At 64.9% G+C, this 56,405-nt stretch carries 52 protein-coding genes (2 of these 52 running past the window's edge); 18 read left to right on the top strand and 34 right to left on the bottom strand.

The genetic code is table 11. The features are described from left to right. From SIL87_RS03985 to SIL87_RS03955, 7 genes are all read right to left on the bottom strand, one after another. Nucleotides 1-85: the beginning of a heme o synthase gene (locus SIL87_RS03985; protein ID WP_319612916.1), read on the bottom strand. 872 nt of this gene lie to the left of the window's left edge; 85 of the gene's 957 nt are visible here — the first part of the coding sequence; the start codon lies at nucleotides 83-85; its stop codon lies beyond the left edge, outside the window. A 37-nt stretch (nucleotides 86-122) separates the two neighbouring features. Next, nucleotides 123-1,718: a cytochrome c oxidase subunit I gene (ctaD, locus tag SIL87_RS03980; RefSeq protein WP_319612915.1), complete on the bottom strand. Its 1,596-nt coding sequence runs from the start codon at nucleotides 1,716-1,718 to the stop codon at nucleotides 123-125. 45 nt (nucleotides 1,719-1,763) lie between these two features. Continuing rightward, nucleotides 1,764-2,702 (bottom strand): cytochrome c oxidase subunit II, encoded by a 939-nt coding sequence (coxB, locus tag SIL87_RS03975; protein WP_319612914.1) that lies wholly within the window; start codon nucleotides 2,700-2,702, stop codon nucleotides 1,764-1,766. Between the two features lie 182 nt (nucleotides 2,703-2,884). Continuing rightward, nucleotides 2,885-3,556 (bottom strand): class I SAM-dependent methyltransferase, encoded by a 672-nt coding sequence (locus SIL87_RS03970; protein WP_319612913.1) that lies wholly within the window; start codon nucleotides 3,554-3,556, stop codon nucleotides 2,885-2,887. 217 nt (nucleotides 3,557-3,773) lie between these two features. Further along, nucleotides 3,774-4,331, bottom strand: coding sequence for a GcrA family cell cycle regulator (locus SIL87_RS03965; RefSeq protein WP_319612912.1), 558 nt, complete (start codon nucleotides 4,329-4,331; stop codon nucleotides 3,774-3,776). Between the two features lie 116 nt (nucleotides 4,332-4,447). Beyond that, nucleotides 4,448-4,972, bottom strand: coding sequence for an SH3 domain-containing protein (locus SIL87_RS03960; protein WP_319612911.1), 525 nt, complete (start codon nucleotides 4,970-4,972; stop codon nucleotides 4,448-4,450). Then, entirely contained in the window at nucleotides 4,969-5,745 is a 777-nt protein-coding gene (locus SIL87_RS03955; RefSeq protein WP_319612910.1) for a HesA/MoeB/ThiF family protein, read from the bottom strand. Before SIL87_RS03955 ends, SIL87_RS03960 begins: the two co-directional genes overlap by 4 nt. 187 nt (nucleotides 5,746-5,932) lie before the next feature. Between SIL87_RS03955 and SIL87_RS03950 the strand changes: the two genes are divergently transcribed. From SIL87_RS03950 to SIL87_RS03920, 7 genes are all read left to right on the top strand, one after another. Beyond that, nucleotides 5,933-6,451, top strand: coding sequence for an NAD(P)/FAD-dependent oxidoreductase (locus SIL87_RS03950; RefSeq protein WP_319612909.1), 519 nt, complete (start codon nucleotides 5,933-5,935; stop codon nucleotides 6,449-6,451). A 21-nt stretch (nucleotides 6,452-6,472) separates the two neighbouring features. After that, the gene (locus tag SIL87_RS03945) at nucleotides 6,473-7,420 is read left to right on the top strand and encodes an IS1595 family transposase (protein WP_319612908.1); all 948 of its coding nucleotides are present in this window, start codon (nucleotides 6,473-6,475) and stop codon (nucleotides 7,418-7,420) included. Nucleotides 7,421-7,578: 158 nt separating this feature from the next. Next, nucleotides 7,579-8,280 carry an NAD(P)/FAD-dependent oxidoreductase gene (locus SIL87_RS03940; protein ID WP_319612907.1) on the top strand — a complete coding sequence of 234 codons (702 nt, stop codon included), beginning with the start codon at nucleotides 7,579-7,581 and terminating at the stop codon, nucleotides 8,278-8,280. Between the two features lie 58 nt (nucleotides 8,281-8,338). Beyond that, a complete protein-coding gene (gene queC, locus SIL87_RS03935; RefSeq protein ID WP_319612906.1) occupies nucleotides 8,339-9,055 on the top strand; it encodes a 7-cyano-7-deazaguanine synthase QueC in 717 nt (238 codons plus the stop codon). Between the two features lie 277 nt (nucleotides 9,056-9,332). Next, a complete protein-coding gene (locus SIL87_RS03930; RefSeq protein ID WP_319612905.1) occupies nucleotides 9,333-10,745 on the top strand; it encodes an NAD(P)H-dependent flavin oxidoreductase in 1,413 nt (470 codons plus the stop codon). A gap of 419 nt (nucleotides 10,746-11,164) precedes the next feature. Further along, nucleotides 11,165-12,430, top strand: coding sequence for an FGGY-family carbohydrate kinase (locus SIL87_RS03925; protein WP_319612904.1), 1,266 nt, complete (start codon nucleotides 11,165-11,167; stop codon nucleotides 12,428-12,430). Then, on the top strand, nucleotides 12,427-13,329 hold the full coding sequence (locus SIL87_RS03920; protein WP_319612903.1) for a TIGR01459 family HAD-type hydrolase: 903 nt from the start codon (nucleotides 12,427-12,429) through the stop codon (nucleotides 13,327-13,329). Before SIL87_RS03925 ends, SIL87_RS03920 begins: the two co-directional genes overlap by 4 nt. On the opposite strand, the gene SIL87_RS03915 is transcribed toward SIL87_RS03920, so the two are convergent. Genes SIL87_RS03915 through SIL87_RS03905 form a run of 3 tightly spaced genes read right to left on the bottom strand, consistent with a single transcriptional unit; the run spans nucleotide 13,307 to nucleotide 19,209 of the window. Next, entirely contained in the window at nucleotides 13,307-16,393 is a 3,087-nt protein-coding gene (locus SIL87_RS03915) for an efflux RND transporter permease subunit (protein WP_319612902.1), read from the bottom strand. The two genes, SIL87_RS03920 and SIL87_RS03915, sit on opposite strands and share 23 nt — an antisense overlap. A gap of 12 nt (nucleotides 16,394-16,405) precedes the next feature. Then, nucleotides 16,406-17,683 (bottom strand): efflux RND transporter periplasmic adaptor subunit, encoded by a 1,278-nt coding sequence (locus SIL87_RS03910; protein ID WP_319612901.1) that lies wholly within the window; start codon nucleotides 17,681-17,683, stop codon nucleotides 16,406-16,408. Then, on the bottom strand, nucleotides 17,680-19,209 hold the full coding sequence (locus SIL87_RS03905) for an efflux transporter outer membrane subunit (RefSeq protein ID WP_319612900.1): 1,530 nt from the start codon (nucleotides 19,207-19,209) through the stop codon (nucleotides 17,680-17,682). The genes SIL87_RS03910 and SIL87_RS03905 overlap by 4 nt, the downstream gene beginning before the upstream one ends. A gap of 425 nt (nucleotides 19,210-19,634) precedes the next feature. Between SIL87_RS03905 and SIL87_RS03900 the strand changes: the two genes are divergently transcribed. Beyond that, on the top strand, nucleotides 19,635-20,324 hold the full coding sequence (locus SIL87_RS03900; RefSeq protein ID WP_319612899.1) for a TetR/AcrR family transcriptional regulator: 690 nt from the start codon (nucleotides 19,635-19,637) through the stop codon (nucleotides 20,322-20,324). On the opposite strand, the gene SIL87_RS03895 is transcribed toward SIL87_RS03900, so the two are convergent. From SIL87_RS03895 to SIL87_RS03880, 4 genes are all read right to left on the bottom strand, one after another. After that, nucleotides 20,286-21,149 (bottom strand): PaaX family transcriptional regulator C-terminal domain-containing protein, encoded by an 864-nt coding sequence (locus SIL87_RS03895; RefSeq protein ID WP_319612898.1) that lies wholly within the window; start codon nucleotides 21,147-21,149, stop codon nucleotides 20,286-20,288. The two genes, SIL87_RS03900 and SIL87_RS03895, sit on opposite strands and share 39 nt — an antisense overlap. A 57-nt stretch (nucleotides 21,150-21,206) precedes the next feature. Continuing rightward, nucleotides 21,207-22,097 carry a LysR family transcriptional regulator gene (locus SIL87_RS03890; RefSeq protein ID WP_319612897.1) on the bottom strand — a complete coding sequence of 297 codons (891 nt, stop codon included), beginning with the start codon at nucleotides 22,095-22,097 and terminating at the stop codon, nucleotides 21,207-21,209. Nucleotides 22,098-22,103: 6 nt separating this feature from the next. Continuing rightward, nucleotides 22,104-22,754 (bottom strand): peroxiredoxin-like family protein, encoded by a 651-nt coding sequence (locus SIL87_RS03885; RefSeq protein ID WP_319612896.1) that lies wholly within the window; start codon nucleotides 22,752-22,754, stop codon nucleotides 22,104-22,106. Between the two features lie 105 nt (nucleotides 22,755-22,859). Continuing rightward, nucleotides 22,860-23,129, bottom strand: a complete 270-nt coding sequence (locus SIL87_RS03880) for a hypothetical protein (protein WP_319612895.1) — start codon at nucleotides 23,127-23,129, stop codon at nucleotides 22,860-22,862. A 202-nt stretch (nucleotides 23,130-23,331) separates the two neighbouring features. Between SIL87_RS03880 and SIL87_RS03875 the strand changes: the two genes are divergently transcribed. From SIL87_RS03875 to SIL87_RS03865, 3 genes are all read left to right on the top strand, one after another. Then, nucleotides 23,332-23,943, top strand: coding sequence for a cytochrome b/b6 domain-containing protein (locus tag SIL87_RS03875; protein WP_319612894.1), 612 nt, complete (start codon nucleotides 23,332-23,334; stop codon nucleotides 23,941-23,943). Beyond that, nucleotides 23,940-24,662 (top strand): molybdopterin-dependent oxidoreductase, encoded by a 723-nt coding sequence (locus SIL87_RS03870; RefSeq protein WP_319612893.1) that lies wholly within the window; start codon nucleotides 23,940-23,942, stop codon nucleotides 24,660-24,662. Before SIL87_RS03875 ends, SIL87_RS03870 begins: the two co-directional genes overlap by 4 nt. 94 nt (nucleotides 24,663-24,756) lie before the next feature. Further along, complete coding sequence (locus tag SIL87_RS03865) at nucleotides 24,757-25,125, top strand: hypothetical protein (RefSeq protein WP_319612892.1); 369 nt, start codon at nucleotides 24,757-24,759, stop codon at nucleotides 25,123-25,125. Nucleotides 25,126-25,163: 38 nt separating this feature from the next. On the opposite strand, the gene SIL87_RS03860 is transcribed toward SIL87_RS03865, so the two are convergent. The 12 genes from SIL87_RS03860 to flgE form a co-directional block, all read right to left on the bottom strand. After that, nucleotides 25,164-25,901 (bottom strand): hypothetical protein, encoded by a 738-nt coding sequence (locus SIL87_RS03860; protein ID WP_319612891.1) that lies wholly within the window; start codon nucleotides 25,899-25,901, stop codon nucleotides 25,164-25,166. Nucleotides 25,902-26,180: 279 nt separating this feature from the next. Continuing rightward, nucleotides 26,181-26,720: a GNAT family N-acetyltransferase gene (locus SIL87_RS03855; RefSeq protein WP_319612890.1), complete on the bottom strand. Its 540-nt coding sequence runs from the start codon at nucleotides 26,718-26,720 to the stop codon at nucleotides 26,181-26,183. Continuing rightward, nucleotides 26,717-27,916, bottom strand: a complete 1,200-nt coding sequence (locus SIL87_RS03850; protein ID WP_319615899.1) for a pyridoxal phosphate-dependent aminotransferase — start codon at nucleotides 27,914-27,916, stop codon at nucleotides 26,717-26,719. Before SIL87_RS03850 ends, SIL87_RS03855 begins: the two co-directional genes overlap by 4 nt. 31 nt (nucleotides 27,917-27,947) lie before the next feature. Further along, entirely contained in the window at nucleotides 27,948-30,161 is a 2,214-nt protein-coding gene (locus SIL87_RS03845; protein WP_319612889.1) for an O-linked N-acetylglucosamine transferase, SPINDLY family protein, read from the bottom strand. Continuing rightward, nucleotides 30,154-30,903 carry a tetratricopeptide repeat protein gene (locus SIL87_RS03840; protein ID WP_319612888.1) on the bottom strand — a complete coding sequence of 250 codons (750 nt, stop codon included), beginning with the start codon at nucleotides 30,901-30,903 and terminating at the stop codon, nucleotides 30,154-30,156. The genes SIL87_RS03845 and SIL87_RS03840 overlap by 8 nt, the downstream gene beginning before the upstream one ends. 23 nt (nucleotides 30,904-30,926) lie before the next feature. After that, nucleotides 30,927-31,820: a DUF1217 domain-containing protein gene (locus SIL87_RS03835; protein ID WP_319612887.1), complete on the bottom strand. Its 894-nt coding sequence runs from the start codon at nucleotides 31,818-31,820 to the stop codon at nucleotides 30,927-30,929. Between the two features lie 55 nt (nucleotides 31,821-31,875). After that, nucleotides 31,876-32,217, bottom strand: a complete 342-nt coding sequence (locus tag SIL87_RS03830) for a flagellar biosynthesis regulator FlaF (RefSeq protein ID WP_319612886.1) — start codon at nucleotides 32,215-32,217, stop codon at nucleotides 31,876-31,878. A 16-nt stretch (nucleotides 32,218-32,233) separates the two neighbouring features. Further along, nucleotides 32,234-32,632 (bottom strand): flagellar biosynthesis repressor FlbT, encoded by a 399-nt coding sequence (locus tag SIL87_RS03825; RefSeq protein WP_319612885.1) that lies wholly within the window; start codon nucleotides 32,630-32,632, stop codon nucleotides 32,234-32,236. Nucleotides 32,633-32,701: 69 nt separating this feature from the next. Beyond that, nucleotides 32,702-33,580, bottom strand: a complete 879-nt coding sequence (locus SIL87_RS03820; RefSeq protein WP_319612884.1) for a flagellin — start codon at nucleotides 33,578-33,580, stop codon at nucleotides 32,702-32,704. 96 nt (nucleotides 33,581-33,676) lie between these two features. Then, the gene (locus SIL87_RS03815; protein WP_319612883.1) at nucleotides 33,677-34,750 is read right to left on the bottom strand and encodes a flagellin; all 1,074 of its coding nucleotides are present in this window, start codon (nucleotides 34,748-34,750) and stop codon (nucleotides 33,677-33,679) included. Continuing rightward, on the bottom strand, nucleotides 34,747-36,087 hold the full coding sequence (gene flgK / locus SIL87_RS03810) for a flagellar hook-associated protein FlgK (protein WP_319612882.1): 1,341 nt from the start codon (nucleotides 36,085-36,087) through the stop codon (nucleotides 34,747-34,749). Before flgK ends, SIL87_RS03815 begins: the two co-directional genes overlap by 4 nt. A gap of 40 nt (nucleotides 36,088-36,127) precedes the next feature. Further along, nucleotides 36,128-37,447 carry a flagellar hook protein FlgE gene (gene flgE / locus SIL87_RS03805; RefSeq protein WP_319612881.1) on the bottom strand — a complete coding sequence of 440 codons (1,320 nt, stop codon included), beginning with the start codon at nucleotides 37,445-37,447 and terminating at the stop codon, nucleotides 36,128-36,130. 308 nt (nucleotides 37,448-37,755) lie between these two features. On the opposite strand from flgE, the gene SIL87_RS03800 reads away from it, so the two are divergent. Continuing rightward, nucleotides 37,756-39,378 (top strand): flagellar hook-length control protein FliK, encoded by a 1,623-nt coding sequence (locus SIL87_RS03800; protein ID WP_319612880.1) that lies wholly within the window; start codon nucleotides 37,756-37,758, stop codon nucleotides 39,376-39,378. A gap of 29 nt (nucleotides 39,379-39,407) precedes the next feature. Further along, on the top strand, nucleotides 39,408-40,214 hold the full coding sequence (locus SIL87_RS03795) for a flagellar hook assembly protein FlgD (RefSeq protein WP_319612879.1): 807 nt from the start codon (nucleotides 39,408-39,410) through the stop codon (nucleotides 40,212-40,214). A 60-nt stretch (nucleotides 40,215-40,274) separates the two neighbouring features. Here SIL87_RS03795 and SIL87_RS03790 read toward each other — a convergent pair whose 3' ends face one another. Next, nucleotides 40,275-40,886, bottom strand: coding sequence for a hypothetical protein (locus tag SIL87_RS03790; protein WP_319612878.1), 612 nt, complete (start codon nucleotides 40,884-40,886; stop codon nucleotides 40,275-40,277). Between the two features lie 222 nt (nucleotides 40,887-41,108). Between SIL87_RS03790 and SIL87_RS03785 the strand changes: the two genes are divergently transcribed. Continuing rightward, on the top strand, nucleotides 41,109-42,131 hold the full coding sequence (locus tag SIL87_RS03785) for a hypothetical protein (RefSeq protein WP_319612877.1): 1,023 nt from the start codon (nucleotides 41,109-41,111) through the stop codon (nucleotides 42,129-42,131). Nucleotides 42,132-42,277: 146 nt separating this feature from the next. On the opposite strand, the gene SIL87_RS03780 is transcribed toward SIL87_RS03785, so the two are convergent. Further along, nucleotides 42,278-43,318, bottom strand: a complete 1,041-nt coding sequence (locus tag SIL87_RS03780; RefSeq protein ID WP_319612876.1) for a DUF707 domain-containing protein — start codon at nucleotides 43,316-43,318, stop codon at nucleotides 42,278-42,280. Nucleotides 43,319-43,439: 121 nt separating this feature from the next. Here SIL87_RS03780 and metZ point away from each other — a divergent pair, with 121 nt between their 5' ends. Continuing rightward, complete coding sequence (gene metZ, locus SIL87_RS03775) at nucleotides 43,440-44,651, top strand: O-succinylhomoserine sulfhydrylase (protein WP_319612875.1); 1,212 nt, start codon at nucleotides 43,440-43,442, stop codon at nucleotides 44,649-44,651. On the opposite strand, the gene SIL87_RS03770 is transcribed toward metZ, so the two are convergent. From SIL87_RS03770 to kdpF, 6 genes are all read right to left on the bottom strand, one after another. Continuing rightward, nucleotides 44,618-45,319 (bottom strand): response regulator, encoded by a 702-nt coding sequence (locus SIL87_RS03770; protein WP_319612874.1) that lies wholly within the window; start codon nucleotides 45,317-45,319, stop codon nucleotides 44,618-44,620. The genes metZ and SIL87_RS03770 overlap by 34 nt on opposite strands. Before the next feature lie 244 nt (nucleotides 45,320-45,563). Continuing rightward, entirely contained in the window at nucleotides 45,564-48,149 is a 2,586-nt protein-coding gene (locus SIL87_RS03765) for a sensor histidine kinase KdpD (protein ID WP_319612873.1), read from the bottom strand. Between the two features lie 9 nt (nucleotides 48,150-48,158). Beyond that, nucleotides 48,159-48,758 (bottom strand): potassium-transporting ATPase subunit KdpC, encoded by a 600-nt coding sequence (kdpC, locus tag SIL87_RS03760; protein ID WP_319612872.1) that lies wholly within the window; start codon nucleotides 48,756-48,758, stop codon nucleotides 48,159-48,161. 14 nt (nucleotides 48,759-48,772) lie between these two features. Then, complete coding sequence (kdpB, locus tag SIL87_RS03755) at nucleotides 48,773-50,809, bottom strand: potassium-transporting ATPase subunit KdpB (RefSeq protein ID WP_319612871.1); 2,037 nt, start codon at nucleotides 50,807-50,809, stop codon at nucleotides 48,773-48,775. Between the two features lie 247 nt (nucleotides 50,810-51,056). Beyond that, nucleotides 51,057-52,754: a potassium-transporting ATPase subunit KdpA gene (gene kdpA / locus SIL87_RS03750; RefSeq protein ID WP_319612870.1), complete on the bottom strand. Its 1,698-nt coding sequence runs from the start codon at nucleotides 52,752-52,754 to the stop codon at nucleotides 51,057-51,059. Between the two features lie 2 nt (nucleotides 52,755-52,756). Then, nucleotides 52,757-52,843, bottom strand: a complete 87-nt coding sequence (kdpF, locus tag SIL87_RS03745; RefSeq protein ID WP_319615898.1) for a K(+)-transporting ATPase subunit F — start codon at nucleotides 52,841-52,843, stop codon at nucleotides 52,757-52,759. A gap of 567 nt (nucleotides 52,844-53,410) precedes the next feature. Between kdpF and SIL87_RS03740 the strand changes: the two genes are divergently transcribed. From SIL87_RS03740 to SIL87_RS03730, 3 genes are all read left to right on the top strand, one after another. Next, nucleotides 53,411-54,751 (top strand): hypothetical protein, encoded by a 1,341-nt coding sequence (locus SIL87_RS03740; protein ID WP_319612869.1) that lies wholly within the window; start codon nucleotides 53,411-53,413, stop codon nucleotides 54,749-54,751. A 68-nt stretch (nucleotides 54,752-54,819) separates the two neighbouring features. Beyond that, entirely contained in the window at nucleotides 54,820-55,992 is a 1,173-nt protein-coding gene (locus SIL87_RS03735) for an IS4 family transposase (protein ID WP_319612376.1), read from the top strand. 42 nt (nucleotides 55,993-56,034) lie between these two features. Then, nucleotides 56,035-56,405 carry the 5' portion of a glycosyltransferase gene (locus tag SIL87_RS03730; RefSeq protein ID WP_319612868.1) on the top strand. The gene runs 2,305 nt beyond the window's last position, so only the first 371 of its 2,676 coding nucleotides appear in the window; the start codon lies at nucleotides 56,035-56,037; the stop codon falls past the right edge of the window.

Raw genomic sequence — 56,405 nt, 5'->3', positions numbered from 1 at the left:
TCGTCGCGCCCAGAATTGCCTGGTCGAACAATTCCGGGTCCGGCGTAATCGCCGGTGCACTGGTCCGCAGGATGGTATCGCTCATGTCGTATCCGATCAGTGGGGACGATACGGCGATCCGCTCAGCGGATCACCGGCACGTCTTCGAACGTGTGGTGGGGAGCAGGGGACGGAACGGTCCACTCCAGAGTGGTCGCACCGGCACCCCAATAATTGCCCGCCAGCTTCTGCTTCCCCGTGAAGATTTTGTACAGCACCACGAAGAACACAAGTGTGCTGACCCCCGAGATCATCGCGCCGACCGAGGAGACCATGTTCCATCCGGCAAACGCGGTCGGATAATCGGGGTAGCGGCGCGGCATGCCCGCGAGACCGAGGAAATGCTGCGGGAAGAAGGTCAGGTTGACCCCGATGAAGAACAGCCAGAAATGCAGCTTGCCGAGTGTTTCATTATACTGCTGGCCGTACATTTTGCCGATCCAGTAATAGAACCCGGCGAAGATCGCGAACACCGACCCCATCGACAGCACGTAGTGAAAGTGCGCGATCACGAAATAGGTATTGTGCAGTTCGGTATCGAGGCCGGCATTGGCCAGCACGATACCGGTCGCGCCGCCGACCACGAACATGAAGATGAACCCGATCGCCCAGAGCATCGGCGTCTTCAATTCGACCGATCCGCCCCACATGGTTGCGACCCAGGAGAACACTTTCACCCCGGTCGGCACCGCGATCACCAGCGTCGCCGCCTCGAAATAGACCTTGCTGTCCATCGAGATACCGGAGACGAACATGTGATGCGCCCAGACCACGAAGCCGACGAACCCGATCGCGACCATGGCGTAAACCATGCCGAGATAGCCGAAGATCGGCTTTTTCGAGAAGGTCGAAACCACATGGCTGACGATGCCGAACGCCGGCAGGATCATGATATAGACTTCGGGATGTCCGAAGAACCAGAACAGATGCTGGAACAGCACCGGGTCGCCGCCGCCCGCCGGCTCGAAGAACGATGTGCCGAAATTACGGTCCATGATCAGCATGGTGATCGCGCCGGCCAGAACCGGAATGGCGAGCAGCAACAGGAAGGCGGTCACCAGGATCGACCAGACGAACAGCGGCATCTTGTGCATGGTCATGCCGGGCGCGCGCATGTTCAGAATGGTCGCGATGAAATTGATCGCGCCGAGCAGCGAGGAGATACCGGCGAGATGCAGCGAGAACAGGGTGAAATCGACCGATGGTCCCGGTGAATAGGTGATGTCCGACAATGGCGGATACAGCGTCCACCCGATGCCCGATCCCGCGCCGACCAGCAGGCCGAGATTGACGAAAATGAACCCCATGAACAGGAACCAGAAGCTCATGTTGTTCAGCCGCGGGAAGGCCATGTCCGGTGCGCCGATCATCATCGGCACCATCCAGTTGCCGAATCCGCCGATCAGCGCGGGCATCACCAGGAAAAAGATCATCAGCAGCCCGTGCGCGGTGACAATCGCGTTCCAGGCCTGCCCGTTGGTCACCAGCGAATTGTTCGGCTCCGCGAGCTGTGCCCGCATGATCATCGAGAGCACGCCGCCCTCGATCCCGGCGATGATCGCCCAGGTAATGTAGAGGGTGCCGATATCCTTGTGGTTCGTGCTCATCAGCCAGCGGCGGACGAAGCCGGGCTGATGGCTGTGGTCGGCATGGTCGTGATGAATGGCGGTCGCTGACATTGGCATGAACCCCAGTGGTTTACCTGGAAAGAATGAACGTTTCGTTTAGTTTCCTGCGCTGGCGAGGGCGATGCCCGGGCGATCCGCGCTGGCATCCTTGGCAGCGGCGGCTTCGGCCATGACCTCGTATTTGTGGATCGGCGGCACGTCGCCCTGCGCCGCGTCTTTTTTCGCTTCCGCCAGCCATGACTGGAACTGCGCCATCGGCAGGGCCACGATCTCGATCGGCATGTCGTCATGGTTCATGCCGCAGATCTGGTTGCACTCGCCGTAATAAATCCCCGGCGCGTCGATCTTGGTCCATTGATGCCAGTACTGGCCGGGAATCGCGTAACGCTGCACGCCGAGCGAGGGAATGAAAAAGGAGTGCAGCACGTCGCCGCTGGTGATCTGGAACACGATCTTTTTGTTCGCCGGCACGACGAGCGGATGATCGACCGACAATTGCTTGATCTGACCCGGCTTGAGCTGGTTCGGCGGAATCGCATAGGAGGTGAAATCGACCGATTTCGCCTGCATATACTTGTATTCCCAATACCATTGATGTCCGGTCACCCGCACTGTCATGTAAGGGTTTTTGTAGTCCGACTGCTGATAGATCATGTTGAGCGAGGGGACGAAAATCACCACCAGCAACAAGGCTGGCACCACGGTCCACAGCACTTCGATCAAGGTATTGTGTGTCGTGGTCGAAGGAACCGGGTTTCGCTTGGCGTTGAACCGCACCATAATATAGCCGAGCAACCCGGCGACCAGCAGCACGACGCCGAACATGATCCACAGCACGAACTGCATCATCCAGTTGATGCTTTTCTGGATCGGGCTGGCCGCCGGCTGGAACCACCATTCCCAGGGCTTCGGCGCATGGATCGGAAATCCTGCGCTGTTCTTGGGAAATGTCGCGGCGAGAGCCGGATGAACGAGCACGGCACCCGCAAGTGCAGTGCCGAGCGCCAGGAGCAGATATCGGTTAGAACGCTTCATCAATCCCGCCAGTTCCGTTGCTTCAGGCTACGGGGCCGCAGCCAAATGGGTCATCTTATTGGGTCGGTTTCCTTGAAACGGACGAAGCGATTACGTGAACTTCACCCGTATTCAATGTTGGTGATATCTCACTGTTCCGTGTGGATCAAGGTCTGACCGAAAAAGGTGATCGATCTCACGATTCAGGCGGGATTGACCATCGAAACCAGCCGGAACAGACCGAATGGCCGCATTTTCGTCGTCACCAGCGCCGTCGCGTCGTCCGGCGCGATCAGCCGGTCGATCGTGAAATCGGGATGCCAGCCCAGCGCGCGCGAGGCCGGCGCCATCGCCCGCTCGACCCACCAGACCGGCCCGCCATCGGCAGCGAAATGATTGACGAACAGGATGGTGCCGCCCGGACGAACCACACGACGCAGCTCATCGGCCAGTTTGCGCGGATGCGGCACCACCGAGGCGACGAACATCGCCACCGCGATATCGAACCGGTCAGCCTCGAACCCGGTATCCTCGGCGTCGAGTTCGAGCAGGTGATCGACATTGGAAAGACTTTGCTCGCGCACCCGGATACGGGCGCGGTCGAGCATTTCGGCCGAGAGATCGATCCCGGTAATCCGCTTCTCGCTGCGGTAGAGCGGCAGAGCGAGACCGGTGCCGACGCCGACCTCCAGCACATTTAGCCCCGGCGCGCGATTGACCGCCGCCACTGCCGCCCGGCGCGCCGGTCCGGAAATCGCGCCGAACACATTGTCGTAAACGCCCGCCCAGCGGCGATACGCCGCGCGCACCGCATCGGCATCGAGGCTGCTCGCGGCGAGCGGGTCGGCCCGACCTGTCTTGAAAGTATCGCTCATGGACGCACGCATCTCCTGTCGGTCACCGGCGCCGGGCCACGGCACCCCCGCAGCAGGCTTCCGCGCCTCACAAATTCGTGGACGCCGCCATGTTGTGGGGGATGCACCGCCCGCATGCAAGTAGCAATGGCCCGATCAGGCGGGCCAGCGGATCACGAGCCTGGGTTGTAGCCCTTGCGCAACAGGCAACAAGGGCTCATGCCGCGCGCCGGGCCGATCAGGCGACATCCTCACGCCGGTCGCGAACCCGCACATAGGCGATTTCGGCATGGGGGCCGCAATAAGGTTTGTTGGCCAGGGCCGGATCGCCGCAGAAGCGGAAATTCGGGGTGCCCGGCTCGCCGATCGGCCAGCAGCACGAAGGTGTGCGCGGCGCAAGCCGGACGGGTTGCGGCCCGCTTGTGTTTCCGCTTACAGCGGCGAGCATCGGGCGCATCGCCGGGGTCGAGGGGCGCGGCACCGGCGCCCGATCCGATGGCGCCTCGGCTGAAACCGGCGGCATTGCCCGGGCGACCACGCGCGGCGCTTCCGGTTCCGCCGGGGCGGCGAGAGACGGCAGGGTGGGGCCGGAAACCCGGCGCGGCGCGGGTTCCCGCACCGCAGCCGCCGCCGGATCGCGCCGGATCGGCGAGGGTCGGGCCGGCAGTTCCAGCCGGTGGGCCTTGCCGACCACCGAATTCTTCGAGATGCTCAGCCGCCGCCCGATCTCGGCGGTGGACAGGCCCTCATCCCATAGATTGCGGAGCCGGATGATTGCGTCGTCTGTCCATTCCATGGCCATGTCCTCATGGTTGATACAATATAGAGTAGGGCATTTGCCTGCGGCACTCAATATATTGTTGTGGCCTGGAGTCGAGATATCTGTGGAAAACTCCGTTTATTTCGGCGCGCTTATTTGATCGCCTCACCGGGGAAGCTGCCCCAGAAATCCGCCCGGCGCAGCCAGCCATGCCGGTGGCCGGCCTCCACCGCGCACCAGCTTGCATCCTGCCGGCATGACGTGATCAGCCCGATCACACCTTTATCGAGATAGGCGACCGGTGCGGCATCCGCGCGCGGGGCGGCGCGCATGGTGTGCCGCCCGCCGATCACGATGAAGCTGCGCACCGCGTGCAGCAACGCCTCGTGCACCCAGCCCACCCCGCCATCCGGCGCCAGAACATGGCGCCACACGTTGAATTCGCCGGTGATTTCCACCGGCAGGTCGAACCGGTGGTAGACCCAGATGATCGGATACTGAAACCCCGGCCCCGCCCGCATATAGATCTCGTTCGAGCGCAGGCTGGCAAAGCGCGGCACCGGCCAGCCGGTGGCGCTGCCCTTGCCCGGTCCCGGCCCGGTGCCGGGATTGACCGCGTGCCACCCGCCCAGCATCAAGGCGAGCAGCATCAGCCCGGCGGCGCGCTGCCATTTCATGGTGTTGCCTGCCCGCCGCAGACCGCGCAGCCGGGTTCGCGCGGCACCCCGATCATCCGGAACCGCATATCCAGCGCATCCCACAACAGCAGCCGCCCGGCGAGCGACACGCCGATGCCGAGGATTTCCTTGATCGCCTCGCTCGCCTGCAGGCAGCCCATCACCCCGGTCACCGGCCCGAGCACCCCGGCTTCCGAACAGCTCGGCACCATCCCCTCGGGCGGCGGCTCGGGATAGAGGCACCGGTAGCACGGGCAGTCCGGCCCCGCATGCGGCTTGAACGTCGAAATCTGGCCCTCGAACCGCAGCACCGCCGCGGAAACCAGCGTCACCCGCGCCCGCACGCAGGCATCCGCCACGAGAAACCGGGTTGCGAAATTATCGGTGCCGTCGAGCACGATGTCATGCCCGCCCACCAGATCCGCCACGTTATCCGCCCCGATGCGCCCGGCGATCGGTGTGACATCGATCTCGGGATTGATCCCGCGCATCGCCCCCGCCGCGCTTGCGGCCTTGCCCTGGCCGATCGAGGCCATCGAATGTGCGATCTGGCGCTGCAGGTTGGAAAGCTCCAGCGTATCGTGATCGATGATCGAAATCCGCCCGATCCCCGCCGCCGCGAGATACAGCGCCGCCGGGCTGCCGAGCCCGCCCGCCCCGACGATCAATGCCGAAGCCGCGCGCAACTTCGCCTGCCCGGTCCCGCCCACCTCGCGCAACAATATATGGCGCGAATAGCGGGCGATCTCGGCTTCGCTGAAACTCAGATCCATACCCCACTCCATAGCCCCGAATCGCACCGCCTGCCCGATCGATCAAGGGGGCGCGGTCCGGGCCGGATCACGACATCATGATTACAAAAGCGACATTTAAGCTAATCATTATATCATCGTCGTGAAACGAATTGATCTACCGGCCCGCACCGCCCAATTGAGGAGCGTATCAAATAGGAGATCACCCATGCCGGATCACGACACGCACCAGGGCCAGCCGCATATCCTCGTCCTCGGCGGTAATTTCGCTGGCCTCGCGGCGGCGCAGGATGTTCGACGCCTCTGCGGCGATGCGGTCCGGATCACCCTGATCGACCGGCGCGACTATCTGTTGTTCATCCCGAACATTCCCGCCGACGTGTTCGCCAACCGCAACCCGGCGGACCACCAGATCGTTCCGATCCGCCCGATCCTGAAGAAATCCGACGTCACGTTCATTCAGGCGGAGATCGGCGCGATCGACGTCGATGCGAAATCGGTCACCTTCGTGCCCAATGAGCGCTCCGGCGAAGAGACCGAAACGCTGACCTACGATTATCTGGTCATCGCGCTCGGCAACCGCCTCTCGTTCGACCGGATCGAGGGTTTCGCCGAATACGGCCACACCGTCAGCGACCTCTATCACGGTGAAAAACTCCGCAAATACCTTTACCTGCTTACCCATCTTGATCCGCCGATTTCTCTGCGGTACGAAACGGGAACATAGCGATATGATCTGGAGGTTTCGATGGCGCGCAACGCTGTGCAATTTCAGAAAGGGCTGAGCGAGGCTGAATTCGACGGGCTTTACGGCACGGAGGAGCAATGCCGGGCGGTGGTGATCAAGCTGCGGTGGCCGAACGGCTTTTCCTGTCCGGTCTGCGGTGGGACGTCGCACAGCATCCACACATCGCGGGGGCTGTTTCAATGCACGCGCTGCCGTCGGCAGACCTCGCCGACCGCGGGAACGATCTTCGCTGCGACGAAATTGCCGCTGCGTACGTGGTTCCGGGCGATGTACCACATGACGCAGAGCAAACAGGGGATCTCCTCGATCGAGCTCGGCCGACGCCTCGGTGTCCGCCAGACGACGGCGTGGATGCTCAAGCACAAGCTGCAGCAGGCGATGATGGAGCGTGACGGACGCAAACGTCTGAAAGGGCGGATCGAGATCGACGACGCGGTTCTCGGCGGTCAGCGCTCCGGTGGTAAGCGAGGACGCGGCGCGCCAGGCAAAACCCCGTTTGTCGCGGCGGTCGAGACGACCGAAGACGGCAAGGCGGTCCAGTTGAAACTGCGCCGGGTCGCGGGGTTCACCGGCCAGGAGATTTCGCGTTTCGCGTTGCGCAGTCTCGATCCCGCCTGCAATGTGGTCAGTGACGGGTTGGCCTGCTTTCATCGGGTCACCGACGCCGGGTGTGCGCATCAGGCAATCGTCACCGGAGGCGGTGCCGAAGCCGCGCGTCACCCGGTGTTCCGATGGGTCAACACAACCCTTGGGAACATCAAGTCCGCGATCGTCGGCACCTACCGGGCCATCAGCAGCAAACACACGCCGCGATATCTCGCCGAATTCGAGTACCGCTATAATCGCCGATACGATCTCGCCAGCATGATCCCAAGGCTCGGATACGCCGTCGTCCACGCCCCGCCAATGCCATACAGACTGCTGAAACTGGCGGAGGTTTATGGGTAAGCAGGTACCTTTATGACGGCGGCTACAAGGGCGGCCCGGTCGCGATCGGGTCGGCGCGATTCCATCAGGGCAACGGCGCGGACGGCCTCGCGCCCTATCCGGGCGGCTCGATCCCCAACGCCCTCGCCGCCTGCGAAGGCCCGCCGCTCGAACTTGCGATGTCGATGGCGACGTGGATGGGCGAACAGAAAACCGGTGGCCCCGAGCAGATCACCATCTTCACCCCCGGCGAGACCATCGCCGAGGATGCCGGCCTGGAGATTGTGAAAAAATTCCTCGGGCTCGCCGGCGGCATGGGCATGAAATACAAGAACAATGTTCAGGACATCAAAAAACTCACCGCCACCACCATCGAATTCGCCAATGGCGAAACCATCGATGCCGAGCTGAAAATCCTTCTGCCCGACTGGGTCGCCCATGATTTCCTCAAGGGCCTGCCGATTTCCGACGATCAGGGCTTCATCATCACCGACCTGCTGATGCGCAACCCGAAATACCCCAACGTCTTCGCCGCCGGCGACTGCGCGGCGGTCACGGTGCCGAAACTCGGCGCGATCGGGCATCAGGAAGCCGAAATCGTCGCGATGCAGATCGCGAAGGATCTCGGCCATCTGAGCGCCGAAAAAGCCGACCAGAAACTGGAACCGGTGGTCATGTGCATCGGCGATATGGGCGCGGGCAAAGCCTTCTATATCCGTTCGAACGTCTGGTTCGGCGGCAAGGACGAGGTGCTCGAAATCGGCCGCGTGCCCTACCAGCTGAAAATGCGCTACCGCGACATGTTCATCGCCAATTCCGGCCGCATCCCCGCGATCGGTCTCGTGCTCGCGCAATTCGCAGCCGAACACATCAAGGTCTGAGCCCGCGCTCCCCCGCCGAGGCTTGCTCTCGGCGGGCAGGCACGGCAGATGGGAGACGATGACCCATCAGGCCGCCCTGGTATTGTTCTCCGGCGGGCAGGACAGCGCCACCTGCCTCGCCTACGCGCTCGACCGCTACGACCGGGTCGAGACCATCGGGTTCTTCTACGGCCAGCGCCACGCCGTGGAACTCGAATGCCGCATCCCGCTTCGGGACGGCATTTCAGGACTCAAATCCTGGAATTGCGAGCTCGGTCCCGACCACATGCTCGATATCGAACCCGCCCTTGCCGCGCTGGGTGCGACGGCGATGACGGCGGATATCGAGATTGCCACCACAGAGGCCGGGTTGCCCAACACGTTCGTTCCGGGCCGCAACCTGCTGTTTCTCACCTATGCCGCCGCGCTGGCCTACCGGCGCGACCTCGGTGTGCTGGTCGGCGGCATGTGCGAGACCGATTATTCCGGCTACCCCGACTGCCGGTCCGATACCATGGGCGCGATGCAGACCGCGCTCGGCCTCGGGCTCGACCGGTCGATCACCATCGACACCCCGCTGATGTATCGCGACAAGGCCGCCACCTGGCATCTGGCCGAAACCCTCGGCGGCGGCGCTCTGATCGAGATCATCCGGGTCGGCAGCCATAGTTGCTACAAAGGCACCCGCACGACCCTGCATGACTGGGGCTATGGCTGCGGCGCCTGCCCGGCCTGCGACCTGCGGCGCGCGGGCTGGCAGCGGTATCGCGCGGCGCCCGGTATGGACAAATCGTGACGAAATCCCCTATCGACCCTGCGATCGGCGCTGTTTGACGCCTCCAGATCGTGCTAAAACGCCGTAAAGGATGTGAGAGGGACGCAGGTGATGCAATGTCGCGGCACCCCATATCTGATCAGATGCGGCAACCCCGATCGTGAGTATCGCGGGCTGCATCCGGTATCACGGGCCACGGGGCCACGTGGTGCCGCATTGGCCACTTTCCGTGCGTACCGCTACAAACCGTCTGAAACTTCAGGATATTTCGCAGCGCGATGAACAGGTTGCCCCGAGCATGAAAACGATCAACCCGATCCGTATGGGCGGAATCGATGTCCTGCCGCTGGTCGAGGGCGGCAAGGGCGTCGCGATTTCCAACGGGCTGTCCGCCGGTCAATGGGCGGCGTCCGGCGGCGTCGGCACGTTCAGCGCGGTCAACGCCGATGCGTATGATGAGAACGGCCGGGCCATTCCGCAGCTCTATCACGGCAGCACCCGCCGCGCCCGCCATGAGGAACTCGTCGCCTACGCGATCGACGGCGGCATCGCCCAGGCGCAGCGCGCCCACGAGGAATCCGGCGGCCAGGGCCGGATCCACGCCAATATCCTTTGGGAAATGGGCGGGGCCGAACGGGTGATCAACGGCATTCTCGAAGGGGCCAAGGGGCTGATCAACGGCATCACCTGTGGTGCCGGCATGCCCTACAAGCTCTCCGAAATCGCCGCGCGCTTCAACGTCCATTACTACCCGATCGTCTCTTCCGCCCGCGCCTTCAACGCCCTCTGGCGCCGCGCCTACCACAAGGCCGCCGACCTGATGGGCGGCGTGGTCTATGAAGACCCCTGGCTCGCCGGCGGCCATAACGGCCTCTCCAACTCCGAAGATCCGACCCGCCCGGAAAACCCGCTGCCCCGCGTCATCGCGCTGCGCAAGCAGATGCGCGAATTCGGGCTCGATGCCACGCCGATCATCATGGCCGGCGGCGTCTGGTGGCTGGAGGAATGGGAGGACTGGCTCGACAACCCCGATGTCGGCCCGATCGCCTTCCAGTTCGGCACCCGCCCGCTGCTGACCCGCGAAAGCCCGATCAGCGAGGTCTGGAAACAAAAACTCCTCACGTTGAAAAAAGGTGACATTTTCCTCAACCGTTTCTCGCCCACCGGCTTTTATTCCAGCGCGGTGAACAACGAGTTCATCCAGGGGCTGCGCGCCCGCTCCGAGCGACAGGTCGCCTACACCACCGAACCGGTCGGCGCCCACACCGCCGAATACGGCGTCGGCCCGCGCAAACGCCCGGTATGGCTCACCGCGCCCGATCTGGCGCGCGTGCGCGGCTGGGAGCGCGAAGGCTTCACCGAAGCCCTGCGCACCCCGGATTCGACCCTGATCTTCGAAACCCCCGAAGCCTCCGAGGCCATCCGTCTCGATCAGGTCAACTGCATGGGCTGCCTGTCGCATTGCCGCTTCTCCAACTGGTCGCAGGAAGAGCCCGATTTCTCGACCGGCAAGAAAGCCGACCCGCGGAGCTTCTGCATCCAGAAAACCCTGCAGGACATCGCGCATGACGGCGAAAACCCCGCCTCGGTCGATCATAACCTGATGTTCAGCGGCCATAACGGCTACCGCTTCGCGACCGACCCGTTCTATTCCAACGGCTTCATCCCCACCGTGAAGCAATTGTTCGAACGGATCATGACCGGGCGCTGAGCCCGCCACGGGTTTTCAGCACAGGTCAGGAGGCACCGCCTCCTGACCTTTCGTTTTTCCGGTCGACACGAAAGGGACGCCCCTGACGGCGCCCTGCAATCGGGCCTTCTTGGCGATCCCACCCTCGATTGCTACGATAGCGACCCACGATCGAAGGATTAACCCCTGCTTGACCATCGCCGATATATCGTTCGAAGCGGAAATCCGGCGCTGCGTTGCGGCACGATCGGCGCTGCATCCATGTTGAACAGGGAAGGCAAGCAAAGCCCTTCTTTTTTTGCAAAAAAAGAAGCAAAAAAACTCTCTTTAATCTGGCCCGCGCCCTCGAAACCGGCTGTGCCCCAACTCAAAAAAGTTTTTTGCTTCTTTTTTTCAAAAAAGAAGCCCTTCCCTCCCTTTTCCTGTTCCCCCGCCCGCTGATGCCCGCCCTCCTCACCCTCGGCATCGACCTCGGCACGTCCGGCATTCGCGCCATCGCGATCGATGGGGGCGACACCATTCACGGTCAGGGCACGGCCCGGATCGCGCCGGAGCATCGCCGCGATCCCGCAGCGATCTGGCGGGGCGTCGTCGCGGCGCTCGATGCGCTCCGGGCCCATATTTATATGCCGGCGATCCGTGCCATCGCGATCGACGGCACTTCCGGCACCCTCATCGTCACGGATGATCAGGCGACGCCGATCGGCCCCGCCACGCTCTACAGCGACCGCGCCACCCCGGACTCGGTCGCCCGCATCGCGGCCATTGCCCCGCGCGACAGTGCCGCCCACGGCAACGCCTCGCCGCTCGCCCGGCTGCTCGACCTGCCTCCGGCCACGAGCCCGCGTTACGCCTTGCACGAAGCGGACTGGATCACCTGCCGCCTCGGCGGGCCGTTCGGCGTCTCGGATGCCAACAACGCCCTGAAATCAGGCTACGATCCCATCACCGGCACCTGGCCCGGCTGGATCGACCGACTGGGCCTCACCGCCACCCTCCCGCACGTGGTGGAACCCGGCACCAATCTCGCCCCGATCGACCCCGCCATCGCCGCGCGCTTCGGCTTCGACCCCGCCACCAGCCTGATCGCCGGCACCACCGATGGCTGCGCCTCGTTTCTCGCCACCGGGGCCGATCAGCCGGGCGATGGCGTCACCGCGCTCGGCTCCACCCTCACGATCAAACTCCTGTCGAACCAGCCGGTCTTTGCCCCCGATTACGGCATCTACAGCCACCGGCTGCTCGGAAACTTCCTGCCCGGCGGGGCCTCCAGCGCGGGTGCGGCCATCCTCGCCCGACACTTCACCCCCGCCGGGATCGCCGAACTCAGCCGCGCCATCGACCCGACCCAGGATTCCGGCCTCGATTACTACCCGCTCCCCGCCCAGGGCGAGCGCTTCCCGATCAACGATCCCGCAATGCAACCCCGGCTCACCCCCCGCCCGGATGACGATGCCCGCTTCCTCCACGGCATGCTCGAAGGCCTCGCCCGGATCGAAGCCCTCGGCTACCAGCGCCTCGCCGAACTCGGCGCGCCGCCGCTGCGCCGTGTCCTTACGGTCGGGGGTGGTGCGATCAATCCCGTCTGGACCGCGCTGCGCTCCCGTATCCTCGGCGTCCCGGTTGCTCCCGCTCCGCAGACCGATGCCGCGGTCGGCACCGCACGCCTCGCGCGCATCGGCATCACGAGACGGGATACCGCATGAAACCCGATGACACGGCCCACGGCGAACCATTACCCGATACGGCCAACCCGTTTCTGGGCCGGACCAGTGAAATCCCCGGCCTCGACACCCTCAGCGAAGATGCTGACGCCTTCCTGATCGACCAGTTCGGCACCATCCACGACGGCGAACACCCTTATCCGGATGCCATCGAAACCCTTCACGCCATCCGCAGCGCCGGCAAGAAAGTCATTCTCCTGTCCAACTCGGGCCGCCGCGCCACCAATAACGATGCCCGCCTCGCCGCCATGGGCTTCACCACAGATTGCTACGACGCGTCGCTCTGCTCCGGCGAAGTCGGCTGGGCCGACCTGCGCGCCGACCCGCTGCCCTGCCTGCGGCAACATTGCCGCATCCTGCTCCTCGCCCGCGACCCCTCGCTCGACATTCTCGAAGGGTTCGACATCGAACCGGTCGATACCGTCGAGTCCGCCGACCTCATCATGCTCGCGGGCTCGCAGACCGACCTCTATGGCTACGACACGCTGTGGGACCGCATCCGGCCGGGGATCGCCCGCAACATCCCGCTGGTCTGCACCAACCCCGACAGGCTCATGCTCGCCGGAGGGCAACTCCATCCCGGTGCCGGAACCCTCGCCGAAGCCTATCGCAACGCGGGTGGTCACGTCCGCTGGTACGGCAAACCCTACCCCCGCCTCTACCGCGCCGCCTTCGCCCTGCTTCCGGGCATCCCGCGTCCGCGCATTTTCGGCGTCGGCGACAGTATCGAACACGATGTCGCCGGTGCCGCCGCCCGTGGCTGCAACAGCGTGCTCACCCGCACCGGCATCATCGCCCACGCCTCCGACGCCGCACTCGCCGCCGAAATGACCCGCTACGCCTGCCGCCCCACCACCATCATGTCCCGATTCCAGTGGTGACCGGCCCCTGGACATCCGCCGCTCTGACATGGCGTTGGCCGATGAGGAGATAGACGGCAGGAAGGACAAAAAGGGTGAACAGGGTTCCGATCGCGAGGCCCGTGGCAATGACCATGCCCATATTGTAGCGGGCGGCGGCACCGGCACCGGTCGCGATGATGAGGGGCACGACGCCGAGGACCATCGCCGAGGTGGTCATGAGGATGGGGCGGAGCCGGATGCCGACGGCGTGTTCGATAGCTTCGCGCTTGGTCATCCCGGCGATCTGGGCTTCGTTGGCGACCTCGACGATCAGGATGCCGTGTTTGCTGATCAGGCCCATCAGGGTGACGAGGCCGACCTCGGTATAGATGTTCAGGCTGAGGCCGAAGCCGAGATAGATGAAGATCAGCGCCCCGGCGATCGACATCGGGACCGAGACGAGAATGATCAGCGGGTCGCGGAACGAATTGAACAGGGCCGCGAGAGCGAGAAAGATCACGACGACGGCGAAACCGAACGTGCCGAGGAAGCCGCTCTGTTCCTCGACGAACTGGCGCATCGGGCCACCGTAATCGACGTCGTAGCCGGTGGGCGGCAGGAGTTTTTTGGCAATTCTGTCGAGCACGGTGACGGTTTCGCCCTGGGAGACGCCGGGGGCGGCGACGCCCTGGATGGTGGCCGAGTTGAGCTGCTGGAAGTGGTTGACCGATTCCGGGATGACCTGATTGGTGATGTGGGCGACCGCGCTGAGCGGGATCGGCACGCCGTTGACCGAGGTGATCGGGTAATCGAGCAACTGCGACGAGTTCAGGCGGTTCGATTGCGAGACTTGCGGGATAACCTCGTAGGAGCGGTCGTCGAGGCTGAAGTAATTGACGTACAGGCCGCCGAGCGCCTGGGTGAGTGCTGCACCGACCTGGCTCATCGTGAGGCCGAGCGTCGCGGCCTTGGCGCGGTCGATCACCACGGTGGACTGGGGCTGATCGATTTTCAGGTCGGACTGGAGAAAAATGAATTTGCCGGTCTTGAGCGCGGCGGCGAGGACTTTTTTCGACACCGTGTTGAGCGCGCCGAAGGGTTCGGTGGTCTTGATGACGAATTGCACCGGCAGGCCCTGCGAGCCAGGCAGCGATGGCGGCTGGAAGGCGACGACCTGCTGGCCGGCGACGTTGTCATCGACCTGTTCCTGGATTTCCTTCTGGAGCACCGCGGCGGATTTGGTGCGGTCGTCCCACGGGGTGAGGACCATGCCGCCGATCGAGGAGGTCGTGGTTTCGAACTGGAAGGTGTGAGCGACCGATTTATGGGTCAGCATCAGGCGGTTGACCTCCTTGCCCCACATCACTTTCTGGTCGAGCGTCGCGTTCGGGGCGGAGGTGGAGGACATGATGACCACGCCCTGATCCTCCTGCGGCGCAAGCTCGCTCTTCGAGCCGGCGGCGAGGAAATAGATGCTGCACAGGATGATCAGGCCGAAAGTGAGGGTGACCGGCAGGGTGGCGAGGCTGCCGCGCAGCAGGCGCATGTAGATACGGTGGACCTCGCCGAACCGCCGGTCGATGAAATGGACCAGCCTTGCTTCCCAGCCGTGATCCTCGCGCGGGATATGGCGAAGCATGCGCGAGGAGAGCATCGGCGATAACGTCAGGGCGATGATCGCCGAGATGGTGACGGCGGCGACCAGGGTGAAGGCGAATTCGGTGAACAGCGCACCGGTGAGGCCGGACTGAAAGCCGATCGGGGCATAGACCGCGGCGAGCACCACCGTCATTGCGATGATCGGGCCACCGAGTTCGCCGGCGGCGTTCATCGCGGCCTGGATGCGGGGTTCGCCCATGTCGAGATGGCGGTTGACGTTTTCGACGACAATGATGGCGTCATCCACCACCAGCCCGATGGCGAGGACCAGCGCGAGCAGGGTGAGCAGGTTGATGGTGAAGCCGAGCATCGCCATCGCGGCGAAAGTGCCGATGAGCGAGAGCGGGATGGCGACGACCGGAATGATCACCGAGCGCGGGGTGCCGAGAAAGGCGAAGACCACGACGATAACGATCAGCAGGGCCTCGATCAGGGCCGCGATCACGTCGTGGATCGAGGAATTGACGAATTCGGCGGAGTTATAGACGATCGAACCCTGAAGGCCGGAGGGTAGCTGCGCCTTGATCCCGGGAAATTTTTTGGAAATGGCATCGACCACGGTGAGGAGGTCGGCGCCGGGGGCGACTTCGATGCCGATATAGACGCCGGATTTACCATCGAAGGCGACTTCGGAATCATAGGTGTTCGAGCCAAGCTCGACACGGGCGATATCGCCCAGACGCACGATGGCGCCGTTGGACTGGGTGACGATCAACCTGCGGAACTCGGCGGCGGTGTGCAGGCTGGTCGAGGCGGTCAGCGAGGTCTGCGTCATCGTGCCTTTGGTGTTGCCGAGCGCACTGATGAAATCATTGCCGCTCAGCGCGGTGAACACCGAGCTGGCGGTGAGGCCGTAAGCCGCGAGTTTGTTGGGTTCCAGCCAGATCCGCATGGCGTAGTTCTGCGCGCCGAGAATGGTGGCGGCCTGGACCCCCTGCACCGACTGAAGCTGGGGCTGGACGATGCGGGTGAGGTAATCGGTGATCTGGCTGGTGGTCAGCACGTCGCTCTTGAAGCCGATATACATGGCATCGAGGGTCTGGCCGACCTGCAGGACGAGCTGCGGCTGCTGGGTGCCGCTCGGCAACTGGTTGAGGACCGACTGGATCTGCGCCTGGATTTCGGTGAGCGCCTTGCTGGTGTTGTAGTTCAGCACGAGGTTGACCACGATGGTGCTGGTGCTGGTCTGGCTGGTCGAGGTCATGTAATCGATGCCGTTGACCTGCGAGACGGCGTTTTCGATCGGCGTGGTGACAAAGCCGGCCATCGTGCTCGGGTCGGCGCCCGGATAGGTCGTGGTGATGGTGATGGTCGCGTTTTCGGTCTTCGGATATTCGAGGATCGGCAGGGAACCCACCGATTTCAGGCCGAGCACCAGAATGATCGCGCTGACCACGATGGCCAGGACCGGCCGGCGGATGAACAGGGCAGTGAAATTCTTCATGATGATCTCGGATCACTCGTTCGGCACGACGGGATCGGGCGAATCCGAGGGCATGATCTTGTTGTCGATGATCACCGGTGATTTGTTCAGCAGCTTGACCTGACCGGCGACGACGACCTGATCGCCGGGCGAAACACCCTTGAGGATCGCGACCTGATCGCCCCGGGTCTGGCCGAGGGTGACGAAGACCTGCTCGACATAGTGGGTCGCCTTGGGCGGGGCGGTCTTGCCCGGCTTGGTCTTGGGGGCGGGCTTCGTGGTCGAGGCCGGGGTGGATTTGTCACGTTTGACGATAAACACGGTGTCGCCGAACGAGTTATAGGCGATCGCGGTCTGCGGCAGGGTGACCACCTGTTCGGGCGCGCCGACCGCGATGGCGACGCGGGCGAACATGCCGGGGCGGAGTTCGTCATGCGGGTTGGTCAGTTGGGCGCGGATCTGGATCATGCGCGTCGTGGCGCTCACCGCCGAGTCGATCGCGATGATCTTGCCGTCGAACGGGGTGGTGCCGAAGGACTCGATCGTGACCTGCACCGCCATGCCGGGCCGGATGGTGCGCAGGGCGGCCTGGGGCAGGTAGAAATCGATGTCGATCGGGTTGAGTTTCTGCAGCGAGGCGATGGTGGTGCCGGCGGCGAGATATTCGCCGAGATCGACCGCGCGGATACCGATACGACCGGAGAACGGCGCCTTGACGGTTTTTTCCGCCATCAGGGCGAGCTGGCTGTTCACGTTGGCCTGGGCGCTGGCGAGGTTGGCGCGATCGGTATCGACGGTCTGCATACTGACCGCCTGGGCACGGTACTGGGCGAGGTCGCGCTGGTAGGTGACCTGATCGAGCGAGGCGGTGGCGCGCAACTGGGCGAGCAGGGCCTGATCGTTATTCGGGCGCAAAGTGAGCAAAACCTGGCCCTTCTTGACGTTCTGGCCGGATTTGAAACTGATGGTATCGACGATGCCGGCGACCTCGGCGGACAGATTGGCGCCCTGTTCGGCGATCAGCGTGCCGGTGGAATTCTGTTCGGGCTGGAAGCTGGACGCCTTCGCCACCATGGTCGCGACCGTCTGCGGCGGGTTTTTCAGGGTGGCAAGGAATTTCCCGATCATGATGGTGCGGAAGGCACCGAACCCGAAGATCAGGAACAGCACGATGCCGACCAGGATGAGCATGATGATCATGCGCAGCGTGACCGAAGGGCGGCGCGGCGGCCTGGCGCCGACGACGCGGACCGGCGCGGGTTTCGGTTCGAGCGGGCCGGTCGATGTCGGCTCAAGGTCCTGCGCGGTCATGGGAGAACTCCACAGCAATTTTGTACGTCTTTCGCAACATCCTGGCGGTTCCACCAGCCGCCGCCGAGGGCCTGGAACAGGGCGGCGGTATCGGCATAGCGCTGCGCGCTTGCCTTGATCCGCGCGATGACGGCGGTTTCATAGGTCTGCTCGGCGGTGAGGACGGAGGTGTAGGGCGCGCCGCCGAGACGGTACTGGTTCTCGACGACCGCGAGCGCCTGTTTCGCCGAATGCTCGTAGGTCTGGTCGGCTGCGAGGGTCGAGGCGTCGTAATTCAGGGCGAGCAGCGTGTCCGACACGTTCTGGAACGCCAGCACCACGGTGTTCTGATAATTTGCGGCGGCCTCGCGCATGGTGGCGAGGGCGGCGCGGCGTTTGTAGAGCAGGGTGCCGCCCTGGAACAGCGGCTGGGTGATGCCCGAGGCGAGGCTCCAGAGCAGGGTCTGCGGCGTGAACAGCGAGGCGGCGGTAAGGGCTTCGTGGCCGACGCTGCCGCTCAAGGTGATCTGGGGCAGCATGTTGGCGGTCGCGACCCCGACCAGCGCGGTATCCTCGTGCAGCACGGCGGCGGCTTCGCGGATATCCGGGCGCTGGCGCACCAGTTCGGAGGGCAGGCTGAGCGGCAAAGCGTGCGGCAAGGCGAGATCGGCGAGGTTGAAATTGGCGAGGTGGAACTGGCTCGGCAGCACGCCTTCATAGGCGGCGAGCTGGTTGCGCTCCTGGGCGAGTTGGCTCTGCAGCGGCGGCAGGGTCGCGCGGGTCTGGGCGAGCTGGCTTTCCTGGGTCAGTTCGTTCGCGGCCGGAATGCCGCCGAGGGCCACCTGCGCATGGAGCACCCGCAGCACCTTTTCCTCGGCGGCGATGATCTGGTCGGTCGCCTTGATCTGTTCGACCAGCGAGGCATCGGTGACCGCGGCGGTCACGATGTTGGCGGTGAGTGACAGGTAGGTGGCTTCGAGGGCGAAACGCTGATCCTCGGCCTGGGCGCGAAGATCCTCGACCTGACGGCGGACGCCGCCGAAAATATCCGGCGCGTAGGACACCGAAACGCTGGTATTCAGCAGGGTGAACGGCGAACTTCCGGTGCTGGCGGCCGTAGAGCCGGTAAGGCCGAACGGGCTGCGTTCGCGGGTCGATTGGAAACTGCCGCTGAGCGAGGGAAAGAACGACCCCTGCTCGGCGCGGGTGGTGTCACGCGCGGCAAGAAGCGCGTTCTGGGCGGCGAGCAGGCTGGGGTTGTTGGTCAGCGCCGTCGCAATCAGCCGATCGAGCTGCGGCGAATGAAACAGGTTCCACCATTCCCCCTCGATCCGCGCCCCGACCACGAGATGCTGCGCGCCGCCGGCGGCCCCGACCGTGCGGGCCGGCAGCGGTGCCTCGGTGTAGCCGCTCACCACCGGCGCAGGCGGGCGATGAAAATTCGGCCCGACCGCGCAGCCGGCGAGCAGCGCGGCCCCGCCGATCGTGGTGAGCAGGCGGGACGCAAGGCGCATGGCGCGCCGCGACGTGGGGGGGATTTCGATCATGCCGTATGATACTTGTGACGCGCATGGCTATGTTCGGCCCGGAAACGGGGTCCCAGCATCTGCGCGGCTCAGCCTCCTGAAGTGCTGAGAGGAAACTACCGAGTTTTCCGGGGAGCCGTCAAGCGGTCGTGAACGCAAGGCCGGAGCGAGAGGAAGCAAGCGAGGGAAGCGCTTCTTTTTTGTAAAAAAGAAGCAAAAAACTTTCTGCCGGGGGGCACGGGCGTTTCTCATGCATAGTCCCGGTGGAGCGAATTTTTTTGCTTCTTTTTGTTCACAAAAAGAAGTCTTCCCCCTATCCTTGACGACTTGCATCCCGTGCCGCCGCCAGCCGCTTGAAATCGGGGGGGGTCTCTGCGATGTGTGAAGGGTTCGCCAAGACCGGCTCCACCAATCGCCGTTCGCGAGATCGTCCAGGACACCACTTCATGGGATTGCCCGCCGCAACTATCGAGGACCATTCGCCGGGCCGGGCGCACCGGGTGCCGGTGTGCGAGGCGGCGCGGCGCGAGGCGTTGATCGCGGCGGCGGAGCGGGTGTTCTGCAAGCGGGGCTACCATGCCGCAACGATGGACGACGTTGCGGCGGCAGCGCGGATCTCCAAGCGAACCTTGTATCAGCTCGTCGAATCCAAGGAGGAGTTGTTCACCGCCCTGCTCGCGCGGCATCGCAAGCCGTTCGAGTTCTCGGTCGAGACCGAAGGGCGGCGGATGGAGGATGTGCTGCACGATATGTTGCGCGGCTGGGCGCAGCACGTGCTGAGTCCGCCGCTGGTGGCGCTGCTGCGGCTGATCATGGCCGAATATATCCATGGCAAGACGCTGTCGCGGCTGCTCGACCGGGAGAGCGCCAAGCCATGCCGGGATGCATTGCAGGGGTATTTTTCGGCCCTCCGCGATCAGGGGCGGCTCGCGATCGCCGATCCGGAAGAAGCGGCGCAGATGCTGTATGGCATGACGATCGGCAATATTCACATCGAGCTGCTGCTCGGCATCGGCAAGGCCCCGGGCAAGGCCGCGCTCGACCGGCGGATCGCGCGGGCGATCGAGCTGTTTCTGGCGGGGGCGTTGCCGCGTGGCTCAGAGCGCGACGTCGGCGAAGCGATGAGCGAGCGATGAATCGGGCGGCGGCAGACCCCCGGCGCGGGTGATCGCTTCCCGATCGAGCCAGAGTTCCGATGCGGGGCGCAGGGCCGCATAGAGGGTAGCACAGAGGTGGCGGGCGCCATCGCCGATCCAGCCGGGCGGCAGGAAGGCGGTGGGAAGGCGCGGGTCGCGCAGCATGATCCGCCGGTAATCGTGGATCAGCAGGGTCCGGGTGAGGATGGCGTCACGCGGCTCGAGCTCGGGTGCGGCGCGGGCGATCGGGCCGAAGGTTTCGATGAAGCCGCCGTAATGGCCGGCGAGGGATTCGAGCCGCCAGGCCCGGGCGGCAAGGCGCGGCAGGGTCGCCGCATTGGCCTGGGCAGTGACCGCGAGGACGCTGGCGGCGACCGAGGGCGGCAGCGGGCGTTCCGGCGCGATCATCACATTCTGCCAGGCGACGAAGCCGAGCCGCGTCAGCCGGTGGCGCACCGATTCGCGGGAGTCGCCGGGATCGAGCAGGATCAGCGTCATGCGGTCGACCTGGGGATGGCGCGCCGGTCCGAAAATATGGCGGGCGGCGCGGACGTATTCGCCCCGGCGGTCGGGGCCGATGGCATAGAAACTGGCACGGCTCTGGCGTTCGGCGACCAGCCAGCCGTCGGCGGCGAGGCGTGAGACGGCGGTGCGGACCACGCCGGGGCCGATATCGAGCCCGGCGCAGAGATCGAGAATGGTCGAGAGCGCGACCGAGCCGCCACGCGGCATGATGGCGTCGCCCATCAGGGTGAGCACGAGCGATCCGGTATGCGAAGGCTGCTCCTGCAATCGGGCGACCAAGGTTGCGACATGGGCGTTCATGCCGCGATAACAGCCCAATCCGCGACGGTTGACCAGCGGCACCCGGCGCGAAGCCGGTCATGCCGTTCGTGGCGCACCGATATGTCCGCGCCGCGCCCGGCACAGCTTGATGAACCCGGAAACGGCAGGCTCCTGCGGGCGGCCCGCGAGTACCGCGAGCCGCACCGTGCGGGTCAGCACCGGATCGGTGATCGGGCGGGCGGTGACCGGTGCGGGCAGGGCGATGCGCTCGGACAGCAGCGCCACGCCGATTCCGGCGACGACCAGATCGAGCAGGTGGCTGGTGGCGCCATCGCAGCGGCGAAAGCGGTAGCGGGCGGTTTGCAGATGATCGAGCTTCGCCGCGAACCCGCCGCAGCGTTCGCCGTGCAGCAGCGTCTCGCCGTGCAGATCGTCCCCGGTCAGGCTGGCACGGTCGGCCAGCGCATGGTGCACCGGCAGTACCGCGACGGCCCGATCCTCATAGAGCGGCCAATGGTTGAACCGGTCAGGCAGATCGCAATCCTCTGGCAGCAGGGCGCAGTCGAGCATATCGGCGAGCATCGCCTCCACCAGGCTGCCCGGTGCGGCCTCCTCGAAGCGGATCATGAGATCGGGCAGGATCGCGGCAACCTCCCCGATCGCGAAAGCGATCGCGCCGCAGCCGATCCCCGGTGCCAGCCCGATCTTCAAACTCGCGACCGGTTGGCGGCGCCGCGCATCGGCCAGCGATGCCGCACTGTCGGCGGCCATCAGCATCGCATCGAGATGCGGCAGCATGCTCCGCCCCAGTTCGGTCAGCTGGGTCGTGTTGCGTTCGCGAAACAGCAGCGCGCCGCCCAGTTCGTCTTCGAGGCGCTGGATCGCCCGGGTGAGCGCCGGCTGGCTGACATTGCAGGCTTCGGCCGCACGGGTGAAATTCAACAGGCGGCTGAGGGTGACGAAATACCGGACCTGGCTGAGTTCCATCGGCGATCAACCGGCCTCGGCGAGTTGACGGAGGGCGGCGATGATCCGTTCGGGCGGGGCGCGATAGGTGAAATCGACATCGGCGAAGCGCCAGGCGACCTTGCCGCTCCGATCGAGCAGAAAGACCGCGGGTATCGGCAGGAACCATGCGTCGTTACCATGCCGCTCGGGGATTTCGAGACCGACGCTGACGAGGCGGGCCTTGTACAGCGGCAGCAGGCGGAACACGACGCCGGCGGCAAGCCCCACCCCGCAATCGACATCCGAGAGCACATCGAACGCCGCACCGTGATTCGCCTTGGCGTCATGCGCCCACGGGCCGGTATCGGGTGTGAGCGCGATCAACGTGGCACCGAGAGCCTCGATCTCCGGCAGCGCGGCCACCAGCGCATCGAGCATCAGCCGGCAATAGGGGCACCATTCACCGCGAAAGAACTGGACGATCACCGGCCCGCGCGCCAGCAGCCCGGCCAGCGACACCAGCCGACCCTCGGAATTCGGCAGCATGAAATCGGGAAACTGCGCCTCTTCGGCCAGCACGTTGGACATGAAACCGTTGCGGTTCAGGCTGATCACGGTTTCCTCATATGCCGCCCGCACCGCCTGATCGGCGAGGCGGCGGGCACGTTCGGCATCGAGTTCGTCCTGAAGGCTCATCGGCGGATCATAACGCGTTACGCAGGTCTGCCATAGCTCGCCCTTCCGGTTCGATGGGGGGCCCGACCGCCGGGATGACACCGGCCGGCCGGGACACGCTGGCGGTTACTGTGCCGTGTGGCTCATCGTGTCGTGCTTCATCGCATCGTGCTTCATGGTGCTGTGCTTCATCGCGTCATGATTCATGGCGTTGTGCTTCATCATGTTGGGCTTGGTCATGACGTGCTTCATGGCGTGATGCTGCATCGCGCTATGCTTCATCGTGCTGTGGCTCATGGTGTCCGGCTTGGCCATCGTGCCGGTGCTCTGGGCATGGGCGATGCCGGTAGCGGCAACACCGAGGGCGAGGGTGGTGGCGAGCAGAATGCGGTTCATGGCGGTCTCCTTGATGGTGGGTTTTGCATCTGCGGACGACCGGGCCGGCCTTCCGATGCCCCGATGATGTGACGCAACAGCCGCCGCCGCGCCAATGCCGTTTGAGCATCGTTTCGATACCTCGACGCACCATGGCAACGGCGCGCATGAATTGCCCCGGATCGTCCATGACCGGACCGTCCCTGATCCGAGGAGACACGCCATGAACCCACGCATCCCGATCCATCCCCTGCCGCTGCGGGTGATGCACTGGCTCAACGCCCTTGCCATCGTCATCCTGATCGGCAGCGGGTGGGAGATTTATGACGCGTCCCCGTTCCTGCCGTTCAGCTTTCCGCAATGGGCGACGATCGGCCAATGGCTCGGCGGCGCGATCGCCTGGCATCTCGCGGCGATCTGGCTGTTGATGCTCAACGGGCTCGCCTATCTGGTCTGGGGGTTCGCCACCGGCCATCTTCGCCGCAAATTGCTGCCGGTCACCCCGCGCGGCGTGATCCACGATATCTGGGCGGCGATGCGGTTTCGCCTGCCGCATCAGGTCGGCATGTACAATTCGGTGCAGCGGCTGCTCTATCTCGGCGTCATCGCCGCCGGCATCCTCGCGGTGCTGTCCGGACTTGCCGTGTGGAAGCCGGTGCAGCTCTGGCCGCTATCGGATCTGTTCGGTGGGTTTTTCATCTCGCGGATCGTCCATTTCATCGCCATGACCGCGATCGTCGGGTTCATCGCGGTGCACGTGCTGCTGGTCGCCCTGGTGCCGCGCGTGCTGCCGCCGATGATCACCGGCGGGCGCCTGCCGGAGGCTCATTCATGAAACCGCTCACTCTCGACCGCCGCAAGCTGCTCGGCCGCGCCCTCGCCCTCGGTGCCCTGACGCCCCTGGCCGGTTGCGACTTCGACAATCTCCGGCATCCCGACCTCGCCGATGAGTTCCTGCGCCTGATGTCGGGCTGGAACAACGAGGTTCAGGCGGCGCTGTTCGATCCGAATACCCTGGCCCCGACGTTCAAACCCTCGCAGATCACCCGGCCGCCCCGGTTCAACGCGTTCTACGGCATCGATCGCGCCCCGCAGGTCGATCCCGCGACCTGGCGGCTGAACCTCACCGGGCGGATCGGCAACAAACAACCCTGGCGGCTGGCGCAGCTGCGGGCCATGACGCAGGAAAGCCAGATCACCCGGCTCATCTGCGTCGAGGGCTGGCGCGTCGTCGGACAATGGGGCGGTGTGCGGCTCGGTGATTTTCTGCGCCTGATCAATGCCGATCTCAAGGCGCGCTACGTGTCGTTCCAATGCGCCGACGGGTATTTCGAGAGCATCGACATGGCATCGGCCCTGCAACCGCAGACCATCCTTGCGCTGGATTTCCTCGGCGCGCCGCTGACCGCTCCCTTCGGCGCCCCGGTTCGCCTGCGGATACCGACCAAGCTCGGCTACAAGAATGCCAAATCCATCGTCGCGCTGGGCGTGACCAATCAGTTTCCCAGCGGCTATTGGGAAAAACAGGGCTATAACTGGTTCGGCGGTTCGTAAGGGGTCTTCGAACCGGTCATATCTTCGGCATCGTCGAGCCATAAATTTGCCGCGGTCGATTGCACAGATGCGTGACTGTCGATTGGAGGAGTCTATGGACAAAATGGCATTGAGCCTGCTCGGCGCCCTCGCCGGTGCGGCTTTCACGACCCCGGGCAGCGCTGCTGCAGCCCAGGACCCGGGCACCGCCGGGCCGGTCAGCGCGGCCTCGTACGCGGCACTGCTCGAACCGATTCCGAACGCGGCGGCCCTGCTGAAGGCAGAGTCGGCGCGGCAACGCCCGGAACCGGAAATCGAGCTGGCCCAAGCCTATCTGCAGTTCCAGTACGGGCCGCCTCCCCCGCCGCCACCGGCCTATCCCTATCCGGTCTCGCCCTATCCCGGCCCCTACTACCATCACCACCACCATCATCACCATCACCATCATCACCACCACCATCATCACGGATACCAGCAGCGCTGAGCGGGAGCGTGGCGAACCCCGGAGTGGGTCGGGGTCGATCAGTCGGAGGATTGTCGCGACTTCGCGATGGCGGCACGCAGCAGCCGACGATACGTCGCGTCGAACACCGTGTCCGACGATGACAGCCATCGCGAGTCCGCCCCCAGCGTTTCGCGGCTCGCGTGAATGCGCTGGCTGCGCAATTCCCGTTCGGCCGCGTCGTCCTCGTTCATCTCGACCAGCGTGAAATCCGGCGAGGCCGGCAGCATCACCAGTTGCATGAACGGCTCGCCGGGGCGAAAGACATGGGTGCGGCCTTCCGGCGGTGCCTTGAAAACCACGAACGAGATCATCGGCCACCAGCTCGTTCGCAACAGGGCCGGGACCGCCAGCGGCACGTCGTCCTCGAAGCTCGTATAGTATCGCGGGTGCGGCTCGGTCCGCACCGCGACTTCGGGTTCCACCATCAGGTCCAGAAGCAGCTGATAAGTGTAATAGGCATCGCCGAACGATCGGAACGGCGGCCATTGCAGGCCGGTGTCAGGAGCGTCGCCGAAGTCGCCTTCGAGCACGACCTTGCCGTCACGGCGCGTGACATGCAGCTCATTGTCGTAAGGGTAGAATAACTCGATGCCATATTGGGCGGATTCGACGAACGGCATGCAGTGCCATGCCTGTTCCAGCGACCCGTCCCGGCGCGGCTGCGGTTCACCACCCCAGCCCGGCACCATGAGCTTGGTACGCCGCGGGGCGAGCCGGGGGTCGAACAGGCGGTACTTGACTGTAAGCAGATTCAATCTCCGTGATGTGGTTTTTAGGCGGGGACGATACGGGATTGTCAAGTCAGGGCCTGATCAGGCGGGCCGGTCAATGCCTTCAGCCTGTGGCAGGTGGACGCGGTGAAGATCACCGAAGGTGCCGAACGTCCGGCAGGTACGCCAGAACGCGGGCGAGCGAGCGGCGGTTCTGCACGCCCTGCGGCAGCTGTCCGATGGCGCATCGCCCCGGTCTCGGCCTGACCGACGTGTTTTCCGCTACGAATCCCTCGCTCGATAACAAGCCGGCGCTTCACGTGGCTAAAGGTCCGGGCGGATCAAGGCCTTGGTGAAGATCAGCGCATCGATCCGGGTGGCCTCGGCGCTTGTGCCACCTTCCGGGATGCGGCCGCAGAGTTCGTAGCGGTTGCTGGCGTAGAGGGCGGCGGCGGTGCCGTCATCCCCGGTGAACAAATAGAGCCGGGTCTTGCCGATCGCGGCGGCGACGGATTCGGCAGCGGCGAGCAGGCGGGTTGCGAAACCCTGCCGACGGTGGGCGGGATGGACCATGAGTTTGGCGATCTGGCCGAGATACGGTTCGGTTTCACGATCGTCGAGGATCATGATGCTACCGATGACGCAATCATCGATCCGCGCGAGGAGAAGCCGGCCCTGGCCGGTTGCGAGGCTCTGCGACAGTAAATCGAGGATTGCGTCCCGGCGGGTGGATGTCAGAGGAGCTCGATAGCCGAGCGCCGGACCTTCGGCGACGCAAAGCTCAAAGAGGACGGCGAATGACGCACGATGCGCTGCAAAATCATCGATGGTCGCGTCGATGATTTCGCAGGGCGCCCCGGTCATTTTACCGCGCCGCAGAATTGGGCGATGCGGGCGCAGGCCCGGGTGAGCGCGTCATCGCTCGCAGCCGTGGAAAGCCTGATATGGCCGGGCATGGCGAACGCCGAGCCGGGGACGGTGGCGACCAGCGCTTCGTCGAGCAGGGCATCGGCGACATCGTCATCCGTGGCGAGGCGGCGGCCCGCCGGCGAGGTCCGGCCCAGCAACCCGGCGATCGAGGGGAAGGCGTAGAATGCCCCGTCCGGCCTGGTGAAGGTCAGATGCGGCGCGGCAGCGAGGCCGGCGAGAACGAGGTCGCGCCGATGGCGATAGATCGCGCGGCGTTCGATCAGCAGGTCCTGCGGGCCATCGAGCGCGGCGACGGCGGCGGCCTGGCTGATGGTGGACACACCGGCGGTGGCGGTGCCCTGCACCAGACCCATCGCCGCGAGCCAGTCGGCGGGACCGGTGCAGAAGCCGAGACGCCAGCCGGTCATCGCGTAGGATTTCGATACGCCGCTGAGCGTGACGATGCGATCCGCGAGGTCCGGCGCGATGCCGGCGATCGTGTGATAGGCACCCTCGAAGATCAGGTGTTCGTAGATGTCATCGGCGATGACATGCACATGCGGGTGGCGGCGCAGCACCCCGGCGATGGCTTCGAGCATGGCGGGATCGGCGACCGCGCCGGAGGGGTTGTTCGGGTAGTTGAGCAGAAGCAGCCGGCTCGCCGGGGTGATGGCGGCTTCGAGCCGGGCCGGGTCGAGACGGAAACCCGATGAGGCGCTGCATGGCAGAAAAACCGGCGTGCCGCCGGCAAATTCGACGACCTGAATATAGCCGGCCCAGCAGGGTGCCGGGATCAGCACGGTGTTACCCGGCTCGATCAGGGCCATCACGGCGTTGAAGATCGCCTGCTTGCCGCCGTTGGTGATCAGCACCTGGTTCGGCGCGACCGGGCGGTTCAGATCGTGGGTGAATTTACGAGCGACGGCGGCGCGGCAGGCTTCGGTGCCGGCGATCGGCGGATAGCGCGTTTCGCCCGCGCAAGCGGCCGCGTGGGCGGCGGCGATCACATGATCCGGGGTCGGCAGGTCGGGCTCGCCGATCGAGAGCGAGATCACGTCATGCCCGGCGGCACGCAGGGCGCGGGCGCGGGCGGCCATGGCGAAGGTGGCGGCCGGGCGGGTGCGGCGGATCCGTGCGGTGAAACCTGACATGCAGGTGCAGGACCACATCGGCCCCGACGGATCAAGCCCGCTCCGGTTCGTGGGCGACGAGGTGGTGGTCGCAATGGTCATGCCAGACCCTTCGGAGCGCCGTGCCGAGGCTCCGACCGAAACGCGGGGCGTCGCACAGGGGGCTGGCCAGCATGCGCCGGCGCAGATCGGCCCGCAGATGGGCCAAGGCAGGCAGGTCGGCGGCGAGGGAAACCGCACGGTCGATGTAGGTCTCCGGCGTGGTCGCGATGCAGTCGCACAGACCGACATTGGAGAGGTGACTGACCGAGTGGCGGGCAGCAAAGAAATCGCCCGCCAGGGTGATCACCGGCACCCCCATGAACATCGCCTCGCACGTGGTGAGGCCGCCGGAATAGGGGTAGGGGTCGAGCGCGATATCCACCCCGCGATAGGCCGCCATGAATTCCCGATGAGGAGCGCGACCTTCGAGCGTGAGGCGGGACGGGTCGATACCGAGCGCCTGCGCGCGGCCAGGAAACCGGTCCCGCACATTGGCCTCGGAGAATTGCGGACAGCGCAGGGTGAGACGGGCGTTGGGCACACGGTCGAGCACGGCGGCCCAGAGGCGCAGCGTGTCATCGGTGAGCTTGGCGAGATTGTTGAAGCAGCCGAAGGTGATGTGCGCATTGGCCAGAGCGGGTAAGGCGCTGACCTCGGGCGCGGCTGCGGGCGGCATGTAACAGACATAGCCATCGGCGAGGCGGAGCAGATTTTCGGTGTAGAAGGTCTCAAAGCCGGGCGGGGTCTCCCACCGATCGGTGATCATCCAGTCGATTTCGGCAACCCCGGTGGTGCTGGCCTGCGAACCGACCCATTTCATCTGCACCGGCGCTGCACGCTGGGCCAGCACCGCCACGCGCCCGCCATCGCAGAAGCCGCTGAGGTCGATCAGGATATCGATCTGCTGATCGGCGATCAGTGCCGCGATCGCGGCATCGTCGCGGCTTGCGATTGAATGCCACGCAGCGACATGGCGGGCGAAATCCTGCGCGAACCGGTCGTTTTCGTCGTACTTGCCGAAGCAATGCAGCGCGAAATCCGCCGGATCGAGCGCCTGAAATCCGGCGAAGGTCAGCCAGCCGACCGGGTGCTGGCGCAAGGTGTTGGAGAGCAGCCCGACCCGCAGCGTCCGGTCGCGATCGGCCTGCGTGACGGCTCGGCTGTGCACAGCCGGTTGATCGGGCCGCGGCAAGGCGTTGCCCAGCAGGGTCATCGCGTCGCGCAGCGTGGCGGCAGTCATGCCCCCACGATAAGGCAGCAGGGTGCATTCCGCGATCAGGGCCGCGACCACATCGGTCGAGCGGCCCTTGGCGATTTCGATATCGGCGCAGGACCCGGCGAGATCGCCCGCGGAGGCGCGCATCATCGCCCGGTTGAACAGCATGACGGCAGACATTTGCTCGGTATCGCGCATGCGGTTGAGCACCGCCTCCGCCTCGCCGAAACGGTATTGGCGGCCGAGACACACGCCGAGATCATTCAAGAGGGTCAGGTTACCGGGTTCCCGGCGGAGAGCCTCGCGCAGGACCGGCTCGGCGGCTTCGGGCCGCAGCGCGCTGAGATAGACATCGGCGAGTTCCTTGAGCACCCATGGCTCATCGGGCATCAGGGCCGACGCGGCCTCAAGCGTATCCACCGCTTCGTCGAGGTCGCCACGCCGTCGGGCGGCGCGGCCCGCGAGCGCGAGGCCGACGCCGTCCGACCAGTCGGGCACGGTGACGGCGACGGATGGACCGATCTGTTCGGCAAGTTCGGTCAGATCGCACGCATAGCGGAAACAGTCGGGTGCCAACCGGCCCGCATTGGCCAGCGCGTGAAGTGCCGCTTCGGGCAGCTGTCGCGCGAAATAGGCGTATCCCAGGGCGTGCCAGGCTTCGTGGCAGTTCGGGTCGATCGTGGTCGCGCGGCACAGCAAGTCGACCGCGCCGCTCGGATCCTGATTGCCGAGAGCCAGCGTGCTACGCGCGAGCAAGGCCTCGACCCGCGCCGGATTGCGGGCGAGTGCCATGTCATAGGCACGGATGGCCTCATCCGGCGCGCCGTCCCGGCGCAGGCTCTGGCCGATCCGCAGCCAGGGTTCGTCCCAATCGGGCCGGAGTGCGGCAACCGAGCGCATCAGCGCCCGGGCCGTTGCCGCCTCCCCCTCCTGATCGAGCAGGATGGCCTGCGTCAGAATCGCGGTGGGGTCGGTGAGTTCGGCGGGCGATGACGCCGCATCAAGCATGACGGGGCAGATGACGGGTGGTGGCGTTGAACAGGGTGGTCGCTTCGGACCAGTTTTCCGCATCGATCGCGGCCTTGACCGCGAGAAGGCTGGTCTGGCCGTCGCCGAGCCCGGCGGCGGTCAGGGTGCGAATTTCCGCCGTCGCCATCTCGGTTTCACCGGCGGCGAGCAGCGCATTGATCAGAAGGTTGCGGATCGGGGTTCCGGCGTGACCACCCGCGATCCACTCACGGATCGCTGCCACGGCCTCGCGCGGTGCTGCAGTGGTGAGCGCCTCGATCGTGCCGAAATCCCCCGGCAGATCATCGGCGGCCTCGCGCAGGCAGATCACGGCCTGTTCGGTCTGGCCGAGAGCCAGCAGAGCCTGACCGAGAAGTGATTTCGCGGCACCATGATCGGGTGCTGCGGTGATCGCGTCCGCCGCTGCAAGCGCCGCACCGACCAGATCGCGGTTGGCGAGCGCGAAGCGGGCACGCAGGACGAGAAGATCGGCACTGTGCGGATCGCGGGCGAGGCCCGCATCGATCGCGCTGCGCGCCGCGTCCTGATCACCGCGACCGAGCGCGATCTCCACCCGCAGAAACGATATCCGTTCCGCCGGAACCCCGAGTTTCTCAAGCGTGGGAAGCAGCAGGGATGCGGCGTTGAACTGGCCCCGCCCGATCAGGCTGCGGATGCGCTCGATCAGCGTCGTTGAGAAATCGGGGGGAGTCGCTTCCTGGAGATGGGGAACGGCGGTCATGTTTTATGTCCTTTAACCGTGGGTTAGGCGATCAGTCCCTGAGACTGGACCGCGAGGGATGAGAGGCTGGAGGCCGATCCGGAACTGCTCTGCGCGGTGGATTGCATGACGGCGAGATAACGGTCGGCGAAGGACTGAACGAATTTCGGGTTCTGCAGATCCGAAATCGTCAACTGGCTGGTGATGGCCTGCTGTTGCGCGCTGAGCGGCTGGTAGGCGAGCTGCTGAGGGATGCCGAGCGCCGTGGTGACGACCGAACGCGCGACGGAATCACCGAGGATCTGGTTGGCCGATGTGAAGGTGCTGGCGTTCTGGATGAAGTAGAGGGCGTTGGAGAGGCCGGGGGTCTGCTGGTCGAGCGACTGTCGCCAGAGGACTTCGGCATAGCCGTTGGTGATGGTGCTGAGCACTTTCGGGTCCTGGATGATCGATAGCCCCTTGGTCGCGAACTGATAGGTCTGAGCGGCTGAAAGCCATTGCGAATTGCTGCCCGAGAGCTGATTGGCAAGCGAGTTGGGATCGGATGGGTTGGACATCAGCGCCTTCTGTGCGAGGGCGGGATAGCTCGCATCGGAACCAAGTCCGTTGGCGGTCAGCAGCACGGTCAGCACGGTGGGATTGGACAGGAGCTGCTGCGGTGTTTTGGCGGTCTGCACGGCTTTGGTGAACGCCGCGATGTCACGCTGGACTGCGGGTTGCAGTGTTTCGGCCTTGACGTCCGAAGTCTGGTTGCGTTGCGCAATCTGCAACGCAATGATCGGATTTTCCGAAGCGGCACCGGTCGCGGCCGTGGTGGTGCCGGCGTAGGCCGCGTTCAGGATCGAGGTGATGCTGGCAGCAGAACTCGCCCCGGTCGCCGAGAGGGGCGAGAACAGGCTGGCGAGATTGGTGGGCAATCCTGTGAAGCTGACCGACACGATGCCGCCTCCTCTAACTGGCCGTCATTGCATGATGCATTGTGATGCCGACCAGTCAGCGCTGCCCGCTGAGACCAGCCGCGAAATTATCGGCGATCTCGGCAAGGAACGGCAGGTTGGGCTGGGCATCATCGGTGGTGCGGAGTGCTGTGTTGGCAACCGCGATAATCTGGGCGCGCAGGGGCGCGGGCAGCGGGTTGAGGGGATCGTGGTTGGCGGCGAGAACGGTCTGCCAGAGCCGCCGTGCATCCGCGATCGCGCGGACCTTGCTCATTTCGTCGGACACCGAGCGCAGTCCGGCGCTGACGCGGCGGAAGATTTCGGCGTCCTGCTCACGCTGGCTGCGCAGGGCGGAGGCGGAACCGTAGGCTTTCAGAACACGGGAGGTTGAAGACATGTTCGATCCTTTTTGATCACTGGTTGGCTTGCAGGACAGCGGCTTCGTGCCGCATGATCCGACGCGCGAGTTTCAGGGCTTCGTAGCAATCATCGGCACGGGCGAAGCCGAGGGCCTTGTCAAGGATTTCGCGGGCGAGAGCCGAGGTGGTCGCCGCCTTGAACTCCTCGATGAGGGATTGGGCGCGCACGAGCGCGACTGCGCGTTCGTCTTCGGTGCCGATATAGGCGGTCTGCAGGGCGAAATAGATCCGCTTCGCCGGCGAATCGACTTCGTCGGGGCGGAGGATCTGCTTGCCGAACATGAACCGCGCCTTGGCGGTGAGTTCGATCCGCGACTTGGTCCGGAACCGGATCGGTGCCCCGTTGAGGACCATGACATCGCCCTGACGCAGTTCGAGTACCAACACCGACATCGGATTTTCCTGGCGCTTTCATGAAACGAGCTCCGACCCGCCGCTGGCGGGCCGGAGACGCGGACTGGATTACGGGAAGAGCTTGGTCAGCAGCGACGGCGACTGATCCGCGATCGAAAGCGAGGAGGTGGCCAGCTGCTGCTGGATCTGGAGCGATTGCAACGTGGCGGATTCGGCGGCCATGTTGGCATCGACCAGCGCGCCGAGCCCGTTGCTCAACGCATCCATCTTGTTCTGGTTGTAGGTGATCTGGCTGTTGATCTGGTTGGTCAGATTACCGTAGGTGTTCATGTAGCCCCCAACCGAGGCGACCGCCGTGGTGAAGCCGCCGGTGGCCGAGAGGAATTTGCCGACCGTGGAGGACGCCGCCGATGCGAGGCCGGTGTTGATGGTACTCATTGCGGTGTAAACGGCCGTCAGGCTGGTCGCAGCGATTCCCAGCGTACTGCCCGAAGCGTCGATCGAGACAGTGATGCCGGTTTTGAATGTGGCCGAAGTGGGGGTCAGGGTGCCCGTGCTGCTGCCGATCAAAGCCGTGCCGTTGTAGCTGGCACCAGTGATGAACGATTTGATGTTCGAAAGCTGCGAGGAGAATTGCGCTGCATACTGGGTGCGCTGCGAGCTCGACAACGTGCCGCTCGACAAATTGACGAGCGTCTGATCCATGCTCTGCATCAGGTCGGAAACCTGAGTCAGGGCAGTGTTGGTGGTCGCGAGCAGGCCCTGAGTGTCGCCGAGCTGCTGGTTGGCGGCGGTGAGGCCCGAAATATTGGTGCGGATCGACTGGGCGACCGCGTAGGCGGCACCATTGTCCGACGCCTGATTGACCGAGTAACCGGTCGAAACCGCCGTTTGAGTGGTCTGCAACGCTGTGTTGATCGAGTTGAGCGACTCGACCGCAACCATTGCGGCGGAGTTGGTGATGACGGAGCTGATAACACCAGACATGGTATTTTCCTTGGATATATTTTAACTGTAGATCCGCATTTTGCGGGGATGGCGTATATTGCGCCGAACAGATTAACGCCCGGTGAAGACAATCCCTCAAATATACTGGGTGAGGGACATTGTTTTCATCGCGGCGATGAGTTGGTACGATGCCTGCAACTGCGTCTGCGTCGATGACAGGTTGGCCAGTGTGCTGGTCATGTCGACCTGATCGAAACTGGCGAGCTGGGTGCTGAGCGCGGTGGAGGTCGCTTGCAGGTTGGTCGATTGCGTGGCGAGCGAGGCCTGGTTGTTGCCGAGGACCCCGGCATCCTGGGCCATGGTGCCGATAGCGCTGCTCAACGTATTCGCGGTGGTGGCCGCGAAGCCGGCAAAGCCCGAGGTCCCGACATCGGCAGTACTCATGCTGCCGATGGTGGCCAGCGCGGTCATGATGTCACCCATGTAGGACCCGGTCGTGTCAGGTCCGGTGGATGGGACGAAGGCATTCGCGGTGGCCGAAATTCCGGTCGTGATCATGGCCCCGTCAGCGCCTGCGACCTGAGGTAAGGGCGTATTCGTGCCGATCGGCGCGTTGAACGGGCTCCGGGTGCTTGCGGCACTGAATATCGCCGCGGTGGTCGCGCTCGCGCCACTGGTCGCAAGCCCCGATACCGCGCTCTGGATCGCGGTGAAAAAGCTGGAACTCGTGATGGCGGGCGCATTCGGGACCGGTGCGGTGCCGCTGTTCTGACCGCCGAAGATATAGGTCGATCCGTCCTGGGTATTGAGCAGCCCGGCAATCTGGACCATCGCCTGTCTGGCGCTGGCCGCCGCCGTCGTCATGCTCTGCGGACTGATGGCGTTGACTTGCTGGAACTGGCTCAGCGCCGCAGTCGCGATCTGGCTGATCGTGGTGATCGTGGATTGCTGCACGCCCATCTGGCCGGCAACCGCGTTGAGCGTGGAGACCGTGTTATTGATCCCGGCGATCTGTGGCGCGATCGAGAGCGCCCCGGCAGCCGAGCCGGTCGTTGCGTTGTCGAGCCCGGCATAAGTGCCGGCGACATATCCGGTGGATGATTGGGTGGTGAGTTGGCTGAGCCGTGCGTAGGTCGCCCCGGAATCGGCGATCAGCTGCTGCATCAGCCCGTAACTGCCGCCGGTCAGCCCGGAAATTGAACCGCTCATGAGATCATCGCCTCCTCGGTCTGCCACATCTGCTGGGCGATGCTGACGACTTTTGCATTTGCCGCGTAGGCGTTCTGTAACGTGACTAGCAGGCCCATCTGCTGATCGACGCTGACGCCGCTGGTGGTGGACGCCTGGGTGGTCAGCGCGCTGGTGAGCGACGTGGCGGCGGTACTGGCGGTTTGGGCCGCGCTGCTGACCGACGCTTCCTGAGCGGTGAATCCGGTGGTCGTGGTGGCGAGAGTGCCGGTGCTGCCGTTGAGGGTATTGGACAGGATGGTGCCGATCAGGCCGGTGAACCCCGCATCACCACTCGTATTGACGTTCGCCGGCGTACCGTCGCGGATCAGAGCCGGATTTTGCGTCACGGCGGGATTGACGGTGATCTGGCTGGAAAAGCCGGATGCCGCCGTGGCGCTGGCACCCGCAGGCGTGAACAGGGTCAGACCTGAGGCGGTGAAGCTGTTGGCCAGGGTGGCGGCGACATTGTCGAGACCGGATTGGAGATCGGGCAAGGTGCTCGATGCAAGCTCCAGGTTGGCGCCGATCGACCCTGTGGTGATACTGGCGGTCACGTTCCGGGTGCCGAGCATCACCGCCCCGGTTCCGGAAACGCTCAGCTGTGGGGCGCCGGAGGTCGGCAACTGCAGGCCCGACGGGGTGTAGAGCGCGATCGCGCCGGTGGGCTGAGCGATCAATTTCGCGCCGGTCAGCCCGGCAATGGTCTGCACGAGGGCATCGCGCTGGTTCTGCAGATCCGCGGTGCTCCTGCCTTGCTGGGCGAGGCTGATGATCTGGTTGTTGAGGGTGCCGACCTGGGTGAGCGACGCGTTGAGGGATTTGATCCCGGCGACCACATTGCCCTGAGAGGTCGTGACCGCGCTGCCCAGCGCGCTGGCGATGGTGTTGATCTGGTTGGACAGGTTCTGCGCCGTCCCGACGACCGCCGATTGCTGGACGGTATTGCCGGGATCGCTCAGCAGGGTGGTAAACCCCGACTGGAGATTGCCGAGCAGGCTCGACAGATCGTTGCCCTGACCGGGGGTACCCATGACCTGATCGATCCCGGTGAGTGCGGAAGCGGTGGTCTGCTGGAACGACTGATCGGCGACCGAGGCGTTGAGCTGGGATTGGATGCTGGTGTTGACCAGCTGGATCGCCGGCCCGGCGCTGACGCCGGTGCCGAGCCCCTGCGCCGAGGTGGCGGTGAGGGAGACCGACTCGGCCGAATAGCCGGCGGTGTTGGCGTTTGCGACATTCTGCGAGACGACCGAGAGTTGCGCCTCGATCGCAGCAAGGCCGCTATTGGCGATGGACAGACCGGATGCGATGCTCATGATGGGAAGTATCCGCTGAAATGATTAACGCTCGGTTTATTTACTGGACCATGTTCACGACGGTCTGGAGGAGCTGCTGCGCCGTGGTGATGACTTTGGAATTGGCGGTATAGGCCTGCTGGGCGGTGATCAGGTTGGTGAACTGGGTCGCGATATCGACGTTCGAGCTTTCGATCGAACCGGTGACCAGACTGCTGCCGTTGCTGCCAACCGCATTGACCGTCGCGGCGCCGGAGCCCTGGCTCGCGGTGTAGAGCTGACCGCTCTGGTTTTGCAGCGCATCCGGCGCATCGAATGTCGCGATCGGGATCTGGGCGACCGATTTCGAGAAGCCGTTGCTGTAATTCACCGTGATGTTGCCCTGGGTATCGATCGAAAGATTGCTGAAATTGCCGGGGGGCGAACCATCCTGGGTCGCGCCCTGGAGGTTGAGACTGGTCCCGGCATACTGGGTCAGGCCGGCGGTGCCGCCATAGGTGCCGAAATTTAGGGTGATCGGTTGCGCGCCGCTGCCGAAATCGGCGGGGATCGTCAGGGTGGCCTCGTTGCCATCGGTGTTGGGGGTTGCGCTCGCATTGGCGGTACTGGTCTTCAGGGTACTGAGGGTGCCGCTCGCGGCGGCGGTATCGGCACCGGTCGGGCCGAAGACCATGGTGGCCGAGGCGATCGGGTTGGCGGTGGCGTTGGGCGAGGTGACGTTGAGGTTCCAACTATTGGCTGCGGTGCCCTGGGTCCAGTTCAGGCTGAGCTGCTGCATGTTGCCGAGCGCATCGTAGACATCGACCTGGGTACTGACCGGCGTGGTCGAGGTCGGGGTTGCGGGGGTGGTCGGAAGCGCCGCGGCGATGGTGACGTTGCCGGTGGCGATCGGCGGGGTCGCGCCTTCGGAGATCTGGATCGGCGCAAGGGTCGATGTGTTGACGGTGCCGTTCGTGATCGGCCAGGCGTTGAGATAGGCGCCGGACCCGTTGACGAGATAGCCTTCCTTATTCAGCGAGAAATCGCCGGCGCGGGTGAAATATTGCTGGGCCTGGAACGCCTGGCTCGTGCTGCTGGTCGAGGTGTTGGAGGTAGGTTCGCTGACGGCGAAATAACCTTGACCGCTGATGGCGAGCGCCAGAGGATCGGTGCTCTGGGTTACGGTGCCCTGCACGGTGTTGGTATAATCGGGGTGCGCGACGACGGAATCCGCACCGTTCGAGGTGGGCGTGCTCTGCACCAGGTAATTGATGAAATTGGTGTCGACTCCCTTGTAGCCGGTGGTCTGGCTGTTCGCGATATTGTCGCTGATATTGGTGAAGGCGCTCGATTGCGCCTGCATGCCGCTCACCGAGGTATCCAACGCTCCGAAAATCGACATCCTGTCCTCATGCTCCGATGAAATACGCGTTCAGTCCGTTCCGGCACCGCAATCCGGCCCCCATGGGTGCCGCCGTGCACCGGGTTGCCGCATCCGGTGGGGCGAACCAGTTAAGCAGGAAGTGTGCCAAGGCTGCGGGATCAGAGAATCGCTGGAATCGGGCCTTCAGCATGAGGGACAACCCGGCAAAATGTGCCGACAGGACGGATGGTGCCCGGCAGACTCTGCCGGTTCGGAGGCGGGGTGAGGGCTGGCGCGCCGGTTGAAGCCGGATCGGCGTTGGCAGGAGATTTGCATTAGCGGATGACATGAGCATCTCACCTGCGCCTTCGATCGGACAATCTGCGGCGGCGCCTGCCGGCAGCAATGTCGTTGTTGCGGCCTCCTCGCCGGACGGCGGTGCTGGTGCGCCGGTGGCGGCCCCTGCGGCGACAGTGACAAAGGCTGGCGGCGGGTTTGCGAAGGCGCTGAGTGTCGCCGTGCCGCAGGCTGCGGCGGGTCGCGTCGGGTCAGGTTCGTCGATCGCGAAAGGGGTATCGGCTGCAGGACCGGCGAGCGCGGTAGTTGCCGATGTCCCGAAAGCCGCCTCGGTTAAGGGCGGTCGGGTTGCGAGTTCCGATACGGCAAGCGCCGCTGAAGTCGGCACGGTTGCGATAACGGCTGATCCTGCCGGAGCCACCGCGACTGAGAAGGCGCCCTCCGTGACGGGCAGCACCGGGTCGGACAAGAGCACGGTGAAGGACAAGACCAAGCGGTCCGCGACGTCGGCCACCCCTGCCCCGCCGGTGGCGAGCGGGGCGCCGGGGGACGCGCCGCCGATTGTGCCACCGCTCGCCGTTCCATTGGGTCTGAACATGGCGCCAGGAGGGGCTGTGGCGGAGGCGCCGGTTGTTTCGGTGCCGGAGTCGAGCGGTGGCGGGGGAGCGACGGCGTCGGCGCTAACGGGCAGCGGGACTGGCCAACAAGCGGATATTGGTCGGGCGGCCGCAAACGCGGCGAAGACGACTACCATTGGTTCATCGCTGGACGGGTTGACGATTCAGGCTCCGGGGACGCCGGTCAGCGGGGTCGTTTCGGGTGGCTTGGCGGCGCACGCTGCGGTGGCGACTGCCGGACCTGCTGTCGATGCGGTGCCGGCAGGAGAAGGTGCCGGGACGCCGGGCCATGCACCGCCGGTGACGGCGTCCGCCTCCCCGACCGGTACAGTGGTCAATGTCGCCGGATTGATGGCCGCCGGGTCGCTCGCCCCGGGTTTGGCGGTTGGCACCGAGGCGGTGGCATCGGCGGGTTCCGGGGGTTCGGGGGTGGTGGCGAGCAGCCCTGTGAGTGCTGCGGCGACGCAGGTGGCGGCGGCTCTCGTCGGCAGCGGGCCGATTCCGGCCGATGCGTCCGGCGCGGCCGGCGGGACCCGTTTGACGATCATGATGGCGCCACCTGCAATCGGGACGGTGACGGTGCAGATCGATACCATGGCGGCGGGGGGGACGGCGGTGAGTATCGGTGCGACCCATCCGGCGACGCTGGCGGCGCTGCAGACCGATCATTCGGCTTTGGATCAGATGCTGACCCAGGCAGGCGTGGCGCTCGATCATCGGAGTGTGAGTTTTCATCTCGAACCGGTGCGACAGGACGCGAGCGGGTCGGGCACCGGGGGGAGCGGTGGGTCTTTTGGCATGAGCCAGGGGGGGGCGGGACAGAATGGTGGCCAAGGGGGGAGCCAGGGTTGGTACGGACAGGGCAGTGCTTTGCCTGGTGGAGGGGCGGGTCAGGGCGGGGGCGATCGGCGGGCGGCGTCCGGTTCGTTCGGATCGGGTGAGGCGGCGCAGGTTTATGACCGTCAGGGTGTTGCGACATCGGCTGCGGTGATTGCGGCCGGGGTGCTCGGTGCGGGCGCGGGGCTGCAACGATTCGGGCTTGATGTCATTGCGTGAAATCAGTGGATTGATGAAGGAGTTTTTCGATGTCGGGTAGTATCGCCAGTGTCGCTTATCAGCAGAGCCAGTTGACCGCGGCGGCCAATGCCGCGGCTGCGGGGTTGACCAATACGACGACGACCAATGGCAGTAGCGGTTCGGCGGGTTCGGCGTCCGCAAGCGGGACGGCTTCGAGCAGTTCTTCGGGCAGTGCCACGTCAGGCAGCACGGGGGCGCTGGGGGCGCTGTCGAGCAATTACAATGATTTTCTGACCATGCTGACCACTCAGTTGCAGAATCAGGACCCGACCAGCCCGATGGATTCCAGCCAGTTCACCTCGGAACTCGTGCAGTTTTCGAGCGTTGAGCAGCAGATCAACACCAATACCAGCCTGGGGCAGTTGATCCAGCTGACCCAGGCTGGCGATCTGACCCAGGCGAGCTCGATGCTGGGCAGCCAGGTCAGCGCGACGTCGAGCCAGTTGCCCTTGCAGAACGGCAAGGCGAGCCTGAGCTTCACCGCCCCTGCTGCCGAGCCGGTTGCGATTGCGGTTTATAACAGCGCGGGGACGCAGATTCTGGATACCGCGATCAATGCGACCCAGGGCAGCAATACCTGGACCTGGAACGGCCAGGATGCGACGGGCACGACGGTGCCGGATGGGGCCTATAATGTTGCGGTGATGGGCCAGGGCAGTACCGGCACCGCCACGGCGCTGCCGTTCACGGTGACCGGGACCGCGACGGGTGTGACCAGCGGGACGAATTCGGTATCGCTCGATCTCGGGGCGCTTTCGGTGCCGTTCACCTCGGTGACCAGCGTGAGCAAGGCAGCGGCGACCTCCGGTTCGTGAGCGGGGGCGTCGGTTTCGTTATTACATCGTAATGATATGGACGTGCGGGGGCCGGGCGCATCAGCGGGTTTTTTTCGGGGTTGGTGTTGCCGGGAGGCCCAGCGCGTCCCAGCAGCCGATCAGGGTGAACCCGTAATCGCGGGGTTGGCGCGGCTTCGGCGGTTTCGGGGGCCGTGGTTTGCGGATCGGGAGTGGCAGGCGGAGGCAGGCGGGCGGCTCGATGCCGAACATGCGGCAGAGCGGGCGCAGGATGCGACCGATTTTCGGGGTTTCGGTGGCGAGCGTTTGCACGGTGCCGTCTGACAGCAGGATCGCGAGTTCGGTGCGGGCGGCTTCGATTTCGGTGACGAGTTCCGGGAGGTAGATCGGGGCGAGGTGCACCAGCCAGGCGGTACAGCGCATCATTGGGCCCGGCGGACGATCGGCGACGCGGCGGCGGGCGTTGGTGGTGGTGGTGGGATTCGGGCGGGGTTTCATGGCGCGGTCGGGGGCGATGGCGGCCCGGACCAGACGGCAGATGAAATATTCGAGGTGCCAGATCAGCGTTTCGAGCAGATGTTCCGACAAGGTGCGGCTGGGCGGCTGGCGCGTCACGGTGATCGCGAGATCCCGCAGGATCCGGAGGAAGTGGGCGATCGGGTGGGTGGGGTGAGAGGGCGCGGTGCTGGACACGCCCTTCATTAATCACATGGGGTGGGGGGTGAGAAAGCGGAAAAAGAGGGTGCCTGTCGGATCGGGGTTATCGCGTTGCAGATCGAGGCGAGATCGTCACGGGTTTAGAGCGGCGAAGTGTGTATGAAATGGGGCGTTGAGAGGGTTGGGGCGGCATGATCTTTTTCAGGATCCGCCGTTCTGGTTGAGCCTTCGTTAACCAGACGCTGCCAAAGTACCGGAATGATCGAACATCGGACGGATCGGGCGGGGTTGATCGTCGCGGGGGCGGATGAAGCGCCATGTGACGATGTGCCGCGACGGCTCGATTTCACCGGGGAGTTCGGGGCCGAGATCAATTCCTTCATCCCGTTCGTCCATTTCCTGCATCGGAGCGGGCGGATGGCGGGGCGGGTGGTGACGACCTATGCCGGGATGCGCGCGTTCTATTTTTTTCTCGATGACCGGCAGATCGAATTTCGCGATGAACCGCGCCGTTATGTGCCGCCCGCCTTGCGGCCCGCCTGGCTGCCCAACCGGGACGATCATGCCGCGATCCGCTCGCCGTTCGAGTTGTTCCCCGATTACCGGGCGCGGTTCCGCTCGGGGATGTTCGCGGCGGACCGGCCCCTGCTGGTGGTTCATAACAAGGTGACCCCGGAATGGGGGCAGGCCCCGGTGAATATGCTGCCGCTCGACCTGCTCGACCGGATTTTCGGGATGCTCGGGCGGTGGTTTCGGATCGTTTATCTGCGTCCGGGGATGCGCGGAACGCCGCCGGGCTATTCGGTCGATCATCAGCCCGATCTGCCGTTCGACGATCTGGCGGTGCTGCGCGGCCACCCCGATGTGGTGATCTTCGACGAGTTGAGCGAGGCGTTCGCGCCCGCTTTGTCGTATAACGAGGTCAAGCTGCGCCTGTATGCCGATGCCCATTTCCATATCACGGTGCAGGGGGGGAACGCGCATCTGCTCTCGTTGTTCAAGGGCGGGATGGTTGCGGTTTTCCATCGGGCGGGGCAGGAGATTTTTCATTCCTACGCCCATGGCCATTTCAGCTATGCCGCCTCGCCACCGCCGCTGTGGTTGATCTGCCGCGATACCGCCGCGTTGCTCCGTGGCGTGACGCTGTTTCCGCAGGCGCGGCTGAGCGGGGATACGGTTGTGCTGCCGACAGGCGCTGGCGCGGTTGCCGCCTCATTGTCGCCGCTCGCGCAGATCGAGATGCGTCCTTCAGGCGTGCCCGGAGGTATCGGGCAGGCGTGACCCCTGCCCTCGCCCGGTTGCTGCGCCGCCCGGTTGCGCGCTGATCGGTTGCGTGGTGATCGGTTGCGCGCTGATCGGTCGCGTGATGACGGGTCACGCCCTGATGGGTCGCGACTTGATGGGTCGCGCGGGGCGCGGTCGTCTGGTCAGTCGAGCCAGGGGAGCGGCTCGCGGAAGATGCAGCCGTGGATGCGGTGGTCCATGTGGGTGGCACCGTATTTCGCGACGATCGCCTTCAATTCCGCGCGCGCGACATCACGGTCGGTATTGACGCCGCAGGGACGGGTGTGGGTGACCGCGCACTCATCGATCACCGCGATGCGGTGTTTCGGATAGCCGAGCAGGCGGGGGAAAATCCAGTCATGGCCCCAGCCATAGGCCGTGGCTTCGAGAAGGACCGGCAGGCAGAGCATGGCCGCCGCCGCGCTGAATACCGGGACCATGCCTTCGACGAAATTGGTGTAGCGGAGGCGATAATCGGGGCATTCGTACAGCATGAGGTGGGCCGAGAAGGACTGCCGGGTCAGCGCCGGCTGGGCCAGTTGCAGATCGAACTCGCGGCAGGTCGCGAAGAGGCGATCGACCGTGGACCAGTCTGTCATGATATCGTCATCCGGCAGCCAGATGTGATCGTAGTGACGGATCAGATCGCGGTGTTGATCGAGCCAGCGGCCGATCGGCTGGAGTTTGGGACCGGGCTCGCATTGCGTGAAATCCTGACCCCAATCGGGCGGGTCCTCCCGGCCATACCAGGAGAGGGCGAAATCCCAATCGCGGGTTGCGGCACCGGCCCAGCGCGGGAACAGCCCCTGCGGCCCGGCGCGCATGATGACGAGGTTGCGCCTGCGGGCGGGTGCGGGTGCCGGGGCGGGGAGCGCGCCGATCTGGAGCAGCATGACCGGGCGGGTTTCATTCCAGAGCGGGGAGGTGGCGACGCCATGCAGGCAGATCGGGTCGCTGCCGGGATCGTAGCGGTCGAACCGGGCGGTGATCCGGCGATCCGCGCTGAGGAATTCGAGCTGGCCGCCTTCGATCCGCCAGGCCGTTTCGTTTTTATCGGCGTGGCCGCGGATGCGCCCGCCCGGGCCGAACCCGATGGCATCGGCGATCGGCGTGCCGTCCGCCTGACCGAACGCCCAGAGGCCGGCACGGAGAGACGGTTCGAGAACGGGTGCGATGTGCTGCATGGGGTCTCCGGAAATCAACGATGCCTCCGGGGATAACGCAGATTGTTTAACGGACAGTTAATAAGCCGTGCATACCGGGCCTGATTTGGGAAAATGAGAGTGGTCCGGTTATAGTGGGAGGATGAAACGAACCTATCGCCCTGCCACCACTCTGGTTCATGCCGGTCAGGTCCGGTCCAATTTTGCGGAGAACGCCGAGGCGTTGTTCCTGACCTCGGGGTTCGTTTACGACGATGCCGAGCAGGCGGCGGCGACGTTCCGCGGCGAGGTTGCGCATTATCAGTATTCGCGGTTCGGCAATCCCACCGTGTCGATGCTCGAAGCACGGCTGGCGGCGATCGAAGGGGCGGAAGCCTGCCGGGCGACCGCGACCGGGATGGCGGCGGTGCATGCCGCGATTTTGTGCCATGTGAAGGCGGGGGACCGGGTTGTGGCCTCGCGCGCATTGTTCGGCTCGTGCCACTGGATCGTCACGACGCTGCTGCCGCGCTACGGGATCGAGACCGTGCTGGTCGATGGCGCGGATATTGCGGCGTGGGGCGAAGCCCTGGCGGTGCCGACGGCGCTGGTGCTGCTGGAGACGCCCTCGAACCCGATGCTCGACATCATCGACCTGCGCGCGGTGTCCGACCTCGCGCATCGGGCCGGGGCGATCGTGGTGGTGGATAACGTGTTCGCAACCCCGCTGCTGCAACGGCCATTGGAATTCGGCGCGGATGTGGTGGTGTATTCCGCGACCAAGCACATGGATGGGCAGGGACGCGTGCTCGGCGGCGCGGTGCTCGGGCGCAAGGAGTGGATAGAGACCACGCTGCAGCCGTTCACCCGCAATACCGGCCCCGCACTCTCGCCGTTCAATGCCTGGGTGATCCTGAAAGGGTTGGAGACCATGGCGCTGCGGGTCGCGCAGTCCTGCCGGTCCGCCGCCACGATCGCGGATCATCTGGCGGGGCAGGCGCAGGTGGCGCGGGTGCTGTATCCGTTCCGCGCGGATCATCCGCAATCGGCCCTCGCGCGGGCGCAGATGAGCGATGGCGGGACGCTGGTGACCTTCGAGATGAAGGGCGGCCAGGATGCCGCGTTCCGGCTGATGAACGCACTCGACCTGATCGTGATTTCGAACAATCTCGGCGATTCCAAGTCGATGATGACGCATCCCGCGACCACCACGCACTCGAAAGTGCCGCCGGCCGACCGGGCGCTGCTCGGGATCAGCGAGGGGACGATCCGGTTTTCGGTCGGGCTGGAGGATGTGGCGGATCTGATCGATGATCTCGACGGGGCGCTCGCCGCCCTCGCTCAGCCGCGATCGGTCGCTTCCGCGAGACGGTAGCCGATACCGGGTTCGGTGATCAGGGTGAAGCCGGAGGCGATCAGCTTGCGGCGGAGCTGGCTCACGTAGATCCGCAGATAGGCGATGTCCTCGGTGTGGGCGGGCCCCCAGATCGCGGCGAGAACCTGCCGGTGGGTGAGGACGCGCCCCTGGTTGCGGACGAACAATGCCAGAAGATTATACTGGATGCGGGTAAGGCCGAGATCGGTCGGGACGCCCTCGACCATGAGCGTCGCGGCGCGGCGCTCGGGGTCGAGCGCAAGGGCGCCGAGGGTGAGCTTCGGGCCGGAGTCCGCCGGTTGGGCGTGATGGCGCAGGGCCGCGCGGACCCGGGCGAGCAACTCGCCCAGCGCGAACGGCTTTTCGACGTAATCATGCGCCCCGGCATCGAGCGCCATGATCTTTTCGGCCTCGCGGTCGCGCGCGGACAGGACGATGACCGGCGCGGCACAGAACGCACGTAAACGGGCGAGAACCACCTGACCATCCATGTCCGGCAATCCGAGATCGAGCAGAATCAGATCGGGCGCAGCGGATGCAGCCAGCCGCAATGCCTCGCCCCCGGTATCGGCACGCAGCGCAACATACCCCGCCGCCTCCAGCGCCGGCTTGAGAAACCGATGAATCTGCGGCTCATCATCGACCACCAGTATATTGCCCGTGATCATGCGGGGAGGATGGGGAGTGGGGTGAAGCAAGGCGAGGGGCGCTGCCCCTCGACCCCGCCAAAGGCAGAGCCTTTGGAATCCACTAGTTTCAGGCAAGGGGAGGGCGCGGCCTCGGTGGTTCCGTCGATCTCGCCTGTGTCGCCCTCCCCTTGCCTGAAACTCCGGGGTTCTAAGGGCTCCGCCCTTAGCGGGGGTCCAGGGGGCAGCGCCCCCTGGCCTTCCCTCACTCCCATCCCATCCCCCTTCATGGGCATGGCAATCTGATGGTGATGATGGTGCCGGGGAGGCTGTCGCGGGGGAGGTCGGGGCGGGGGCTGGTGGCGGTGATGGTGCCGTGCATGGTTTCGACGAAGGCGCGGGCGATGGCGAGGCCGAGGCCGGTTCCGGGGGCGATGCGGTCGCCGTGGGCGGCGCGGTAGAAGCTGTCGAAGATGTGGGGCAGGTCGGCGGGGTCGATGCCGATGCCTTCGTCGGCGACCGAGATGGTGGTGGTGGTGGCGTCGCGGCTGGTGCGGATGGTGATGGCGGCGCCGGTCGGGGCGTATTTGATGGCGTTTTCGAGCAGGTTGACGATGGTTTGTTCGAGCAGGGCGGGGTCGGCGGTGATGGTGGGGGCGGTGAGGTTGACGGCGGTGTGGAAGGCTTCGGGGACGCGGGCGATGGCGGCTTCGATCAGGGGGGCGAGGTCGATGGTTTCGCGGCGGGCGACGATCTCGCCGGTTTCGATGCGGGCCATGCCGGTGATGTTGGTGAGGAAGCGGGTCATGCGTTCGACGTCCTGGACGATGCTGGCGAGCAGGTCGGTGCGGGTGGCCTCGGTGAGGGTGGGGACGGCGAGGGTTTCGGCGGCGCCGCGGATGCCGGTGAGCGGGGTTCGCAGGTCGTGCGAGAGGGATGACAGCAGGGCGGTGCGGAGTTTCTGGGTGGCGGCCTGGGCGTTGGCTTCGGCGGCGCGGGCGGCGAGGCGGAGGCGTTCGGTGGCCATGGCGGCCTGATCGGCGAGGGCGCCGAGGGCCTGGGCGAGTGGTTCGGTGAGGGGGGATGCGGGTTGGACGCCGAGCACGCCGATCGTTCCGGCTTCGGTGGCGAGCGGCAGGAAGCGCCACGGGACCAGCGGGAGGGTGATGGTGCCGGCGCCGGTGGCGACGCGGTTGGCGAAGGCGAATTCGGCGGCGGCCTGGGCTGGTTCATCGAGTTCGGGGGAGAGTGGCAGGGTGGAATTTGCGGCCATCAGGACGATGGCGTGGCTGGCGAGGGCGGCGGCTTCGGTTTCGATGGCGGTGCGCAGGGCTGGCTCGTCGGTGGCCCGGGCGAGGGTGCGGCCGAACAGGGCGACGCGGCGCAGGGCGTCGATCCGGCTGCGGGCGGCTTCGGCTTCGATGCGGACGCGGCCTGCGAGGGTGCCGGTGAGCAGGCCGACCGCGAGGAAGACGATGAGGGCGACGACGTCGCGCGGGTCGCCGACCGAGAGGGTGAAGACCGGCGGGAGGAAGAAGAAGTTCCAGAGGAGGAAGCTCGCGAGGGCGGCGAACAGGCCGAGGCGGCGTCCGTAGCGGCTGGCGACGCCGACCACGATGCCGGTGAAGACGAAGCCCATGGCGTCGTGCGGGACGTATGTGCGCAGGAGGAAGCCGAGGGCGGTGGCGAGGGCCATGATGGCGAGGCTGATCGCGTAGGGGAGCAAAGGTTGGCGGGGTCGGGCGGGTTTGGGCTGGGTGGTGCGGGCGGCGGGATCGGGGACGGTGTAGATCGAGTAGGCGCGGGCGCGGCGGGCGAGTTTGGCGGCGAGCGGGCGGCGCCAGGCCCGGGTGGGCGGGCGCGCGAGGACGATATGGGCGACGTTGTGGCGGGAGGCGACATCGAGGGCGGCGGTCGCGGCATCGGCGTTGGTGGTGATTTCGACCGTGCCGCCGAGCTGGATCGCGAGGTCGAGGGCGGACTGGACGCCGACGCCGGATTCGGTTTCGGCGTGGAAGGCGAGCAGCGGGGCGCGGAGGGCTTCGGCGAGGCGGGCGGCGTGGCGGACCACCTGTTCGGCGGCGGGGCCGGTTTCGATGACGGCCATCACGCGTTCGGCGGCGGGCCAGGGGCCGGCGATGGCGCGGGCGCGCATGTAGCTGGCGATGTCGCGATCGACGTGCTGGGCGGCGCGGCGCAGGGCCATTTCGCGCAGGGAGGCGAGGTTGCCGGGGCGGAAGAAGCCGTCGAGGGCGCGACGGGCGAGATCGGGGCGGTAGATCCGGCCCTGTTCGAGGCGGGTGCGGAGTTCGGCGGGGGGAAGGTCGATCAGTTCGATTTCGGCGGCGAGGCCGAGGACGGTATCGGGCAGGGTTTCGGTGACGCGGACGCCCGTGATGCGGGCGACCTGATCGTTCAGGCTTTCGAGGTGCTGGATGTTCAGGGTGGTCCAGACGTCGATTCCGGCATCGAGGATGTCCGCGATGTCCTGCCAGCGTTTGGCGTGGCGCAGGCCGGGGGCGTTGGTGTGGGCGAGTTCGTCGACCAGCAGCAAAGCCGGGTGGCGGGCGATGGCGGCTTCGAGGTCGAATTCTTCGAGGATGTGGCCGCGATAGGGGATGTTCCGGCGTGGCAGGATCGGGAGGTCGGCGAGTTGTTCGGCGGTTTCGGCGCGACCGTGGGTTTCGATCAGGCCGGCGAGGACATCGGTGCCCTCGGCGCGTTTGCGGCGGGCGGCGGCGAGCATTTCCCAGGTTTTGCCGACGCCGGGGGCGGCGCCGAGGAAGATTTTCAGCCGCCCGCGATGCTCGTTGGCCGCAGTGGCGAGCAGGGCGTCGGGGTCAGGCCGATGCTCGGTGTTCTGTGTTGGCATGTGGGGCGATCATGGCGCGGCGAGGCGGCTCAAGGCAAGGTTGAGTTTCAGGACGTTGACATGATCGGTGCCGATGATGCCGAGGATGCGGTGGTGGGCGAGGCGGCTGATCAGGGCGGTGACGGTGGCGGGGGGGAGTTTGCGGGCGGCGGCGATGGACGGGGCCTGACGCGCGGCGTTTTCGAGGGAAATATCCGGGTCGAGGCCGGAGCCGCTGGTGGTGACGGCATCATCCGGCACCGGACCCGGCCCGTAGGCGGCGTGGTAGGCGGCGATGCGGGTTTTGACGTTGGCGATCATGCCCGCATTGGTCGGGCCGGAAGCCGAGCCGCCGGATTCCGCGGCATTGTAGGGGGTGGCGATGGTTTTGCCGCTGGCATCGGTGCCGGTGAGGGCCGAGGGGCGCGGGGTGAACCAGTCCGGGCCGGTGAAATTCTGGCCGATCAGGGCGGAGCCGATGAGTTGGCCATCGTGCCTGATCAGGCTGCCATTCGCCTGGAAGGGAAACAGGGCCTGGGCAAGGCCGGTGAAGGCGGTGGGCAGGGCGACGCCGAGGATGAGGGTGAACAGCAGGACGAGCGAGAGAGCGGGGCGGATTTCACGGTACATGGCGCGGGGTCCGATCAGGTGAAGATGTGAAAGGCGGTGAGGATCATGTCGATCGCCTTGATGCCGATGAAGGGGGCGGCGATGCCGCCGAGGCCGTAGATCAGCAGGTTGCGGCGCAGCAGGGCGGCGGCGCCGACCGCGCGGAACCTGACGCCGCGCAGGGCGAGCGGGACCAGCACCACGATGATCAGCGCATTGAAGATCACCGCCGCGAGGATGGCGCTTTCCGGCGAGGTCAGGCCCATGATGTTGAGCGCCTGCAATCCCGGATAGGTCGCGACGAAGATCGCGGGCAGGATGGCAAAGTATTTCGAGATGTCGTTGGCGATCGAGAACGTGGTCAGCGCGCCACGGGTGATCAGCAATTGCTTGCCGATTTCGACGATCTCGATCAGCTTGGTCGGGTCGCTGTCGAGATCGACCATGTTGCCGGCCTCGCGCGCCGCCTGGGTGCCGGTTTGCATGGCGACGCCGACATCGGCCTGGGCGAGAGCCGGGGCGTCGTTGGTGCCGTCGCCGCACATGGCGACGAGGCGGCCTTCCTCCTGCGCTTTGCGGATGTAGCCGAGCTTGTCCTGCGGGGTGGCCTCGGCGATCATGTCGTCCACCCCTGCCTCGGCGGCGATGGCGGCGGCGGTGATGCGGTTGTCGCCGGTGACCATGATGGTGCGGATGCCCATGCGGCGGAGATCGGCGAAGCGCTCCTTGATGCCGGGCTTGACGATGTCCTTCAGTTCGATCGCGCCGAGCAGCTTTCCGTCCACTGCCAGGGCGAGCGGCGTGGAGCCGGCGCGGGCGATGCGCGAGACCGCTTCGGTGAAGGCGGCGGGCGGCGGGCTGGCGGTGAGTTTCAGCACGGAATCGACCGCTCCCTTGCGCCATGATCTACCGCCGGACTCGATGCCGGAGACCCTTGTGTTGGCGCTGAACGGCACGAGCGTTGCGGTGGCCGGCAGGCGAAGGTCGATCTGGTAACGGTCGCGGACCAGCGTGACGATCGAACGGCCTTCGGGGGTTTCGTCGCCCAGCGAGGCGAAGGCGGCGGCTTCGGCGAGGACGCGCTCATCGACGCCGGGGACCGGATAGAGCGCGGAGGCCATGCGGTTGCCGAAGGTGATGGTGCCGGTTTTATCGAGCAGCAGGGCATCGACATCGCCCGCCGCCTCGACCGCGCGGCCGGAGGTGGCCACTACGTTGAAGCGGATCAGCCGGTCCATCCCGGCGATTCCGATCGCGGATAACAAGCCGCCGATCGTGGTGGGGATCAGGCAGACGAACAGGGCCGCCAGAACCGCGATCGAGAGATGGGTTTTGGAATAGGACGCGAACCCCGGCAGGGTCGCTACCGCGATCACGAAAATGACGGTGAGACCCGCCAGCAGAATGTCGAGCGCGATCTCGTTCGGGGTCTTGCGCCGCTCGGCTCCTTCGACCAGCGCGATCATCCGGTCGAGAAAGGTTGAGCCCGGTTCGGCGGTGATCCGGATCACCAGAAAATCCGATACCACCTGGGTGCCGCCGGTGACCGCCGAACGATCGCCCCCTGCCTCGCGGATTACCGGAGCGGATTCGCCGGTGATCGCGCTCTCGTTCACGCTCGCGATCCCCTCGATGATCTCGCCATCCGAGGGAATGATGTCGCCGGTCTCGACCAGCACGAGATCGTCCTTGTGGAGTTCGGGCGCGGGGGTCGGCTTGAAGATCGTGCGGTCGCGAGGGTCGAGAACGAGCTTCGCCATCGTGTCCGACCGGGCACGGCGCAACGCATCCGCCCGGACCCGGCCCCGGCCCTCGGCCACCGCCTCGGCAAACGTCGCGAACAACACGGTGATCCACAGCCACACCGCAATCACCAGCGAAAACGCCGCGGGCCGCCCGGCCACAACCTCATGAATACCGACCACCGAAACCAGAACCGCAATCACCTCGGTGGTGAAAATCACCGGATTGCGGATCAGATGGCGCGGATCGAGCTTCAAAACCGCATCGCCCGCGGCACGCACGACAATGGCACGATCGAACAGGCGGATCGTATCGACTTGGCTGGTCATTGGCTGATGTCCCATGGGAACGGGGTTTGAACGGGAGGGAAGCAAGGCCAGGGGGCGCTGCCCCCTGGACCCCCGCTAAGGGCGCGGCCCTTAGAACCCTTGAGTTTAAGGCGGGAGGAGGGCTGTCCAGGCGAGATCGACGGAACCACCGAGGGCGCGCCCTCCTCTCGCCTTAAACTGGTGGATTCCAAAGGCTCCGCCTTTGGCGGGGTCGAGGGGCAGAGCCCCTCGCCTTCTGTCCCGCCGTTCAAAACACAGTCCCCTTGAGCATCAGGTACTGTTCCGCCAGGGGGCCGAGGGTATCGGCGGGCATGAATTGGAGGCCGCCGAGGATGATGATGATGCCGATGAGCAGGAGGACGAACAGGGGGGTATCGGTGGGGAAGGTTCCGGTGGAGGGCGGGAGTTTGGGTTTGGCGGCGAGGGAGCCGGCGATGGCGAGGACGGGGATGAGGACGGCGAAGCGGCCGAACAGCATGGCGAGGCCGAGGCCGTAGTCCAGGAGTGGGGTGTTGGCGGCGAGGCCGGCGAAGGCGGAGCCGTTGTTTTCGGTGGCGGAGGTCCAGCCGTAGAGCATTTCGGTGAGGCCGTGGGGGCCTGCGTTTTCGAGCGAGGCGAGGCCGGATTTGGTGAGCAGGGAGAATCCGGTGCCTGCGAGGATGAGCAGGGTTTGGATCAGCACGGCGAGCATGGCGAGTTTGATTTCGCGGGACTGGATTTTCTTGCCGAGGTATTCGGGCGTTCGGCCGACCATGAGGCCTGCGACGAAGACGGCGAGGAGGGCGAACAGGACCATGCCGCAGAGGCCGGAGCCGACGCCGCCGGGGGCGACCTCGCCGAGCTGCATCAGAAAGAGGGGCATGAGGCCGCCGAGCGGGGTGTAGCTGTCAGTGACGGAGTTGACGGCGCCGGTGGAGGTTCCGGTGGCGGCGATGTTGAAGGTGGTGGATTGGGCGATGCCGAAGCGGGCTTCCTTGCCGACCATGTTGCCGGGGTGGGCCATGATGCCGGCGTGGATCAGGATGGGGTTGTTGGCGGCTTCGGCGGCGTAGTCGCCCACCATGGCGAAGCCGAGGATGAGGGCCATGGCGGCGAAGAGGGCGAGGCCTTCGCGTTTGCGGCCGATCATGTGGCCGAAGGCGATGGGCAGGGCGAAGCCGATGACCAGCATGAGCCAGATTTCGAGCAGGTTGGTCATTGCGTTGGGGTTTTCGAACGGGTGGGCGGAGTTGGCGTTGAAGAAGCCGCCGCCGTTGGTGCCGAGTTCCTTGATGGCTTCCTGCAGGGCGACCGGGCCGCGCGCGATGGTCTGGGGCGCGCCGGTGATGGTGTGGAGGTGGGCGAAGGCGTCGAGCGTCATGGGGACGCCGCCGATCAGAAGGAGGGTGGCGGCGAGGAGGGCGATCGGCAGCAGGAGGTAGAGGGTGATGCGGATGATATCGACGTAGATGTTGCCGAGGGATTTGAGGCCGCCGCCGATGAAGCCGCGCATCAGGGCGGCGGCGACGGCGATACCGGCGGCGGCGCTGATGAACATGTGGACCATGAGGCCGAACATCTGCGCACCGTTGGAGATTTGCGATTCCGGCGCGTAGGCCTGCCAGTTTGTGTTGGTGGTGAAGCTGGCGGCGGTGTTGAAGGCGAGCATCGGCGCCATGCCGGCGATGTGCTGCGGGTTGAACGGCAGGTAATATTGCAGGCGAAGGATGGCGTAGAGCAGCAGGAAGTGGATCACGCTGAGCATCAGCAGGGCGATGGCGTAGCTGGTCCAGCCCATCGGGCGGGCGGGATCGATGCCGCAGAGCCGGTAGATGCCGGTCTCGATCGGGGCGAGAAGGCGGGTTTTGCCGGTGAGGATGCGGGCGAGGTAGGCGCCGAGCGGGATGGCGCTGCCGAGGACCAGGATGAGGATGAGCGCGATGAAGAGCAGGCCGTGAGCGGTCATGGTCAGAAATCCTCCGGGCGGACCAGGGCCCAGACGAGGTAGATCAGCAGGCCGAGCGCGACGGCGCCGGCGAGGGCGAGATCGGGCATGGGTTCAGATTTTCGCGCAGAGGGGGACGTAGGCGAAGAACAGCGCGAAGATCGCGATGGCGGCGAGCAGGGAGAGAAGATCGGGCATGGGGTGGCTCCGGGGATGAACGCGGCCCTTTGTCCGCTTCGCGGCATAAAATCGGGAGATCGTTTTCGGGGCGGGGCATAAAGAACGCGTAAAATCGTCCAGCGCCGGCCCGGGCTGAGTGGTATAAAAATAACGCTTATCTGTCTAAAAAATAAATCAAATAAAATTTCAAGGTAATTATAAATATTTTATTGAAATCAGGTCATAGTATGATACAACTTCAAGGGGTATCGCTCGCAGAATGCGGTCCTGACTAAGTGCGATTTATGCGATGAAAGGGATATCCCCCGATGGCGTCGTCCGATCCCGTGGTGCTGATGTTGCCGAGTCGATCGTCGACTTCAGGATCGCAGAAAACTGTCCGGGTGGAAGAGTTGGATGCGGCGCTCCCAGAGGGCCGGGCGGACGGGATTGCTTCGAACGTCACTGAGCTGTCCGTCGCAAAAGTCGCGGTTGTGGAGGCCTTGGAAACTGATCCGGTGCCGGCCGAAACGTCAGGCGGAAGGCCGTTTTATGTATTCGATCGACAGTTCTACGTCGAACGATATGTCGATATCGGGCAATTATTGCAGCAGGACCCGGGTTTCGATGTCGAACGCCATTTCTGGGACCATGGCGCCGATGAGGGACGGGTGCCGTCGCTGGCGTTCAATCCGCATCATGTCACGCATCATCTGACGCGGTTGCTCGGAATCCGGGTGACCGGGCGCGCGGCTATCGATGCCTATTTCAATCTGCCGGAAGCGGACCGGTTCATCCCCAATGGCTGGTTCAATCCGTGGTCGTTCAAACAACTCTACAAGCAGCAGTTTCGTCAGATCCAGACCTTGTTTCCCGATATCAGGGAGTTGAACGACTATCAGACGTTCATTTTTTATCTGGAAAACGTCTATGCCCAGCGGGTCGCGCCGAACGGGCTGTTTGCCGAGGATGAATATCGGGCGGCGCATCCCGATGTTGCGGCGGCGATCGGTGCCGGGAAGCTCTCATCGGGGTTTTATCATTTCGCCACGCGTAATCCGCCGCAGGCCGGGACGCTGCCCGATTACGACCCGCAGCCTCTCGGATATGGCGGGGCGTGGATGGCCGAGCAAAGCTTCGTGCTGTCCGACCATGCCGAGATCGGCAAGGCTTTGTGGTGGTTCGATGAAGGGTTTTATCTGACCGTCTATCCCGACGTGCATGCCATGAAGCGGCGGGGGATCATTCGTTCGGGGCTTGAGCATTTCATGGTCTGTGGCGAGCGCGAGGGCCGGTTGCCGCATCCGGCGCTCGCGTCCCTCGCGACCCGTAAACCCGATGTCGGTCTGCGTGCGGCCCTGGCCGCGATGCCACGGGCGACCGGCAAAATCGGCCTCGATGTGGCGGCGGCGACCGCCGCGCTGCTGCGTGGCCAGCCGCATACGGCGCCGCCCCGGTTGATCGACGAGGCGTTGTGGCGTTCGGTGGCGCGGCCTGCGGTCGATTGTACGATCGACGCGGCGGCTTATTTGAAGGCCAATCCTGATCTTGCGGGTCATGTTGCGCTGCACGAGGCGCAGGACCATTGGCGCGATTGTGGCCTCATCGAGCAGCGGCTGGTGCCGGGGACCAATATTTTCGCGAACCGGGTGCTGCATCTGGAGGATCTGGGCCGGTATTGCGCGGGCGGGGTCAATCTGTTCGGGCCGCTCTCGGTTGCGAGCGGGCTTGGTGCTGCCGCGCGGGGATATCGCGATGCCATGCGTGCGGCGGGCATTACCGTCGATGAATACGATGTCGCGGGGGCGACCCAGCCGGGCAAGGGGTTCGACCCTCAGGAATCCCCCCATTTTCCATAGGTCCAGGTATTGCGCCGATTCGCTGCGATTCTCTACCAAGCGTTGGAATGCATGGATGAGGGTGGATCATGGGAATTGCAGCATCGAAAAAGCGTGATGGTGGGCGGTTGAAGGACATCCGCGCATTCATTGACGAGTTGTATGCCCACGATCTCCACGCCAAACGCGTTGACTCCCTGTCTGCTGCGACACTGGGCGTGATGACCGGCGCGTCGCTCGCCGTCGCGATGATCGGTCAGGCGTTGGCACAGGCGCGCGGGCTGGTGACCAAGCACGCGATCAAGCAGGTTGATCGCATGCTCAGTAACGAGAGTATCGACGTCTGGGAAAGCTTCGCCCGTTGGGTACCGCATCTGGTGGGTTCGCAGACCGACATCGTCGTTGCCATGGACTGGACGGATTTCGACGGCGACGATCAGGCAACGTTGGCGCTCAACCTGGTGAGCAAGCATGGCCGGGCGATGCCTCTGTTGTGGCTGTCGATGTGGAAAGAGGAATTGAAAGATCAGCGCAACGCCATCGAGGATACTTGCCTGCGCCGCCTGTCGGAGGTTGTCCCGCCCGGCTGCCGCGTGACCATCCTGGCCGACCGCGGCTTCGGTGACCACAAGCTGTTCGCGTATCTTACGGAGCTTGGCTTTGCCTATATCATTCGCTTCCGCGGCAACATCCATGTCACCGATGCCGCAGGCGAGACGCGAACCGCGGCGGACTGGGTCGGCAAATCGGGCCGGGCGCGCAAACTGCGTGGTGCGCGCGTCACCGCCTCGCACGCCTATCAGGTCGGTGCCGTGGTGTGCGTACATGCGCGTGACATGAAGGAGCCGTGGTGCCTGGCGAGCAGTGACGCCGTGGCGTCTGCAGGGACATTGATCAAGCAATATTCCCGGCGCTGGACGATCGAACCCAGCTTCAGGGACGTCAAGGATTTGCGTTTTGGGATGGGGATGGCTGAGATCCGCATCGCCGAACCAGAGCGGCGCGATCGGCTGCTGCTCATCAGCGCGTTTGCGATGGCGCTGCTGACCATGCTCGGGACGGCAGGCGAGAGCCTGGGAATGGATCGACAGCTCAAGTCCAACACTTCGAAGACCCGCTCACACTCGTTGTTCCGTCAGGGGTGCATGCTCTATGAATTGATCCCGAACATGCCGAAGCACCGGCTACTGCCCCTGATGCGGCGGTTCACGGAAATGCTGCGCAGCAGCGGCATATTCGGCAATTCCATGCCGGCTACGTAATGAGGGGATGAGTGAGGGTTCGACCTGTTCGATCCGGCGGCGTTGCGGTTCGGGCATAATTTCATCTGCCTCAACCCCGATCATATCGCGACGCTGCTCGATCGCTACGGGAGCACCTTGTTCGACCGGCGGGTGAATATCGGGGCCTGGGTGTGGGAGATGCCGGTCGCGCGACCGGAGTGGAATGCCGTGCTGGGCGGGTTCGACCTCATTGTCACACCCAGCGATTTCTGCCGGTCGGCGTTTGCGGCGGTGACCTCGCGGCCGATCGAGACGATTCCGTATGTGGTGGATCGCGCGAGTCTCCTGGCCCGGCGCGATCAGGCGGCGTCTTCGGTCTGGGTCGAGCGGATCGAGCGTGCCCGTTCGTCCGGCCGCAGGAAGTCCGACCAGCCGCGCATCGTGGTGCTGTT

This window comes from Acidiphilium acidophilum (assembly GCF_033842475.1).
In the GTDB taxonomy this organism is placed as follows: Bacteria; Pseudomonadota; Alphaproteobacteria; order Acetobacterales; family Acetobacteraceae; genus Acidiphilium; species Acidiphilium acidophilum.
The sequence above is the reverse complement of the archived record's forward strand: the minus strand, read 5'-3'. Positions and strand labels throughout refer to the sequence as shown.

Bases quoted from the DNA above. Each gene is read 5' to 3' on its own strand.
- SIL87_RS03870 (WP_319612893.1), top strand. From the start codon at position 23,940: ATGAAACCGCTCACTCTCGACCGCCGCAAGCTGCTCGGCCGCGCCCTC.
- kdpA (WP_319612870.1), bottom strand. From the start codon at position 52,754: ATGACCGCTCACGGCCTGCTCTTCATCGCGCTCATCCTCATCCTGGTC.
- SIL87_RS03945 (WP_319612908.1), top strand. From the start codon at position 6,473: ATGGCGCGCAACGCTGTGCAATTTCAGAAAGGGCTGAGCGAGGCTGAA.
- metZ (WP_319612875.1), top strand. From the start codon at position 43,440: ATGAAACGAACCTATCGCCCTGCCACCACTCTGGTTCATGCCGGTCAG.
- SIL87_RS03910 (WP_319612901.1), bottom strand. From the start codon at position 17,683: ATGACCGCGCAGGACCTTGAGCCGACATCGACCGGCCCGCTCGAACCG.
- SIL87_RS03770 (WP_319612874.1), bottom strand. From the start codon at position 45,319: ATGATCACGGGCAATATACTGGTGGTCGATGATGAGCCGCAGATTCAT.
- SIL87_RS03830 (WP_319612886.1), bottom strand. From the start codon at position 32,217: ATGTCTTCAACCTCCCGTGTTCTGAAAGCCTACGGTTCCGCCTCCGCC.
- SIL87_RS03820 (WP_319612884.1), bottom strand. From the start codon at position 33,580: ATGTCTGGTGTTATCAGCTCCGTCATCACCAACTCCGCCGCAATGGTT.
- SIL87_RS03900 (WP_319612899.1), top strand. From the start codon at position 19,635: ATGGGATTGCCCGCCGCAACTATCGAGGACCATTCGCCGGGCCGGGCG.
- SIL87_RS03880 (WP_319612895.1), bottom strand. From the start codon at position 23,129: ATGAACCGCATTCTGCTCGCCACCACCCTCGCCCTCGGTGTTGCCGCT.
- SIL87_RS03735 (WP_319612376.1), top strand. From the start codon at position 54,820: ATGGGAATTGCAGCATCGAAAAAGCGTGATGGTGGGCGGTTGAAGGAC.
- SIL87_RS03970 (WP_319612913.1), bottom strand. From the start codon at position 3,556: ATGAGCGATACTTTCAAGACAGGTCGGGCCGACCCGCTCGCCGCGAGC.
- SIL87_RS03795 (WP_319612879.1), top strand. From the start codon at position 39,408: ATGTCGGGTAGTATCGCCAGTGTCGCTTATCAGCAGAGCCAGTTGACC.
- SIL87_RS03825 (WP_319612885.1), bottom strand. From the start codon at position 32,632: ATGTCGGTGTTGGTACTCGAACTGCGTCAGGGCGATGTCATGGTCCTC.
- coxB (WP_319612914.1), bottom strand. From the start codon at position 2,702: ATGAAGCGTTCTAACCGATATCTGCTCCTGGCGCTCGGCACTGCACTT.
- kdpB (WP_319612871.1), bottom strand. From the start codon at position 50,809: ATGACCAGCCAAGTCGATACGATCCGCCTGTTCGATCGTGCCATTGTC.
- SIL87_RS03895 (WP_319612898.1), bottom strand. From the start codon at position 21,149: ATGAACGCCCATGTCGCAACCTTGGTCGCCCGATTGCAGGAGCAGCCT.
- flgK (WP_319612882.1), bottom strand. From the start codon at position 36,087: ATGAGCATCGCATCCGGTCTGTCCATCGCCAATAGCGGCCTTGCTGCG.
- SIL87_RS03905 (WP_319612900.1), bottom strand. From the start codon at position 19,209: ATGATCGAAATCCCCCCCACGTCGCGGCGCGCCATGCGCCTTGCGTCC.
- SIL87_RS03955 (WP_319612910.1), bottom strand. From the start codon at position 5,745: ATGGATCTGAGTTTCAGCGAAGCCGAGATCGCCCGCTATTCGCGCCAT.
- SIL87_RS03840 (WP_319612888.1), bottom strand. From the start codon at position 30,903: ATGACCGCCGTTCCCCATCTCCAGGAAGCGACTCCCCCCGATTTCTCA.
- SIL87_RS03785 (WP_319612877.1), top strand. From the start codon at position 41,109: ATGATCGAACATCGGACGGATCGGGCGGGGTTGATCGTCGCGGGGGCG.
- SIL87_RS03845 (WP_319612889.1), bottom strand. From the start codon at position 30,161: ATGCTTGATGCGGCGTCATCGCCCGCCGAACTCACCGACCCCACCGCG.
- flgE (WP_319612881.1), bottom strand. From the start codon at position 37,447: ATGTCGATTTTCGGAGCGTTGGATACCTCGGTGAGCGGCATGCAGGCG.
- SIL87_RS03865 (WP_319612892.1), top strand. From the start codon at position 24,757: ATGGACAAAATGGCATTGAGCCTGCTCGGCGCCCTCGCCGGTGCGGCT.
- queC (WP_319612906.1), top strand. From the start codon at position 8,339: ATGACCCATCAGGCCGCCCTGGTATTGTTCTCCGGCGGGCAGGACAGC.
- SIL87_RS03875 (WP_319612894.1), top strand. From the start codon at position 23,332: ATGAACCCACGCATCCCGATCCATCCCCTGCCGCTGCGGGTGATGCAC.
- SIL87_RS03950 (WP_319612909.1), top strand. From the start codon at position 5,933: ATGCCGGATCACGACACGCACCAGGGCCAGCCGCATATCCTCGTCCTC.
- ctaD (WP_319612915.1), bottom strand. From the start codon at position 1,718: ATGTCAGCGACCGCCATTCATCACGACCATGCCGACCACAGCCATCAG.
- SIL87_RS03930 (WP_319612905.1), top strand. From the start codon at position 9,333: ATGAAAACGATCAACCCGATCCGTATGGGCGGAATCGATGTCCTGCCG.
- SIL87_RS03885 (WP_319612896.1), bottom strand. From the start codon at position 22,754: ATGAGCCTTCAGGACGAACTCGATGCCGAACGTGCCCGCCGCCTCGCC.
- SIL87_RS03960 (WP_319612911.1), bottom strand. From the start codon at position 4,972: ATGAAATGGCAGCGCGCCGCCGGGCTGATGCTGCTCGCCTTGATGCTG.
- SIL87_RS03765 (WP_319612873.1), bottom strand. From the start codon at position 48,149: ATGCCAACACAGAACACCGAGCATCGGCCTGACCCCGACGCCCTGCTC.
- SIL87_RS03920 (WP_319612903.1), top strand. From the start codon at position 12,427: ATGAAACCCGATGACACGGCCCACGGCGAACCATTACCCGATACGGCC.
- kdpC (WP_319612872.1), bottom strand. From the start codon at position 48,758: ATGTACCGTGAAATCCGCCCCGCTCTCTCGCTCGTCCTGCTGTTCACC.
- SIL87_RS03815 (WP_319612883.1), bottom strand. From the start codon at position 34,750: ATGAGCGGTTCAATTTCCGGGCTGACCGGCGGCAGTTACGGGCTGATG.
- SIL87_RS03800 (WP_319612880.1), top strand. From the start codon at position 37,756: ATGAGCATCTCACCTGCGCCTTCGATCGGACAATCTGCGGCGGCGCCT.
- SIL87_RS03855 (WP_319612890.1), bottom strand. From the start codon at position 26,720: ATGACCGGGGCGCCCTGCGAAATCATCGACGCGACCATCGATGATTTT.
- SIL87_RS03780 (WP_319612876.1), bottom strand. From the start codon at position 43,318: ATGCAGCACATCGCACCCGTTCTCGAACCGTCTCTCCGTGCCGGCCTC.
- SIL87_RS03915 (WP_319612902.1), bottom strand. From the start codon at position 16,393: ATGAAGAATTTCACTGCCCTGTTCATCCGCCGGCCGGTCCTGGCCATC.
- kdpF (WP_319615898.1), bottom strand. From the start codon at position 52,843: ATGCCCGATCTCGCCCTCGCCGGCGCCGTCGCGCTCGGCCTGCTGATC.
- SIL87_RS03890 (WP_319612897.1), bottom strand. From the start codon at position 22,097: ATGGAACTCAGCCAGGTCCGGTATTTCGTCACCCTCAGCCGCCTGTTG.
- SIL87_RS03925 (WP_319612904.1), top strand. From the start codon at position 11,165: ATGCCCGCCCTCCTCACCCTCGGCATCGACCTCGGCACGTCCGGCATT.
- SIL87_RS03850 (WP_319615899.1), bottom strand. From the start codon at position 27,916: ATGTCAGGTTTCACCGCACGGATCCGCCGCACCCGCCCGGCCGCCACC.
- SIL87_RS03940 (WP_319612907.1), top strand. From the start codon at position 7,579: ATGTCGATGGCGACGTGGATGGGCGAACAGAAAACCGGTGGCCCCGAG.
- SIL87_RS03965 (WP_319612912.1), bottom strand. From the start codon at position 4,331: ATGGAATGGACAGACGACGCAATCATCCGGCTCCGCAATCTATGGGAT.